48 protein-coding genes and 1 tRNA gene (2 of these 49 only partly in view) are annotated in these 55,543 nt (G+C 67.5%); 30 read left to right on the top strand and 19 right to left on the bottom strand.

Features of this window, described 5'->3' with window-relative positions:
- On the bottom strand, positions 1–94 hold the 5' portion of the coding sequence (locus BN2503_RS04665; protein WP_054255485.1) for a S41 family peptidase. Its footprint begins 1,355 nt before the window's first position; the window shows 94 of its 1,449 coding nt (coding positions 1–94); the start codon lies at positions 92–94; its stop codon lies off the left edge, out of view.
- Positions 95–173: 79 nt separating this feature from the next.
- The gene (gene gpmA / locus BN2503_RS04670; RefSeq protein WP_054255486.1) at positions 174–917 is read right to left on the bottom strand and encodes a 2,3-diphosphoglycerate-dependent phosphoglycerate mutase; all 744 of its coding nucleotides are present in this window, start codon (positions 915–917) and stop codon (positions 174–176) included.
- A 71-nt stretch (positions 918–988) separates the two neighbouring features.
- On the opposite strand from gpmA, the gene BN2503_RS04675 reads away from it, so the two are divergent.
- From BN2503_RS04675 to BN2503_RS04690, 4 genes are all read left to right on the top strand, one after another.
- Positions 989–1,396: a rhodanese-like domain-containing protein gene (locus BN2503_RS04675; RefSeq protein WP_054255487.1), complete on the top strand. Its 408-nt coding sequence runs from the start codon at positions 989–991 to the stop codon at positions 1,394–1,396.
- 3 nt (positions 1,397–1,399) lie between these two features.
- Entirely contained in the window at positions 1,400–1,657 is a 258-nt protein-coding gene (gene grxC / locus BN2503_RS04680; protein WP_054255488.1) for a glutaredoxin 3, read from the top strand.
- A gap of 98 nt (positions 1,658–1,755) precedes the next feature.
- Positions 1,756–2,211, top strand: a complete 456-nt coding sequence (gene secB, locus BN2503_RS04685) for a protein-export chaperone SecB (protein WP_054255489.1) — start codon at positions 1,756–1,758, stop codon at positions 2,209–2,211.
- Between the two features lie 71 nt (positions 2,212–2,282).
- Entirely contained in the window at positions 2,283–3,284 is a 1,002-nt protein-coding gene (locus BN2503_RS04690; RefSeq protein WP_054255490.1) for an NAD(P)H-dependent glycerol-3-phosphate dehydrogenase, read from the top strand.
- Positions 3,285–3,339: 55 nt separating this feature from the next.
- Here the strand turns inward: BN2503_RS04690 and panC are convergent, their stop codons facing one another.
- From panC to BN2503_RS04710, 4 genes are all read right to left on the bottom strand, one after another.
- Complete coding sequence (gene panC / locus BN2503_RS04695; protein WP_054255491.1) at positions 3,340–4,182, bottom strand: pantoate--beta-alanine ligase; 843 nt, start codon at positions 4,180–4,182, stop codon at positions 3,340–3,342.
- 26 nt (positions 4,183–4,208) lie between these two features.
- On the bottom strand, positions 4,209–5,090 hold the full coding sequence (gene panB / locus BN2503_RS04700) for a 3-methyl-2-oxobutanoate hydroxymethyltransferase (RefSeq protein ID WP_054255492.1): 882 nt from the start codon (positions 5,088–5,090) through the stop codon (positions 4,209–4,211).
- 192 nt (positions 5,091–5,282) lie between these two features.
- Positions 5,283–6,866 carry a hypothetical protein gene (locus BN2503_RS04705; protein ID WP_054255493.1) on the bottom strand — a complete coding sequence of 528 codons (1,584 nt, stop codon included), beginning with the start codon at positions 6,864–6,866 and terminating at the stop codon, positions 5,283–5,285.
- 4 nt (positions 6,867–6,870) lie between these two features.
- Positions 6,871–8,073, bottom strand: coding sequence for an ATP-binding cassette domain-containing protein (locus tag BN2503_RS04710; protein WP_054255494.1), 1,203 nt, complete (start codon positions 8,071–8,073; stop codon positions 6,871–6,873).
- 92 nt (positions 8,074–8,165) lie between these two features.
- On the opposite strand from BN2503_RS04710, the gene nadC reads away from it, so the two are divergent.
- On the top strand, positions 8,166–9,035 hold the full coding sequence (gene nadC / locus BN2503_RS04715) for a carboxylating nicotinate-nucleotide diphosphorylase (RefSeq protein ID WP_054255495.1): 870 nt from the start codon (positions 8,166–8,168) through the stop codon (positions 9,033–9,035).
- A gap of 9 nt (positions 9,036–9,044) precedes the next feature.
- Positions 9,045–10,172 (top strand): quinolinate synthase NadA, encoded by a 1,128-nt coding sequence (nadA, locus tag BN2503_RS04720; RefSeq protein ID WP_054255496.1) that lies wholly within the window; start codon positions 9,045–9,047, stop codon positions 10,170–10,172.
- A 107-nt stretch (positions 10,173–10,279) separates the two neighbouring features.
- Here the strand turns inward: nadA and BN2503_RS04725 are convergent, their stop codons facing one another.
- Positions 10,280–11,416 (bottom strand): branched-chain amino acid ABC transporter substrate-binding protein, encoded by a 1,137-nt coding sequence (locus BN2503_RS04725; protein ID WP_054255497.1) that lies wholly within the window; start codon positions 11,414–11,416, stop codon positions 10,280–10,282.
- Positions 11,417–11,599: 183 nt separating this feature from the next.
- On the opposite strand from BN2503_RS04725, the gene BN2503_RS04730 reads away from it, so the two are divergent.
- The 3 genes from BN2503_RS04730 (at position 11,600) to BN2503_RS04740 (ending at position 15,902) form a co-directional block, all read left to right on the top strand.
- The gene (locus BN2503_RS04730; RefSeq protein ID WP_082366496.1) at positions 11,600–13,375 is read left to right on the top strand and encodes a chorismate-binding protein; all 1,776 of its coding nucleotides are present in this window, start codon (positions 11,600–11,602) and stop codon (positions 13,373–13,375) included.
- 192 nt (positions 13,376–13,567) lie between these two features.
- Positions 13,568–14,263, top strand: a complete 696-nt coding sequence (locus BN2503_RS04735) for a sensor histidine kinase (protein ID WP_054255498.1) — start codon at positions 13,568–13,570, stop codon at positions 14,261–14,263.
- Between the two features lie 16 nt (positions 14,264–14,279).
- Complete coding sequence (locus BN2503_RS04740; protein WP_074930005.1) at positions 14,280–15,902, top strand: tetratricopeptide repeat-containing response regulator; 1,623 nt, start codon at positions 14,280–14,282, stop codon at positions 15,900–15,902.
- Positions 15,903–15,948: 46 nt separating this feature from the next.
- On the opposite strand, the gene hemL is transcribed toward BN2503_RS04740, so the two are convergent.
- Both hemL and thiD read right to left on the bottom strand, forming a co-directional pair.
- Complete coding sequence (gene hemL / locus BN2503_RS04745) at positions 15,949–17,259, bottom strand: glutamate-1-semialdehyde 2,1-aminomutase (RefSeq protein WP_054255500.1); 1,311 nt, start codon at positions 17,257–17,259, stop codon at positions 15,949–15,951.
- Positions 17,243–18,178 carry a bifunctional hydroxymethylpyrimidine kinase/phosphomethylpyrimidine kinase gene (thiD, locus tag BN2503_RS04750; RefSeq protein WP_054255501.1) on the bottom strand — a complete coding sequence of 312 codons (936 nt, stop codon included), beginning with the start codon at positions 18,176–18,178 and terminating at the stop codon, positions 17,243–17,245. Before thiD ends, hemL begins: the two co-directional genes overlap by 17 nt.
- Positions 18,179–18,264: 86 nt before the next feature.
- On the opposite strand from thiD, the gene BN2503_RS19280 reads away from it, so the two are divergent.
- The 12 genes from BN2503_RS19280 to BN2503_RS04805 all read left to right on the top strand — a co-directional run bounded on the left by BN2503_RS19280 (position 18,265) and on the right by BN2503_RS04805 (position 33,084).
- A complete protein-coding gene (locus BN2503_RS19280) occupies positions 18,265–18,438 on the top strand; it encodes a rubredoxin (RefSeq protein WP_074930003.1) in 174 nt (57 codons plus the stop codon).
- Between the two features lie 51 nt (positions 18,439–18,489).
- Positions 18,490–18,888 carry a response regulator gene (locus tag BN2503_RS04755; protein WP_054255502.1) on the top strand — a complete coding sequence of 133 codons (399 nt, stop codon included), beginning with the start codon at positions 18,490–18,492 and terminating at the stop codon, positions 18,886–18,888.
- Positions 18,888–19,253: a response regulator gene (locus BN2503_RS04760; protein ID WP_011794058.1), complete on the top strand. Its 366-nt coding sequence runs from the start codon at positions 18,888–18,890 to the stop codon at positions 19,251–19,253. Before BN2503_RS04755 ends, BN2503_RS04760 begins: the two co-directional genes overlap by 1 nt.
- 22 nt (positions 19,254–19,275) lie before the next feature.
- On the top strand, positions 19,276–19,800 hold the full coding sequence (locus BN2503_RS04765) for a chemotaxis protein CheW (RefSeq protein ID WP_054255503.1): 525 nt from the start codon (positions 19,276–19,278) through the stop codon (positions 19,798–19,800).
- A 24-nt stretch (positions 19,801–19,824) separates the two neighbouring features.
- On the top strand, positions 19,825–22,092 hold the full coding sequence (locus tag BN2503_RS04770; RefSeq protein WP_054255504.1) for a methyl-accepting chemotaxis protein: 2,268 nt from the start codon (positions 19,825–19,827) through the stop codon (positions 22,090–22,092).
- Between the two features lie 63 nt (positions 22,093–22,155).
- Complete coding sequence (locus BN2503_RS04775) at positions 22,156–28,356, top strand: hybrid sensor histidine kinase/response regulator (protein ID WP_054255505.1); 6,201 nt, start codon at positions 22,156–22,158, stop codon at positions 28,354–28,356.
- Positions 28,357–28,428: 72 nt separating this feature from the next.
- Positions 28,429–29,037, top strand: a complete 609-nt coding sequence (locus BN2503_RS04780) for a YqgE/AlgH family protein (protein WP_054255506.1) — start codon at positions 28,429–28,431, stop codon at positions 29,035–29,037.
- Entirely contained in the window at positions 29,034–29,468 is a 435-nt protein-coding gene (ruvX, locus tag BN2503_RS04785; RefSeq protein ID WP_054255507.1) for a Holliday junction resolvase RuvX, read from the top strand. The genes BN2503_RS04780 and ruvX overlap by 4 nt, the downstream gene beginning before the upstream one ends.
- A complete protein-coding gene (gene pyrR, locus BN2503_RS04790) occupies positions 29,465–30,004 on the top strand; it encodes a bifunctional pyr operon transcriptional regulator/uracil phosphoribosyltransferase PyrR (protein ID WP_054255508.1) in 540 nt (179 codons plus the stop codon). Before ruvX ends, pyrR begins: the two co-directional genes overlap by 4 nt.
- Before the next feature lie 2 nt (positions 30,005–30,006).
- Positions 30,007–30,969 carry an aspartate carbamoyltransferase catalytic subunit gene (locus BN2503_RS04795; protein WP_054255509.1) on the top strand — a complete coding sequence of 321 codons (963 nt, stop codon included), beginning with the start codon at positions 30,007–30,009 and terminating at the stop codon, positions 30,967–30,969.
- Between the two features lie 67 nt (positions 30,970–31,036).
- A complete protein-coding gene (locus BN2503_RS04800; RefSeq protein ID WP_054255510.1) occupies positions 31,037–32,329 on the top strand; it encodes a dihydroorotase in 1,293 nt (430 codons plus the stop codon).
- Positions 32,330–32,337: 8 nt separating this feature from the next.
- Positions 32,338–33,084 carry a lysophospholipid acyltransferase family protein gene (locus tag BN2503_RS04805; protein WP_054255511.1) on the top strand — a complete coding sequence of 249 codons (747 nt, stop codon included), beginning with the start codon at positions 32,338–32,340 and terminating at the stop codon, positions 33,082–33,084.
- 55 nt (positions 33,085–33,139) lie between these two features.
- Here BN2503_RS04805 and BN2503_RS04810 read toward each other — a convergent pair whose 3' ends face one another.
- Positions 33,140–34,207, bottom strand: coding sequence for an ABC transporter ATP-binding protein (locus BN2503_RS04810; RefSeq protein WP_054255512.1), 1,068 nt, complete (start codon positions 34,205–34,207; stop codon positions 33,140–33,142).
- A 23-nt stretch (positions 34,208–34,230) separates the two neighbouring features.
- On the opposite strand from BN2503_RS04810, the gene BN2503_RS04815 reads away from it, so the two are divergent.
- From BN2503_RS04815 to chrA, 6 genes are all read left to right on the top strand, one after another.
- On the top strand, positions 34,231–35,946 hold the full coding sequence (locus tag BN2503_RS04815) for an ABC transporter permease (RefSeq protein ID WP_175537900.1): 1,716 nt from the start codon (positions 34,231–34,233) through the stop codon (positions 35,944–35,946).
- A 47-nt stretch (positions 35,947–35,993) separates the two neighbouring features.
- Complete coding sequence (gene arsC, locus BN2503_RS04820; protein WP_054255514.1) at positions 35,994–36,353, top strand: arsenate reductase (glutaredoxin); 360 nt, start codon at positions 35,994–35,996, stop codon at positions 36,351–36,353.
- Positions 36,354–36,407: 54 nt separating this feature from the next.
- Complete coding sequence (locus BN2503_RS04825) at positions 36,408–37,904, top strand: Do family serine endopeptidase (protein WP_054255515.1); 1,497 nt, start codon at positions 36,408–36,410, stop codon at positions 37,902–37,904.
- Between the two features lie 73 nt (positions 37,905–37,977).
- Complete coding sequence (locus tag BN2503_RS04830; RefSeq protein ID WP_054255617.1) at positions 37,978–38,634, top strand: response regulator transcription factor; 657 nt, start codon at positions 37,978–37,980, stop codon at positions 38,632–38,634.
- A complete protein-coding gene (locus BN2503_RS04835) occupies positions 38,631–40,040 on the top strand; it encodes an ATP-binding protein (RefSeq protein ID WP_054255516.1) in 1,410 nt (469 codons plus the stop codon). Before BN2503_RS04830 ends, BN2503_RS04835 begins: the two co-directional genes overlap by 4 nt.
- 1 nt (position 40,041) lies before the next feature.
- Positions 40,042–41,268 carry a chromate efflux transporter gene (gene chrA / locus BN2503_RS04840; RefSeq protein WP_054255517.1) on the top strand — a complete coding sequence of 409 codons (1,227 nt, stop codon included), beginning with the start codon at positions 40,042–40,044 and terminating at the stop codon, positions 41,266–41,268.
- Between the two features lie 61 nt (positions 41,269–41,329).
- Here the strand turns inward: chrA and BN2503_RS04845 are convergent.
- The 7 genes from BN2503_RS04845 to BN2503_RS04875 all read right to left on the bottom strand — a co-directional run bounded on the left by BN2503_RS04845 (position 41,330) and on the right by BN2503_RS04875 (position 50,404).
- A tRNA-Arg gene (locus tag BN2503_RS04845) sits at positions 41,330–41,404 on the bottom strand.
- Positions 41,405–41,515: 111 nt separating this feature from the next.
- Entirely contained in the window at positions 41,516–45,508 is a 3,993-nt protein-coding gene (locus tag BN2503_RS04850) for a translocation/assembly module TamB domain-containing protein (protein WP_054255518.1), read from the bottom strand.
- Between the two features lie 57 nt (positions 45,509–45,565).
- The gene (locus tag BN2503_RS04855; RefSeq protein WP_082366497.1) at positions 45,566–47,479 is read right to left on the bottom strand and encodes an autotransporter assembly complex protein TamA; all 1,914 of its coding nucleotides are present in this window, start codon (positions 47,477–47,479) and stop codon (positions 45,566–45,568) included.
- Positions 47,480–47,484: 5 nt separating this feature from the next.
- Positions 47,485–48,672: a vWA domain-containing protein gene (locus tag BN2503_RS04860; RefSeq protein WP_054255520.1), complete on the bottom strand. Its 1,188-nt coding sequence runs from the start codon at positions 48,670–48,672 to the stop codon at positions 47,485–47,487.
- 29 nt (positions 48,673–48,701) lie between these two features.
- Complete coding sequence (locus BN2503_RS04865) at positions 48,702–49,304, bottom strand: GNAT family N-acetyltransferase (RefSeq protein ID WP_054255521.1); 603 nt, start codon at positions 49,302–49,304, stop codon at positions 48,702–48,704.
- Positions 49,305–49,306: 2 nt separating this feature from the next.
- Entirely contained in the window at positions 49,307–49,540 is a 234-nt protein-coding gene (locus BN2503_RS04870; protein WP_054255522.1) for a hypothetical protein, read from the bottom strand.
- 21 nt (positions 49,541–49,561) lie between these two features.
- Positions 49,562–50,404 carry an AAA family ATPase gene (locus tag BN2503_RS04875; protein ID WP_054255523.1) on the bottom strand — a complete coding sequence of 281 codons (843 nt, stop codon included), beginning with the start codon at positions 50,402–50,404 and terminating at the stop codon, positions 49,562–49,564.
- 106 nt (positions 50,405–50,510) lie between these two features.
- On the opposite strand from BN2503_RS04875, the gene BN2503_RS04880 reads away from it, so the two are divergent.
- Both BN2503_RS04880 and BN2503_RS04885 read left to right on the top strand, forming a co-directional pair.
- Positions 50,511–51,167: a c-type cytochrome gene (locus BN2503_RS04880; RefSeq protein ID WP_054255524.1), complete on the top strand. Its 657-nt coding sequence runs from the start codon at positions 50,511–50,513 to the stop codon at positions 51,165–51,167.
- A 515-nt stretch (positions 51,168–51,682) separates the two neighbouring features.
- Complete coding sequence (locus tag BN2503_RS04885; protein WP_074930001.1) at positions 51,683–52,528, top strand: universal stress protein; 846 nt, start codon at positions 51,683–51,685, stop codon at positions 52,526–52,528.
- A gap of 3 nt (positions 52,529–52,531) precedes the next feature.
- Here the strand turns inward: BN2503_RS04885 and BN2503_RS04890 are convergent, their stop codons facing one another.
- Positions 52,532–52,966, bottom strand: coding sequence for a DUF1841 family protein (locus tag BN2503_RS04890; RefSeq protein ID WP_054255525.1), 435 nt, complete (start codon positions 52,964–52,966; stop codon positions 52,532–52,534).
- A gap of 32 nt (positions 52,967–52,998) precedes the next feature.
- Positions 52,999–54,828 carry a glutathione-regulated potassium-efflux system protein KefC gene (kefC, locus tag BN2503_RS04895; RefSeq protein WP_054255526.1) on the bottom strand — a complete coding sequence of 610 codons (1,830 nt, stop codon included), beginning with the start codon at positions 54,826–54,828 and terminating at the stop codon, positions 52,999–53,001.
- A gap of 191 nt (positions 54,829–55,019) precedes the next feature.
- Here kefC and BN2503_RS04900 point away from each other — a divergent pair, with 191 nt between their 5' ends.
- Positions 55,020–55,543, top strand: the 5' portion of a protein-coding gene (locus BN2503_RS04900; protein WP_054255618.1) for a LysE family translocator. The gene runs 115 nt beyond the window's last position; 524 of the gene's 639 nt are visible here — the first part of the coding sequence; the start codon lies at positions 55,020–55,022; the stop codon falls past the right edge of the window.

Genomic DNA, 55,543 nt, shown 5'->3' on the forward strand with positions numbered 1-55,543 from the left:
CGCCGCGCGCCACGGTCTGCAACGACACCGTGGTCAGCGCGCCGGCGACCACGCCGATCGACACCCACCCTGCAATTTTCAGTTTCTGGCCCATACGCTTACCTTGCTCGCCCGTAGCGGTTCAATATACCTCTTGGAAGGGGCGTGTGCCCCCGGGTTCCCTTGGCCAAGTTTTATGCTTTGCCCTGCGAGGCCACGGCAGCTGCAGCCTTGGCAGCGGCTTCGGCGTCGCCCAGGTAGTAGTGGCGGATTGGCTTGAGGTCGTCGTCCAGCTCGTACACCAGCGGAATGCCGTTCGGGATGTTCACCCCCACGATGGCGTCATCGGCGATGCCATCCAGGTATTTCACCAGTGCACGGATGGAGTTGCCGTGCGCCGCGATCACCACACGCTGGCCGCTGCGGATCGAGGGGGCGATGGTGTCGTTCCAGAACGGAATGACACGTGCCACCGTGTCCTTGAGGCACTCAGTCAGGGGAATTTGCTCGGGCGCCAAACCGGCGTAGCGGCGGTCACCGCGCTCGCTGCGCGGATCGGTGGGCTCCAGGGCCGGCGGCGGCGTGTCGTAGCTGCGGCGCCACACCAGCACCTGCTCGTCGCCGTACTGTTTGGCCATGTCGGCCTTGTTCAAACCTTGCAGGCCGCCATAGTGGCGCTCGTTCAGGCGCCAGCTTTTGACCACCGGCAGCCAGGTGCGGTCCATCTCGTCCAGCGCGTACCAGAGCGTGTGGATGGCGCGCTTGAGCACACTGGTGTAGGCCAGGTCGAACTCATAGCCCTCGGCTTTGAGCAGCTTGCCGGCCGACATGGCCTGCGAGACGCCGGTGGGCGTCAGATCCACGTCGGTCCAGCCGGTGAAGCGGTTTTCGAGGTTCCAGGTGGATTCGCCGTGGCGGATCAGGACGAGCTTGTGCATGGATTCCCTAGGAAGAGCTGGTCAAAACCTGACATTCTAGAATTGCGGGGTTTGCCATCCCAAGGATTGACGTGAATTTCATCATCGAGAACTGGTATCTCATCCTTCTGGCCCTGGTTTCGGGCGGCATGCTGCTGGCGCCCGTGCTGATGGGCGGCGGCGCAGGCGGGCTCACGGCCGCCAACGCGGTGCAGCTCATCAACCGCGAGAAGGCTGTGGTCATCGACGTATGTGCGCCCGAGGAGTACGCCGCAGGCCACGTCGGCGGTGCCAAGAACGTGCCGCTGGCGCAGCTCGAGGAGCGCCTGCCCAGCGTGGTCAAGAACAAGGCCGTGCCCCTGGTCATGGTGTGCGCGCGCGGCGTGCGTGCGCAGCGTGCCGTGGCGGTGGCCAAGAAGCTGGGCTACGACAATGCCCAGGCCCTGTCGGGCGGCTTGGCCGCCTGGCGCGAAGCCAACCTGCCCGTAGAGAAAGGCTGACCCATGCCCACCGTCAAGATGTACACCACCGCCGTGTGTCCCTACTGCATCCGCGCCAAGCAGCTGCTCAAGGCCAAGGGCGTGGAGCAGATCGAGGAGATTCGCATCGATACCGACCCGGCGCAACGCCAGCACATGATGGAGACCACGGGCCGGCGCACCGTGCCGCAGATCTTCATCGGCGACACCCATGTCGGCGGCCATGATGACCTCGTGGCGCTCGACGCGCGTGGCGGCCTGGCCCCCTTGCTGCAGGGCTGATAGATGCCGCATGCATAATGCGTGCCGCGAAGTGCCCGCTGCGGGAGCCTCTCCCCAGCGGGCTTTGTTTTATTCCAACATCGTTGCAAGACCCAACCATGGCCGACCAAGAAAACCCCGTGTTCCAGATCCAGCGCGTGTACCTGAAGGATCTGTCCCTGGAGCAGCCCAACTCGCCCGCCATCCTGCTGGAGCAGGCGCAGCCGAGCGTGGACATCCAGCTCGGCGTGGAAGCCACTCCCGTGGCCGAGGGCATTTTTGAAGTCTGTGTGCTGGCTACGGTGCAGACCAAGATCGAGGACAAGACCGTGTTCCTGGTCGAGGCCAAGCAGGCAGGCATCTTCGAGATCCGCAACATTCCCGAGGAGCAGATGGGCGCCGTCATCGGCGTGGCCTGCCCGCAGATCGTCTACCCCTACCTGCGTGGCAACGTGGCCGATGCCATCACGCGCGCCGGTTTCCCGCCCGTGCACCTGGCCGAAATCAACTTCCAGGCCATGTACGAGCAGCAGCAGGCCGCCCAGGCCGAAGCTGCCAACGCCACCGCGCAATAAGCCTTTTGCGGTAGCGCGGGTTTGGGGCATATTTTAGTGCTCTAGCCCGCGCCAGATAAGCGCTACAAGCTATGAAAATAGTAGTTATTGGCGCAGGCGCATGGGGCACGGCAGTGGCCATGACAGCGGCGGCCCATCCCGCAGGCCATGACGTGACGCTGTGGGCGCGCGATGCTGCCCAGGCCAGCGCCATGCAGGCGGCCCGCCAGAACGCGCGCTACCTTGAGGGGGTGAGCTTTCCGCCTTCCTTGTGCGTCGCCAGTGGCGATGCGCTGGCCTTGTGCCAGCAGGCCGATTTGGTGGTGCTGGGGACGCCCATGGCGGCATTGCGCGCTTGGCTGACCCAGCTGCAGGCATGCGCTGCGCCCGTGGCGTGGCTGTGCAAGGGCTTTGAGGCCCCGGCGCCGGACCAGGCCTATGGCTTGTTGGGGCATGAAGTGTGTGCCCAGGTGGCACCGGCCTTGCGTGCGGGTGTCCTCAGTGGCCCCAGCTTTGCTGTGGAGGTGGCGCGTGGCCAGCCCAGCGCCTTGGTCGCCGCCAGCAGTGATGCCGCCCTGCGCCAGCTCTTGGTGCAGGCTTTCCATAGCAGTGCCTTGCGCGTGTACGAAAACCCCGACGTCGCGGGCGTGGAAGTGGGCGGTGCCGTGAAGAACGTGCTGGCCATTGCCACGGGCTTGTGCGACGGCCTGGCGCTGGGGCTCAATGCCCGTGCAGCCTTGATCACGCGCGGTTTGGCCGAAATCACCCGGCTGGGCTTGGCCCTGGGCGCGCGCGTGGACACCTTTATGGGGCTGTCGGGCTTGGGTGACCTGGTGCTCACCTGCACGGGTGATTTGTCGCGCAACCGGCGTGTGGGCTTGTTGCTGGCACAGGGCATGACGCTGGCCCAGGCCGTGCAGTCTTTGGGTCATGTGGCCGAAGGGGTGTACAGCGCCCGCACTGTGGCGGCGCGGGCCCAGGCCTTGGGCGTAGAGATGCCCCTGACCCAAACCGTGGTGGATTTGCTCGATGGCCGCATCCAAGCCGAGGCCGCCGTGCAGCGCCTGATGGGGCGCGATCCGCGCGGCGAATGAGCTCCATCGGCGCGTGGCCGACCCACGCCCCTGCGCCACCGTGCAGGGGCTGGTTTTAGAACTCCAGGTTGTCGATCAGGCGCGTGGTGCCCAGGCGTGCGGCACCCAGCGCCACCAGTTCGCCGGCCATCGGTGCACCCGCCGGCGCTTGCAGGTTGCTGCGCTGGCGCACGGTGAGGTAGTCCGGTTGCCAGCCCTGGGTTTGCAGGCGCTGCAGGGCCTGGGCTTCCAGTGCGGCCAGTTGGGCGCCCGGTTGCGCGGCGGCGTGTGCCAGCGCCTGCAGGGCCTGGCGCAGCTCGATGGCTTGGGCGCGTTCGCTGGCGCTCAGGTAGCTGTTGCGCGAGCTCAGGGCCAGGCCATCGTCGGCGCGGCAGGTGGCCCCGGCAACGATCTCAATGGGCAGGGCAAACTGCTGCACCATCTGGCGGATCACCATGAGCTGCTGGTAGTCCTTGCTGCCAAACACGGCCACGCCGGGGCCAGCGTTGAACACGCAGGCAAACAGCTTCATCACCACCGTACACACCCCGGTGAAAAAGCCGGGGCGAAAGTGCCCTTCCAGAATGTCTGCCAACTGCGGGTCGGGCTGCACCTTAAAAGTTTGCGGTTGGGGATAGAGGTCTTTTTCGCTGGGGGCAAACAAAATGTCGCAGCCTGCGGCGCGCAGCTTGTCGGCGTCTTGCGCCAGGGTGCGCGGGTAGCTGTCGAAGTCTTCGTGGGGCAAAAATTGCAGGCGGTTCACGAAGATGCTGGCCACCAGCGTATCGCCCAGGGGTTTGGCTTGCTGCACCAGGGCCAGATGCCCTTCGTGCAGGTTGCCCATGGTGGGAACAAAAGCCGGGCGGCCGCGTCCGGCCAATGCAGCGCGCAGGTCTGTCAGAGTGTGAACGATGTGCATGGGATAGGGTCGAAGTGGGGGAGTGCTTACCAGGCGTGCAAGGCGTTGTCGGGGAAGCTGCCGTCTTTCACTGCCTGCACATAGGCTTGCATGGCGCCCTTGATGCTGCCCGCGTCGTGCATGAAGTTGCGCACAAAGCGCGGCATTTTGCCCAAATTCATGCCCAGCATGTCGTGCAGCACCAGTACCTGGCCCGCCGTGCCGTTGCCCGCACCGATGCCAATGGTGTGGCAATGCGGTAACTCCGCCGTCAGGCTGGTGGCCAGGGGCGCGGGCACCATCTCCAGCACCAGCATGCTGGCGCCGGCCGCCTGCAGCTCCAGCGCGTGGCGGCGCAGTTCGGCGGCGGCCACATCGTCCTTGCCCTGGACGCGGTAGCCGCCCAGGGCGTGCACGGTCTGCGGCGTCAGGCCCAGGTGGGCGCACACCGGAATGCCGCGTTCGACCAGAAAGCGCACGGTGGGCGCCGTCCAGCCGCCACCTTCGAGCTTGACCATGTGCGCCCCCGCCTGCATGAGCTGGCAGGCGCTGCGCAGCGCCTGCTCGGGCGACTCGTGGTAGCTGCCGTAGGGCAGGTCGGCCACCAGCCAGGCCGTGCCTTGCACACGGTGCAGGCCGCGCGCCACGCTGGCGGTGTGGTAGGCCATGGTCTCCAGCGACACGCCCACGGTGCTGGGCAGGCCCTGGCAGACCATGCCGAGCGAGTCGCCCACCAGGATGCACTCGACGCCCGCCGCGTCGGCCACGGCGGCAAAGGTGGCGTCGTAGGCGGTGAGCATGGTGATTTTCTCGCCCGCCGCGCGCATCTGCGCCAGGCGCGGCAGGCTGATGGGGCGGCGTTGCGGCAGCGGCGAGGCAGGGGGCAGGGTGCCGTAGGGCGTGCCCGGGGTGGCTGCGGGGCTGGTCATGGTGCGCTCCGGTCAGGGGTTGTGGAATTGGGGGCGAGTCTATGCCAGATGCGGCGGCGGGCCGAAACACCCTGGCAGCCGAGTGTTGCTATGGTTTTGGTAGCTTCTGGCGCTTGCTGCCTTTCGTTTATGGGCTCAAACCATTCTGTAATGACCGCGTGGCAAGCGCGAGCAGCTCATTTTTCAGGAGCGTCAACGCTCCGGCAGAGCGCGCCAGCGGCGCGCCAGGGGCGAAATCACGGCCACCAGCACGGCGGTGCTGGCGGCGATGGCGGGCGCGCCCAGCAGCAGCGTGAGCCAGTATTTCGCGTTCCCGGGGTCGGCAGGCAGGGCCTGGGCGGCCTCGGACCACAGGCTGGCGAAGCCCGGAAGCGCCAGCGCCATGCCCAGCCCGAGCAGCGTGGAGCCGCCCCAGGGCCGGCGCAGCAGCGCGATGCGCACCCAGGCCAGGGCCAGCAGCGCGGCGGGCACGAGCGGCAGGGTGACGCTGTCGGCCAGCCCCAGCATGCCCAGCAGCACCAGCAGGGGGGCGGACAGCGTCAGGCCCGCGCACAGGGCGGCGATCTGGCGCAGCGACAGCAGCCGCGCGGCGACCAGCGCCAGCGCCACGAAGAAGCCGGCGCTGGCGGTGTTGAGCAGGCTGGCGTGCAGGCGGCGGCGCGTGGCATCGGAGGTTGTCGCGCCTTGCAGGTGGTGCTCCACGAGGCCGGGCAGGGCCGTGCCGTAGCGCGGGTGCGTCCACCGCACGAAGCGCGGCGGGGTGTGGCTGCGGTAGCGTGTCATGGTCTCGCGCAGGTTCTCGCTCCATTGCGCGGGGGTGCGGGCCAGGTCGCTGGGAAAGCAGGCGCGCGGGTCGTGCGGGGCGGGGGCCTGGCATTCGCGCACCAACTGGGCGCGCTCCGCGGGCGGTGGGGGCGCGGGGTTGCGGGCCTTGTAGGCCTGCCATTCCCGGGCCAGGGGCGACTGCAGGGCCGCCTGGTAGGCGCCAATGAGCGCCTGGGCCTGCTCCTGCGCGGGCTGCGCGGCGGTGTAGCCCCAGGCGCCCAGGGCGGCGCCGTACTGCGCCAGTTGCGCGCCGATGGCCTTGGCGTCGCCCTGCGCCAGCCAGCGCAGGGCCTGCTGCGGATCGGCGGTGCAGCCCGGGCCGACTGCCTGGGTGGCGTGGCACGGCGCATCTTCGGCGTCTTCATCGCTCTCATCGTCCTGCGCTGGCCGCACGGCTTGCGGGATGGCTGGGGTGGTTTGCGCCGCATCCGCCCATTCGGCCAGCCGGGCGGCGTTGCCGGGCGTCAGCAGTTGCTCCCACAGGCGCACGTAGCGTGCGGCCTGCTGCTGCGCGACCACGTCGTGGCCTTGCCACAGGTGCCGCACGCGGTGGCTGTAGGCAGTGCCCAGCAGCAGCCCGGGGGCCAGCAGCAGGCCGAAGAACAGGGCGCCCCACAGGTATTCCTGCCACAGGCCCAGGCGCGAGGCGGGCGCGTATTCGCGCCAGCGGTTGTGGATGCGCACGCGCCACAGCCACCACAGTGCCAGGCCGAAGGCGACGATCCAGGCAATGACGGTGCCCGCCTCCAGCGCTTGCTGCTCGGGCGTGCGCCAGCGCGCCACCTCGCTGGCGGTGCTGCCCAGCCAGCGCGCGGGTTGGCCTATCCAGCCGATCCAGCCGCCAAACATCAGCAGGCACCACAGCAGCGCCAGCGGCAGGTACCCGTGCAGGCGCAGTTGCCACAGCTGCGGGCAGCGCATCAGAAACCAGCGGTCCCAGGCAGTGGTCATGGCGTTAATCTTTCACGAAGAGGCGGCGGGTGGAGCTGGTGATGTCGCGGAAATAGCCCAGCGGCATTTCGGCATCGACGGCGGCGCGAAGGAAACAGGCGGCGCTGGTGGCGCCGTGGAAGCTCACGATGTGCGTCTGGCCGTTGACCTGGTGCGTGTGCGCGGGCAACTGCCCGAGCCACGCGGCGAGCGTGGCCACGGGCCAGGTGGTCTCGAACTCGACGGCGCAGCCGCCCATCTGCGCGAAGCGCTCCTGCACGCTGCGTGGCTGGCCCCGGTCGAGGAACAGCACGGCATCGGCTACCTTTTCCACCTCGTAGAGCTGCTGCGAGCTGAGCACCAGCGCCATGGGCCGCCAGGGCGAGCGCGCGAGCGACTGCAGGTCGGTCAGCAGCGTCTGCTGCGCGTTGATGTCGAGGTTGGCCAGCGGCTCGTCGAGCAGCAGCACGCGTGGCTGCGTGAGCAGCGCGCGCGCCAGCTCGAAGCGCATCTTGTAGCCCGAGGACAGCTGCTTCCACGCATGGCCGCGAAAGGCGCGCAGCGACAGCCGCGCGATCACCAGCTCCACCAGGCAGCGGTTGGCCTCGCCTGCCACGCCATGGCTGCGCGCGGCAAACTGCAGGTGGTCCATGAGCCGCCCGCCCCAGGGGTGCGGGCGCTGCGGAATGTAGGCCAGCCGCGCGCGCAGCGCGTACGGGTCGTGCGCCGGGGTGCCCCAGTCGAGCTGACCGGCGTCGGGCGCCAGGTCGGCCGCGAGCAGGCGCAGCAGCGTGGTTTTGCCGTTGCCGTTCTCGCCCACCAGGCCGAGGATGCGGCCAGGCGCCACGTCTACGTCCACCGGGCCGAGCGTGAAGCTGCCGCTGCGGTAGCGCTTCACCAACTGCGTGCCCTGCACCCGCCAGGCCTGCCCGGCCGGAACGTTCGCTGCGTTCGGCGCGGGTGCATGCGCGCCATGCGCCGCGCTGGCGGCATGGGCGGCGTCCAGGGCGGTCAGGGTGGCGCGCAGCAGGCTGGCGCGCTGTGCGGCCGCAGCCTGCGCGGGCAAGGCGTCCCAGGCGTCGAGGCGCGCCAGCACCGCCTGCTGCGCCGCCAGCGCAGCGGGCAGGGCGGCATCGAGCAGCGCGCACCAGGCGCCGTGCCATTGCCCTGCGGCGATGGCGTGTTCTGCGGCCTGCGCCCATGGCGGCGCAACCGTGGCGTGTTCCATGCGGATTCCTCCCTGTGGCCCCGTGGTTCTGGGGCCGGGCTTTATAGCATTCGCCCCTGGGGGCAGGGCGATGCCGCTATGCTTGGCGCCCCATGAACAAGGACTGTGACACCCCGATGACTCCCGAAGCCCTGGCGGCGCTGGCGCGCGAGGACGTGCGCCGCGCCCTGCAAGAAGACGTGGGCGCCGGCGACCTGACGGCCGCCCTGGTGCCCGCGCAGCGCCGCGCGCGCGCGCGCATCCTGGCGCGCGAAGAAGCCGTGATCTGCGGCGCGCCCTGGGCCGAGGCCGCGCTGCGCGCGCTCGATCCCGGCGTGCAGCTCGCCTGGCAGGTGGCCGAGGGCCAGCGCTGCGCGCCCGGCCAGGTGGTGCTGGAGATCGAAGGCAGCGCGCGTGCACTGCTCAGCGCCGAGCGCACGGCGCTGAACTTTCTGCAACTGCTGTCGGCCGTGGCCACCAAGACGCGCACCTACGTGGATGTGGTCGCGGGCACGCGCGCGCGCATCGTCGATACGCGCAAGACCCTGCCCGGCCTGCGTCTGGCGCAGAAGTATGCGGTGCGCGTGGGCGGCGGCACCAACCACCGCATCGGCCTGCACGACGCCGTGCTCATCAAAGAGAACCACATCGCTGCCACGGGTGGCGTGACGGCGGTGCTGCAGGCGGCGCAGGCGGTGGCGGCGCAGGCCGCGTTCATCGAGATCGAGGTGGAGACGCTGGAGCAGCTGGCCGAGGCGCTGGCGGCGGGCGCCACGATGGTGCTGCTGGACAACATGCCCCTGCCCATGTTGCGCGAGGCAGTGCGCATCAATGCTGGCCGGGCGATTCTTGAGATCTCCGGCGGGGTGACGCTGGACGGCTTGCGCGCGCTGGCCGAAACCGGCGTGGACCGCATCTCCATCGGCACGCTGACCAAGGATGTGAAAGCCATTGATTTCTCCATGCGTCTGCAAGACATCTAGAAAAGCACCATGACCTCCACGATTGCCCTCAAGGAAGTGGCGTACGAGCAACCCCTGGCGGATTCTGAAGGCGCCGTCTGCTCCACCAAGCATGCCTGGGCGCGCGTACCGCCCGAGCCTTCGCAGGCGGAGCGCGCCGAGCTCAAGGCCCGCATCTGCCGCCTGCTGAAGGAAAAAAACGCGGTCATGGTCTCGCACTACTACGTGCACCCGGACCTGCAAGACCTGGCCGAAGAAACCGGCGGCATCGTCAGCGACTCGCTGGAGATGGCCCGTTTTGGTCGCGACCATCCGGCGCAGACGCTGGTGGTGAGCGGTGTGCGCTTCATGGGCGAGACGGCCAAAATCCTGAGCCCGGAAAAAACCGTGCTCATGCCGGATTTGGACGCCACCTGCTCGCTCGACCTGGGCTGCCCGGTCGAGGAGTTCTCGGCCTTCTGCGACCAGCACCCGGACCGCGCCGTAGTCGTCTATGCCAACACCAGTGCGGCGGTGAAGGCGCGCGCTGACTGGCTGGTCACGTCCAGTTGCGCGCTGGAGATCGTGGCCGCGCTGAAAGCCGCAGGCCAGAAAATCCTGTGGGCGCCAGACCGCCACCTGGGCGCCTACATCCAGCGGGAGACCGGCGCCGACATGGTGTTTTGGAACGGCGCCTGCATCGTGCACGACGAGTTCAAGGCCCTGGAGCTGGAACTGCTAAAGCAGGAGCACCCACAAGCCAAGGTGCTGGTGCACCCTGAAAGCCCTGCCGAGGTGGTGGCGCTGGCCGATGCCGTGGGGTCAACCTCCGCCATCCTCAAGGCCGCGCGCGAGATGGACGCCGCCGAGTTCATCGTCGCCACCGACAACGGCATGATGCACAAGCTGCGCACACTCAATCCCGGTAAGACGTTTTATGAAGCGCCCACGGCGGGCAACAGCGCTACCTGCAAGAGCTGCGCGCACTGCCCCTGGATGGCGATGAACGGCCTGGCCGATGTGGCGCGGGTGCTGGAAACGGGGGCGAACGCTATCCAGGTGGATACGGCATTGATCCCGCGTGCGCGCCAGCCCATCGACCGCATGCTGGCTTTTACCGCGGCGCTCAAGAGCGGCCAGTCCACAGCAGGGCTGGTGCCACACCTGGGGGCGGCCTGATGCTTTTTTTTTGATAGCTGTTTGCGCTTGCCCAGCAAGCGTTTAGACCATTTTCTGCATAAAAAAAGCCCGCCGAAGCGGGCTTTTTTGCCAAGGGCCTGTGTGGATTACTTCAGGTCCATCGGGGTCTTGGTGCCGTTGATGAACTGGCTCAGCGTGTAGCTGGGGTTCTTCATCTCGCCGTTGGCCTCGAACTGGATGCGCGAGGTCACGCCGGCGTAGTCAGCCTTCTGCAGGAAGGGGATGTACACCTTCGGATCCCACGAGTTGGCGCGCTTCATGGCGTCGGCCAGCAGCATGGTGGCGTCGTAGAAGTACGGGCTATAGACCTGGAACTGGCCGGGGAACTTGGCGTCGTAGCGCTTCTTCCACTCGCTGCCGCCGGGCATCTTGCCCAGCGAGGCACCGCCGTCGGCGCAGACCACGTTTTCCAGCGGCTTGGCGCCAGCGGCCACCTTGGCCAGTTCGGGCACGCAGATGCCGTCGCCGCCCAGCAGCTTGGCTTCGTTCATGCCCAGCTGGGCCATCTGGCGCAGCATCGGGCCGGCTTGGCCGTACATGCCGCCGTAGAAAATGGCGTCGGGCTTCTTGGCCTTGATCGAGGTCAGAATGGCCATGAAGTCGGTGGCCTTGTCGTTGGTGAACTCGCTGGCCACCACCTTCACGCCCTGCTTCTCGGCTTCTTTCTTGAACACGCTGGCCAGGCCCTGGCCGTAGGCGGTGCGGTCGTCGACCACGGCCACGGTCTTGAGCTTGGCGACCTTGGCCACGTAGTCGGCCAGCGCGGCGCCCAGGGCGTTGTCGTTGGCGATCACGCGGTAAGTCGTGTTCCAGCCCGGCTTGGTCAGCTCGGGGTTGGTGGCGGCGCCCGTGATCATCGGGATGCCGCAGTCATGGAACACCTTGGAGGAGGGGATGGCCACGCCCGAGTTCAGGAACGTGGCAGCGCCAGCGACCTTGTCGTCGCACAGCTTCTGCGAGGCAGCCGTGCCTTGCTTGGGATCGGCGGCATCGTCTTCGGCCACCAGTTGGAACTTCACCTTCTTGCCACCGATTTCCATGCCCTTGGCGTTCAGGTCTTCGATGGCCATGCGCACGCCGTTTTCATTGTCCTTGCCGAAGTGGGCCTGGGGGCCAGAGACGGGGCCAATGTGGCCGATCTTGATGACCTGCTCCTGGGCCATGGCTGCCGAACCCATGCCAGCCACCACGGCGGCGATAAACAACTTGCGCGAAATCGTCATTCAGAACTCCTTGGAAATTTCAGTAGGAACCAGGGTTGTATAGCGGCATCGTTGCGCTTGGCAATGATGGAAACACTATGAGAAGCTCGAAGCAAAAATGGTGCCAGAATCGCGGCCCAGGCTGGGGGGCTTGACTGGTGCCTCTATGTACGAACAAGTGTGCAAATTCCGCGCAGTTCTGATGTGATTTCACTTTTCGATTTTTCTGATCCGCGTGATGCGGGCGCGCAACGGTTGCGCCATGTTTTCGGCACGCCACGCCAGGTGCTGGTGGCCCATGCCCTGCACGAGGTCCGCTCCGTGGTGGAGGCCGCAGAGGCGGCGGCGCGCGCTGGGGCCTGGGTGCTGGGCTGGCTCTGTTATGAAGCCGCACCGGCATTCGACCCCGCCCTGGTGGTGCATGCACCGCAAGAGGGCACGGCGCTGGCGTGGTTCGCGGTGCACGATGCGCCCGGGCCATGGCCGCAGGCGCCGGCGCAGGGGGCTGCCACCATCGATTGGCACGGCCAACCCGCCTTGGCCGCCTTCGAGCAGGCGCTGGCGCAGATTCAGCAGGGCATTGCCGCTGGGGCGTATTACCAGGTCAACTTTACGGCGCCGCTGCGCGGGCGCTTCGAGGGTGACGCTGCTGCACTGTTCGCCGCGCTGCAGCGCGCGCAGCCCGGGGGCTACGCGGCCCATGTGGACGCTGGCGATGGCACGCAGGTGCTGTCGGTGTCGCCCGAGCTGTTCTTTGACTGGCAGGCCGGCCCGGACGGGCAGGGCGAAATCCTGGCGCGTCCCATGAAAGGCACGGCCGCGCGCGGCGCTACGCCCGCACAGGATGCGGCGCAGGCGGTGCAATTGCGCGCCAGCCCCAAGGAGCGGGCCGAGAACGTCATGATCGTGGACCTGCTGCGCAACGATCTCTCGCGCATCGCCGAGCCGCACAGCGTGCGCGTGCCGCGCTTGTTCCACGCCGAGCAGCTGCCCACGGTGTGGCAGATGACATCCGACGTGCAGGCGCGCACCCGCGCCGGCACGCGGCTGGTGGACGTGCTGGCGGCGCTGTTCCCCTGCGGCTCGGTCACCGGTGCGCCCAAGGTGCAGGCGATGCGCGCCATTCATGCGCTGGAGGACGGGCCGCGCGGCGTGTACTGCGGCGCGCTGGGTTTGCTGCGGCCAGCGCCGCAGCGTGGCGCCGGGGCCATGGCCGCGACGTTCAACGTGCCGATCCGCACCATCGAACTGCACGGTGCGCAGGCGCGCTGCGGCATCGGCAGCGGCATCGTCTGGGGTGCCCGCAGCGACGCGGAGTGGCGCGAGTGGGAGACCAAGCGGGCTTTTGTGGAGCGCGCCAGCGCGCCGTTCGAGATCCTGGAAACCCTGGCGCTGGAAGGCGGTGCCTACCGCCACATGGCCGAGCACCTGGCGCGCATGCGCGTGTCGGCAGCGCACTTCGGCTACCCCTTCGAGGATGCGGCCGTCCACGGCTGCCTGCATGCGCTGGCCGAGGCGCACCCTGGCGGGCCCTGGCGCGTGCGTCTGCTGCTGGACGCGCGCGGCGTGCCGCGCGCCGAGGCCTTTGCCCTGGCTGCCACGCCGCAGCCCGTGCGGCTGGCGCTGGCCGCGCGGCCGCTGGCCCAGGCGCACAGCGAATGGGTGCGCCACAAGACCACGCGGCGCGCGCACTATGCAGCCTTCGCGCCCGCTGCGGGGTCGGGCGTGTTCGACACCATCTTGCACAACGCGGCGGGCGAGATCACTGAGACCACTTTTGGCAACATTGCCGTGCTGCTCGATGGCCGCTGGATCACGCCACCGCTGGCTTGCGGCTTGCTGCCGGGCGTGGGCCGCGCCGTGGCGCTGCGCACGGGGCGTGTGCAGGAAGGGCTGCTGCGGCTGCAGGATGTGCCGCGCGTGCAGCAGTGGGCGTTCGTCAATAGCCTGCGTGGCTGGCTGGAGGCGCAGCTGGTGTAGCGCCACCGGCCCACGATGAATGCGCCGCTGCGTGCCGGAGATACAATCGGAAACAATCTCCAGCCCTTGCCTGGCAAGCGCTGGTAGCTATGAAAAAAGGAGTCGCTGTCCTGGTTGCGTGCGGTGCGTAGCGCTGCTCCGCCATGGCACGATAGAGGACGCGCACAACGCAGGCCCGACGGAAGGTGCTCTATGGCACAAGATGACATCAGTTTCACCGATTTGATGGCCTCGTCCATCCACGACATGAAGAACTCGCTGAACGTGCAGATCAGCGCGTTGGAGAAAATTGCCGCGCAGTGCAAGGCCCACGGTGACACGCAGGACTACACCGACCTGGGGGGCGTGATCTACCAAGCCAACCGGATGAATGCCAACCTCATCCAGCTGCTGAGCCTGTACAAGCTGGACAAGGCCATCTACCCGGTCGATATCGCCGAGTGCCCGGTCGCCGAGCTCATCGAGGACGCGCTGGCGATGTACCGGCCGGTCATGGCGTTCAAGGACATCGGCGTGGAGGTCGATTGCGATGCCGACTGCTACTGGTACCTGGACCGCGATCTCATGACCGGGGTGCTGCTCAACGCGTTGAACAACGCCTTCCACTACACCCGTGACCGGATTCGTATTGCCGCGCGCATCGACGGCAGCAGCCTGGAGCTGCGCGTGGAGGACAACGGCCAGGGCTACCCGGCCCACATGCTGCGCGACGAGCGCGTGAACGCCAGCGCCGCTGGGGTGAATTTCCGCACTGGCAGCACCGGGCTGGGCTTTTACTTTTCGGCCCAGGTGGCGCGCGTGCACAAAAACGGCGGCCGCCAGGGCATGCTCATCATCGAGAACGGTGGCGCCTGGGGCGGCGGCTGCTTCGTTGTGCGTCTGCCCTAGGAAAGAAGAAGCAAACATGCCATCTGCTGCATTGACGAAGGCCAAGGTGCTGGTCGTAGACGACTACCAGGGCATGCGCACCATCCTGCGCGACCTGGTGCGCTCCATGGGTGTGTCGCGCGTGGATACCGCGGCGAGCGGCCGCGATGCGCTCAACCATCTGCGCACCAACCGCTACGACGTGGTGATTTGCGACTTCAACCTCGGCATCGGTCTGAACGGCCAGCAGGTGCTGGACGAGGCGCGGCTGCACGACTACATCGGTGTGTCAACCATCTGGGTGATGGTCACCGCAGAGAAAACGGCCGAGATGATCATGGGCGCGGCCGAGGCCAAGCCGGACGAATACCTGCTCAAGCCGATCAACCAGAACATCCTTGAAAGCCGCCTGGAGCGGCTCATCGTCAAAAAGCAGGCACTGCGCAGCGTGGAAGAAGCGCTGCGCGGGCGCGATTACGCCACGGCACTGGCGCGCTGCAACCAACTGCTGGCGGGCGAGGGCGGTAAGGCGCCCGAGATCCTGCGCATCAAGAGCGACCTGCTGCTCAAGCTGGGCGACTACGCGGGTGCCAAGACGCTGTTCGAGTCGGTGCTGGCTGCGCGCAGCGTGCCCTGGGCGCGTACCGGGCTAGGCAAGGTGTATTTCCACCAGGGCCAGTACGAGATGGCACGCAACCAGTTCCGCCAGGTGCTGGAGGAAAACCGCATGTTCATCGAGGCCGCCGACTGGCTCGCCAAGACCTACGACGCCATGGGAGACAAGCCCCAGGCCCAGCAGGTGTTGCAGGCTGCCGTGAAGCTCTCGCCCAACTCGGCCTATCGCCAGCGGGCCCTGGGTGAGACGGCGTTGCGCAATGGCGCACTCGACGTGGCGCAAAGCGCGTTTGAGAAGACCATCCAGATCAGCGAGTTCTCATCCAATAAGCACCCCGCCGCGTACGTGGCGCTGGCGCGCGTGCTGTCCGAAAACGACAACCCGGAAGAAGCGCTGAAGCTGCTCAAGCGCACCAACGAGGTGTTCAAGGACAGCAAGGACAGCGTCAACATCGCCATCCAGGCCGCCGCCGTGCAAAGTGCCGTGCACCACAAAGCGGGGCAGGCGGAAGAAGCGCAGGCCGCCATGGCGCAGGTCGAGGCGCTGTTGGCCAGCCATGCCGACAAGGCCAGCCCGCAGACCGCGATGGAAGTTGCCCAGAGCATGCTGGCCCTGGGCCGCAAGGAGCAGGCCTGTGCGCTGATGCGCAACCTGGTGAAGTCGAACCATGAGGACACGCAGCTCTCTGGCCAGGTGCAGGCGCTGTTCGAGCAGGCGCAGATGGGCGAGGAGGGGCGCGCGCTCATCGCCGAGTCGCGTGAGGAGGCCATCAGCATCAATAACCAGGGCGTGCTGCTGGGGCGCCAGGGCCAGTTCGCTGAAGGGGCGCGGTTGCTGCGCATCGCGCTGCAGAACCTGCCGCACAGTGAGGTCATGATGATGAACCTGTGTGGCCTGCTGATTGGGCAGATGCGTGCCGAGGGGCGCTCTGACGCCCTGCTGGCCGAGATCATGGGCCTGCTTGAGCGTGTGCACGAGATCAACCCCGACAACGCCAAGTACCGCCAGTACATGGCGCTGCTGCGGCCCGCAGGCGGGCGTTGAGCGCTTAATGAGCTTCCAGCGCTTTTGTAGCAAGCGCTAGATGCTCTTATATTGATAGCATCTTGAAGACTTCGCGCGCGGCGGCGACGGTGGCGTCGATGTCCTGCGCGGTGTGCGCGGCGCTCACGAAGCCCGCCTCGTACAGTGCCGGTGCAATGTACACGCCACGCTCCAGCAGGCCGTGGAAGAGCTGGTTGAAGCGTGCGCCGTCGGTCTTGAGCACCTCGGGGTAGTTCTGCGGCAGTTGCGGCAGCAGGAAGAAGCCGAACATGCCGCCCTCGCTGTCGGCGCAGAACGCCACGCCCTCGGCTTGTGCGGCGCCCGCCAGCCCGTCAATCAATGCGCGAGTGCGTGCGGCCAATTGCTCGTAGAAGCCTGGCTTGGCGATTTCGCGCAGCGTGGCGAGGCCGCAGGCGGTGGCTACGGGGTTGCCTGACAGCGTGCCGGCCTGGTAGACCGGGCCCAGCGGCGCGAGCTGTTCCATGATGGCGCGCGGTCCACCGAAGGCCGCGAGCGGCATGCCGCCACCGATGACCTTGCCCAGCACCGTGAGGTCAGGCGCGAAGCCGGGAATTTGTTGCGCATACAGGCCCTGTGCGCTGCCGAGTCCCACGCGGAAACCCGTCATCACCTCGTCGATGACCAGCAGCGCGCCGTGTTGCGTACAGAGTTCGCGTGCGCGGCGCATGAAGGGTACGCTGGCGCGCACGAAGTTCATGTTGCCGGCAATGGGCTCCATGATCACGCAGGCCACTTCCTTGCCGTGCAGCGCAAAGGCTTCTTCAAGTTGTGCCACGTCGTTGTATTCGAGCACCAGCGTGTGCTGAACGACCTCGGCTGGCACCCCCGCGCTGGTGGCATGGCCGAAGGTGGCCAAGCCCGAGCCGGCCTTGACCAGCAGCGAATCAGCGTGGCCGTGGTAGCAGCCGTTGAACTTGATGATCTTGCTGCGCCCCGTGGCGCCGCGTGCCAGGCGGATGGCGCTCATGCCCGCCTCGGTGCCGGAGCTGACGAGGCGGATCATTTCCATCGACGGCACGTGGCGGATGATCTCCTCGGCGAGCTCCACCTCGCGTTCGGTGGGCGCGCCGAAGCTGAAGCCCTCCAGCGCGGCCTTTTGCACGGCCTCCAGCACGGCAGGGTGGCCGTGGCCCAGGATCATCGGGCCCCAGGAGCCAATGTAGTCGATGAAGCGCTGGCCATTGGCATCCCACATGTAGGCGCCTTGCGCACGCGCGATGAAGCGCGGCGTGCCGCCCACGGCGCGGAAGGCGCGCACGGGCGAATTGACGCCACCAGGGATAAGTGCCTTGGCGCGCTCGAAAAGGGAGAGATTGAGGTCAGTGCTGTGTGTCATGGGGGGGCATCACGAAGCCTTCCAGGGGCTGCGTATCTTCGAAGGGGGTTGCGCTGTCGTCTTCGTCCACGCTTTCGGCCCAGAACATGCGGTCGGGCAACACATGGCCCATGCCGGGACGGAAGCCGTGATCCAGGCAGCGGTCAAGATAGGCCAGTGCTTCGCTTGTGGCCTCGCCCAGGTCGCTGCCGTTGGCAATCAGCGCCGCGAGGGTGGCCGAGAGTGTGTCGCCTGCACCCGCGAAGGTGGCGTCGAACAGCTCGAACTTGCCGCTGCCCAGTACTGCCTGGGCCGAAGCCAGCACGTTCTCCAGATGCTGTTCGGCGGCGGGGATGCCGGTCACCAGCACATAGGGAACGCCGTGCTCGGCCGCTGCCTTGGCGATGTCGCGTGCCGAGGGGCTGCGCGTGCTGTTCCACTCGGGCAGCAGCCAGCGCCACAGGGTGCTGTGGTTGCCGACCAACACTGAGGCCTGCGGTAAAAGTAACTCTCTGAAAGCGTCATGGTACTGATCGACGCGGTCGTCATGCCACCATGACAGGTTGGGCATGTAGGCGACCAGCGGTACCTCGGCGTAATCGGTGGAGATTTCCGCGATGGCGCTCAGGTTCTCGGGGCTGCCGACAAAGCCGACTTTGATGGCCTGGACCGGAAGATCCTCCAGCACGGCGCGGGCCTGCTCGGCGATGGCCTCGTCATCGAAGCAAAAATGATCGAATACTTCGGCGGTGTCACGGGCGTAAGCACCCGTTACCACGGCCAGCGGATGACCGCCAACGGCGGCGATGCTGGTGATGTCACCCGTGAGCCCGCCGGCACCGCTGGGGTCGCTGGCGTTGAACACTAGAACGCAGGCTGGAAGGGCATTGCTGGCGTCTTCGCCAGCAGTTGGGGGTAGGGGAGTGGGGGAGTTTGGCATCCTGGCGACTGGGGGAGCGCCAAAGCCGCAGCCCAGGTTTATCACTAGCTACAATCGTTGCATTCTATGTGAAGGCCCATTAAGCTGTGACAGAACCTGTAACCTGGGTGTGCGTGATCTGTGGATGGATTTATGACGAGGCAAAAGGTTCCCCTGAGCACGGCATAGCGTCCGGTACTCCCTGGGGTTCGTCGTCGGCGCATGCGCGTTGTCCCGAGTGTGGTGCGCGTCATGAAGATTTTGAAGAAGTTCAGGCCTGAAAAAGGATGTAGCCTGCGCTGTGTGTATTTCTTTGTCAGGAGCTCCAAGAATTGACTACGACCGGCACTTCCTTCAAGGTTCTCGTGGTGGATGACAGCAATACGATCCGCCGCAGTGCCGAGATTTTTCTCAAGCAGGGCGGCCATGAGGTCTTGCTGGCCGACGATGGTTTCGACGCCTTGGCCAAGGTCAATGACTACCAGCCCCAGCTGATCTTCTGCGACATCCTCATGCCTAAGCTTGATGGCTACCAGACCTGCGCCATCATCAAGCGCAATGCGCGCTTCGCGAATACGCCCGTGGTGATGCTGTCCTCAAAGGATGGTGTCTTTGACAAGGCGCGTGGTCGCATGGTCGGGTGCCAAGAATATTTGACCAAACCATTTACCAAAGACCAGCTGCTGCAGGCCGTGCAGCAATTTGGCAATTCCCAGCAAGGAGTGAAGTAATGCCCATTCAGAAAGTCTTGGTCGTTGACGATTCGAAGACCGAGTTGATGTTTCTGACCGATTTGCTGCAAAAGAAAGGCATGCAGGTGCGCACGGCAGAAAATGCCGACGAAGCCTTTCGCCGCCTTGCCGAAGAAAAGCCCGACCTGATTCTCATGGATGTGGTCATGCCAGGCCAGAACGGATTCCAGCTCACACGCGCCATTTCGCGCGACCCGCAGTACGCCGATGTTCCCATCATCATGTGTACGAGCAAGAACCAGGAAACCGATCGTGTGTGGGGGATGCGCCAGGGCGCGCGCGGCTACATCACGAAACCGGTGGATCCTGCTGAACTGCAGGCCAAGATCGACGCGCTGAACTGAAGACTCCCAGCCGTCGTCGTCCATGGCCAATCGCGAAGCTCTTAGAGAACTCCAGACCCGGCTCGCTGGCCGCCTGCAGGCAGCAGGCGAGGGTGTGTCGGTTTCATCCTGGCTGGCGGTCGAATCCGCAGGCCAGCGTTACCTGATGCCATTGGGGCAATCGGGTGAAATTTTTGCATGGCCGGGCGTGCAGTCCGTGCCGTACACACAGAAGTGGTTTCTGGGTGTTGCCAACCTGCGCGGGACGCTGGTGGGCGTCGTCGACCTCGCGGCGCTGCTGGGGCAGCCCAGCGTACGCTCTGAGCAGAGCTTGAGCGAAACCAGCCTGCTGGCGTTCAATGCGGCGCTGGAAGTCAACGCCGCGCTGCTGGTTGATCGTCTGTCGGGTTTGCGTGGGCTGGATGCCTTCGTCTCCTCCGAGCCTGCGCCCCAGGGGGCGCCTTCTTACTACGGCTCAATCTACGTTGACAGCCAGGGCCAGCGCTGGCAAGAGCTGAATCTGCAAACCCTCTCGCAGCACCCCACCTTCCTGGGTATCGGTGCTTGAGTTTTTTCTGTGCAAGGCAGAACCATGTCTTTCGTCAATCAATTTGGGAAGTTGTTCAACCGCAAAGCCGCTGCGCCAGAGACGCAGGAGGGGGCAGACCCCTTGGATGCTGCAATGGTGCTGGACAACTCCCCGTTGCGTGAGGCTTACCAGGCCGACGCCATGAACAGCGTCCAAGGCGAGCCTGATGCTTCGCGGCTTGGCGAGGTGGCGCCTGCCGATGAGGATTTGGTGACCCTGCCGGTGCTGGGTAGTGCTACGGCTGCGCAACACCAACGCCGCCTTTTCGCGCTTGCCGGCGTGGGCGCAGTGGTGTTGGCGCTGATTGCGGGGTGGGTGCTGCAGCAGGCAGAGCGTTCTGGTCGCCAGCTGACGGCGACTGGCCAGTCGCTGATGCAGTCGCAGCGTTTGGCGAAGTCCGTGTCTCAGGCCTTGGTGGGCAGCCCGCAGGCCTTCCCCGAGGTGGCAGACAGTTCGGGTGTGCTGGCGCGCAACGTGCGCGCGCTCACGATTGGCGATAGCGACCAGGGGGTGCAAGCGCTGGGCGAATCCTTCAAAACCGACATGGACGCGGTCAATCCCTTGGTGGAGCGTGCCGAGCGCAATGCGGGCGTGGTGATGGGCCAGCAGAAGATTCTGACCCAGGTGGGTGATGCGCTGCGCACGATCAACCGCCAGTCTGCCGATCTGCTGGAAATCGCGGAAACCGTTTCTTCCCTCAAGCTGCAGCACAACGCTTCTCCAGCGGAGGTTTCCGCCGCAGGCCAGTTGGTGATGTTGACGCAGCGTATCGGCAAGTCGGCCAACGAGTTCCAGACGACGGAGGGGGTGAGCCCCGAAGCGGTGTTCTTGCTTGGCAAGGACTTGAACTCTTTCAAGGAGGTGGCACAGGGCCTTCTCGATGGCAGTGCGGAGCTTCGTCTGCCGGCTGCCAAAGATGCACAGACACGTGAGCAACTGGAGGCGCTGATCCAGCTCTACGAACAAACACGTACCCAGGCCAGTGCCATCTTGGGCAACCTGCAGGGCCTCGTTTCGGCGCGTGAGGCGCAGACAGCGATCATCGCGGACAGCGAACCATTGCGCCGTCAGCTCGAAGACCTGCAGACGAAGCTCTCGGCGCAGTCCGGCCTTGGCGCAGGGCAGCTTGCCGCGCTGGTTCTGGCGGGCATGTTCGTGCTGCTGTGCGGTTTTGGGATTTCCCGGGTTCAGCTGCTTGACAGCCGCACGCGCCAAGAGGCTGCCGAGCAGCAGCAGCGCGAAGCACGTCGTCAGGAGCAAGAGGCCAAGCGCGTCAACGACGCCAACCAGGCTGCTATTTTGCGTTTGATGAACGAACTGCAGTCGGTCGCTGAGGGTGATTTGACACAAGAGGCGACTGTGACCGAGGACATTACCGGGGCCATTGCCGACTCGGTGAACTACACGGTGGAGGAGTTGCGCCTGCTGGTGGGAAGCGTGCAAAACACGGCGACCCGCGTGGCGCAGACGACAGCCCAGGTGGACAGCACTTCCACGGAGCTGTTGGCGGCGTCCACCGAACAACTGCGTGAGATTCGCGAAACTGGCCGTTCGGTGCTCGATATGGCATCGCGCATCAACGAGGTTTCTTCCCAGGCGCAGGAGTCTGCTGCGGTGGCGCGCCAGTCTCTGCAAGCGGCAGATTCTGGCCTTGAGGCGGTGCAGAACGCGATTGGCGGTATGAATGCCATCCGTGACCAGATCCAGGATACGTCCAAGCGTATTAAGCGCCTGGGTGAGTCATCGCAGGAGATTGGTGAAATCACCGAGCTGATTTCTGACATTACCGAACAGACCAACGTGCTGGCCCTGAACGCCGCCATCCAGGCAGCGTCAGCGGGTGAAGCGGGTCGAGGCTTTTCTGTTGTGGCAGAAGAAGTGCAGCGCTTGGCCGAGCGGTCGGCCGACGCGACGCGTCAGATCTCGGCGCTGGTGAAAGCCATTCAGACCGATACCCAGGATGCTGTGGCCGCCATGGAGCGCTCCACGCAGGGGGTGGTGGAAGGAGCGCGCCTGTCCGATACCGCCGGCACGGCCCTGACGGAAATCGACCGTGTGTCCCGTCGACTTGCCGAACTGATCGAACAGATCTCTTCTTCGACCTCACGTGAAGCCGTGCTGGCCAACGAAGTGGCTGACAACATCCAGCATATTTTTGCGGTGACCGAGCAAACTGGCGAAGGTACCCGCACCACGGCACAGCAGGTGCGCGAGTTGTCGCACATGGCCGAGGAATTGCGTCAGTCGGTGGCACGTTTCAAGATCGCCTGACGCGGGCGCGAGCATCAACCAAAAGGGACGGCCTGTCTGCAGCAGGCCGCCAGGGACGAATCCATGTCATCTATTGAGGCAGCAAACGCAGCAGGCGTCGAGTGGGCGCACGGCGAGCAGGATCTGGGGCCCTTGGCCTGGGTGCTCGATGAACTGCGCAAGTCGCTTGACGGTGCGGCCAAGGCGATGCGTCGTTTCGTGCGCGACGCGGAACTGGCGCGTGAATCTGATCTGGCGTCACTGGATGCCGGACCGCTGCGCATCGCGCGGCAGCAGTTGCACCAAGCATGTGGTGCGCTGGAGATGGTGGGCATGGGCACGCCAACGCTGCTGTTGCGTTCCATGGAAACCGCAGTGCAGAAGTATGTGCAGCGGCCTGAACAATGCAGCGATGAAGCTGCTGCGGTCATTGAGCGCGCGAGCTTTGCGCTGATTGAGTACCTGGAAAGCGTCCTGGCTGGCAAGGCGGTTTCTCCCGTCGCACTGTTCCCTCAGTACCGGGATGTTCAGGCACTATCGGGGGCAGAGCGGGTTCATCCGGCCGATCTTTGGCCGGCCGAGCGGCGCTTGCATGAGCCCGCATTTCAGGTTGATGCAGCGCCTTTGCCCTACGGCCCTGAGGCGCGCGCACGCCTTGACAGCGCCGTGCTGCGTATTGTCAAGTCGGCGGACCCGGCCGCGGCGGCTGCCATGCGGGATACCTGTCTGGGTTTTGTTGCGGCCCAGACGCATCCTGCCGTACGCACTTTCTGGCGAATCAGTGCGGCTTTTTTCGAGGCCATGGCCCAGCGTCTGCTTCCGGCGGATGTGTACGTCAAGCGCGTGGCTTCGCGGGTCTTGCTCCAGTACGCGGCCTTTGCCAAGGGCGACCAAGCGCTGCCGGACCGGTTGGTGCAGGATTTGCTGTTCTTTTGTGCCCAGGCCCAGCCCCAGCATGCCGAGAGCGTGTCGCCGCTGTCGGCCGTCCGCGATGCCTTCCAACTGAGTCGCTTTCACCCCGTCGATTACGAAACGGCCCGTTTTGGGCGCTTCGATCCGGCGTTGCTGGCGCAGGCGCGTAAACGTATCGCTGCGGCGACCGAAACCTGGTCGGCCTTGGCCGGGGGAGATCGTGTCAAGCTCAAGCCGGCGGCTGATCAGTTCAGCCTTGTGTGCGATTCATTGAACAAGCTGCTGCCTGGGAGCGACAGCCTTGCGCGGGCCCTGACGCGCACCCTGGAGGCCACAGTGCGTTCGGGCGAGCCACCAGCCGCCGCATTGGCTATGGAAGTTGCGACTTCCGTGTTGTATCTCCAAGCCACGTTCGAAGATCTGGATGCCAGTGACACCAGCATGGTGGAGCGTGCAAGCCGTTTGGCAGAGCGTCTCGAGCAGGTACTGGCTGGTGCCGAGCCTGCACCGCTGGAGCCGTGGATGGAGGATCTGTACCGCAGGGTCAGTGACCGCCAGACCATGGGGAGCGTCGTTGACGAGTTGCGCGCCACCTTGGCTGAAGCAGAAAAGTGTCTCGATCAGTTCTTTCGTGCGCCAGAAGAGCTGTCGGTGCTCTCGACGGTGCCCGGACAACTGGCCCAGATGCGCGGGGTTCTCTCCGTGCTTGGGCTGGACCAGGCATCGCTTGCGGTGGCACGCATGCGTGAAACGGTCGAACGTCTGCTGATCAATGAGGTGCCACAAGAGGAACGTCAGCCGCTTTTTGAAAAGCTGGGAAGCAGCCTGGGGGCGTTGGGGTTCCTGATCGACATGCTGGGCTACCAGCGCGCCATGGCGCGCAAGCTGTTCGTGTACGACGAGGAGCAGGGCGAGCTGCGTGTGCTCATGGGGCGCGCTCGGGCGCGTGCGGGAGACAGCCCGGAGGATGTGGCGCTCAAAATCGAGGAGCGTGCCGAGCTTCCGCTGCCCGAGGTGGTTCCCCGTACCGCAGCCGTGCCTGCGCCTGCGTTTGTTGCCCCCGTGCAGGTACAGCCAGAGCCTCTCTTGGAGCCTGCGCCGGCGCCAGAGCTGCAGAATGCACTCATGCAACTGCAGCCCGAGCCAGTTGCTGCCCCTCCAGAAGCAGCCCCTCTCGCGGTTGCGGAGCCCGTGCTGACGCCAGCACCCATGCCCGCGTCCCAGGAGGAAGAAGACGACGAATTGCTCGACATCTTCCTTGAGGAAGCACGCGAGGTGGTGACTACGGGGCTGGCGGCGTTGGCTGCGCTGGAACAGGCCCCGGGCGACTTGAGCGAGCAAACCACGCTGCGCCGTGCATTCCACACGCTCAAGGGTAGTTCCCGTATGGTGGGGCTGACGGATTTTGGTGAAGCTGGTTGGGCCATGGAGCAGATGCTCAACGCCTGGCTTGCCGAGCAAAAGCCCATGCCCGTCCCCATGCAGTCGCTCGCCACAGAAGCGCTGCACGCCTTCGGTGCGTGGGTTGAGGCCATCGCCCAGGGCCAGGCCGGCGCGTGGCAGCCGGAGCCCTTCCGGGCGGCAGCGGATGCCATGCGCCTGCGCGGTGAGCGTTTGCCACTGGCGCTGCCTGGCGTGGCTAAGGCAGAAACAGATGCGGTTGGCACTGCCCTGGCGCCGTCGCATGCGGCAGAGGCAGAGGCAGAGCCCGCCGAGGCGGTGCATGCGTTCGTGGCGGATCTGCCAGAAGTGGCTTTGAGCGACGCTGCGCCGCAGGAGGTGGCGCTCGCATCGGAAGGCGCTGAGTTGGCTGAAGTGGCGCCTGTTCCAGCGCCTGAGCCCGAGCCTGCAGCAGAGCTGCTGGATCTCCTGCCGGAACTGGATTTCGCGCCCACCGAGGTTTCGCCGCATCTTCACGATGAAGCCCCGATCGAGTCTTCGATTGATATCGTTCTTCCAGACGTTGCGGAAGATATCGATTTCTCGGTGTTCTCCGCGGCCGCTCCTGAAATGATTCCAGCAGCGGAGGAGCAGCCGGCGGCAGCCGAGCTGCCCGCCACAGAACCGCTGGCAGAGACGCAGGAGCTGTCTGTTGCTGCAGAAGTGCCGTCGTCTGCGCCCGCAGATTGGCCGCAGGATTTCACCCTGGAGGGCCTGGTCGTTGCGGAGGAGAGTGCGCCGGAATTGCATTCCGGTGTGGACACCGTTGCAGAGGCTGCCCCTCCAGTCCAGGTGCAGGACACCGCATTGGATGTGGATGCTCCTACAGAATCGTTGCCGGAAGACGCGATAGCTGCGATGCTGCTGCCAGAGCCAGAGCCAGAGCCAGAGCCAGAGCCAGAGCCAGAGCCAGAGCCAGTCGAGCAGCCTGCGCCGCAGGATGATTCAGTAAAGGCCATTGGCTCCTTGCGCATTGGCGTGGCGCTCTACAACGTCTATCTGGGTGAGGCTGATGAATGGTCGCGCCGCCTGGAGGCTTGCTTGCGCGGCTGGGCGCACGAGTTGCACCAGCCTGTGCCCGATCAGGCAGTGGCGCTGGCGCATTCGCTGGCGGGCAGCTCTGCCACTGTGGGTTTCACCGCGTTGTCGGAGATGGCCCGCTTGCTGGAGCACACGTTGCAGCATGTGCAACTGCAGCCCCACGGCTTGCCTGACCAGGCGCAGGTTTTTGTTGCTACGGCGGAGGACATCTGCAGGCTGCTGCACCAGTTCGCAGCAGGCTTCCTGAAGACGCCGCAGCCGCAGCTCATGGATGCGCTGCGCGACATTCTGAACACAGAGATCAGCAGTGGCATGGCGCCCCTGGAGCCCATGGCGGCCATCTACGGCATGGACGATGCCGTGCCAGCCGGGGAGGCCATTGGCCAGGGCACCGACACAGTCGAGTCCTCCCTTTCTGCGCTGGAAGCGGATCGTCGGTTGGACGATGCGATCGCTCAGGCGGTGGAGCGTGGCAGCGATCTGGACGACGATATCGACGTTTTCGACGTTATCGATCCCGATCTGTTTCCGATTTTCGAGGAAGAAGCGACGGAGCTCTTCCCCGCGCTTGGCGCGGCGCTGCGCCAGTGGGCAGGCCACCCGCAAGACATGGGTTCGCGCAGCGTGGTGCTGCGTGCACTGCATACACTCAAAGGCAGTTCCCGGCTCGCAGGCGCGATGCGCCTGGGGGAAATGGCGCACCGCTTGGAGACGGCGGTTGAGCAGATCGGAACCGAGGATCTGAGCACCGACAAGATCGAGCCGCTGCTGGCCGGTCTTGACAGCCTGCAGGCCAGTTTTGAGGTGCTGCGTGTCGTCGGCGGACAGGAGCCGGAGCCTGCCGTGCAATCCTCTGCACCGGAGCCTTTGGCGCCGGAGCCTGCAGCGGTCGCTGAAGCGCCGGCAGCTGCGGCATCGCAGGCCGCGCCCCTGGCAGCGCCGATCCGCATGGGGACGGCGGTGCAGCCCGCAGCGCAGCGTAGCGCCTCGGGCCAGTCGGTTCGTGTGCGCGCCCAGTTGCTTGACCGGCTGGTCAACCAGGCGGGCGAGGTGCTGATCGCACGCTCGCGCCTGGATGTGCGCATGAAGCAAGTCAAGGGTTCGCTGGACGATCTGTCCGGGAACCTGGAGCGGCTACGCCAGCAACTGCGTGACATAGAGGTGCAGGCAGAGTCGCAGATGCAATCGCGCCTGGCCTTGTCCAAGGACAGTACGGCGGGCTTTGATCCGCTGGAGTTTGACCGTTTCACGCGCGTTCAGGAGCTCACGCGCATGATGGCCGAGTCGGTCAACGACGTGGCCACCGTGCAGCGCAACCTGCAGCGTGCGCTGGAAGGCGCCGAGGACGACCTGATCGCCCAGGGCCGCCAGGCCCGCGAACTGCAACGCGATCTGCTGCGCACACGCATGGTCGAGTTCGAGAGCATCGCCGAGCGCCTGTACGCCGTGGTGCGCCAATCGTCCAAGGAGCTGGGCAAGCAGATCAAGCTTGATATCGCAGGTGGCACCATTGAGCTGGATCGCAGCGTTCTGGACCGCATGACGCCTGCGTTCGAGCACCTGCTGCGCAACTGCGTTTCCCATGGCATCGAAATGCCAGAGGAGCGCGCGGCCCGGGGCAAGCCCACCACCGGCACCATCACGGTGGCGTTGCGCCACGAAGGCAACGACGTTTCGGTCGAGTTCCGTGATGATGGCGCGGGCTTGAACATTGAGCGCATTCGTGCCAAGGCGGTGTCCCAGGGACTGATTGCACCCGATGCGCAGCTCAGCGAGAACGAAGCTGCGCAGCTCATCTTCATGCAAGGCTTCTCCACGGCAACCGAGGTCACAGGCCTGTCTGGCCGTGGCGTTGGCATGGACGTGGTGCGCTCGGAAGTGAACGCCTTGGGCGGACGCATCGAGACCACCACGGCCAGTGGCCAGGGTTCGTCGTTCCGCATGGTGCTGCCGCTGACCACTGCCGTAACCCAGGTGGTCATGTTGCGTTCGGGCGACCTGTCGATCGGTATTCCAGCCAATCTGGTGGAGATCGTTCGCCGCACACCGTTGGCCGAGCTGGAGCAGGCCTACCGTTCCGGCCAGTTCCGTGAGGGTGGCGAAACGCTGCCCTTCTTCTGGTCGGGCGCGCTGCTGCAGTCCTCGCCCCGCAGCCTGGAAACCGTTGGCAAGACCCGTCCCGTGGTGGTGCTGCGCAGTGCCTCGCAGCGCCTGGCAATGCACGTGGACGAAGTCCTGGGCAACCAGGAAATCGTGGTGAAGAACCTCGGGCCGCAGCTGTCGCGTCTGCCAGGCCTGGCGGGGATGTCGGTGCTGGCCTCTGGTGCCGTGGTGCTGGTGTACAACCCTGTGGCGCTGGCCAACGTGTATGGCGACGCCATCCGCCAGCAGGGCAAGCAGATGCCCGTGGTGCTCGAGGCCGCAGCCGAGGCACCTGCTGCCGTCGGGACCACCGTACAGCCGCAAAAGGCCGTGCCGCAAAGCACCACGCCTGCGGCCAGCCAGGTGCCGCTGGTTCTGGTGGTTGACGATTCGATCACGGTGCGCCGCGTTACCCAGCGCCTGTTGCAGCGCGAAGGCTACCGCGTGGCACTGGCTGCCGATGGCCTGCAGGCGCTGGAGCGGCTGCAGGAGGAGCGCCCGACGGTGGTGCTGTCGGACATCGAAATGCCCCGCATGGACGGCTTCGACCTGGCGCGCAACATCCGTGGCGACGCCGCGCTGCACGACCTGCCGATCATCATGATTACCTCGCGCATCGCCGAGAAGCACCGCGAGCATGCGTTGGAGCTGGGCGTCAACCACTATCTGGGCAAGCCCTACTCCGACGAGGAACTGCTGGGCCTCGTCAAGCACTACGCTGCCCAGGCGGCCGCGCTGGCGGCGGTCTAGGTGCATTTGCGGACCCCGCCCCGGCCCTTGCGGGCCGGGCGGCGGTGGGTTGATCGCCGTTAAAATCGCGCCATGCCCGCCGACTTCGCGCCCATCAACCTGACGAACCATTTCCTCATCGCCATGCCGGGCCTTGAGGATGCTTCGTTTGCGCGCAGCGTGGTGTACCTGTGCGAACACAGCGAGCGCGGCGCGCTGGGCCTGATCATCAACAAGCCCACCGACATCAGCCTGAAGAAGCTGTTCGACAAGGTCGATCTGTCCCTTGGCCGTGCCGACCTCACGGACCAGCCTGTATACCAGGGTGGCCCGGTACAGACCGAGCGTGGCTTCGTGCTCCATGACCCGATCACCCAAAGTGCAGAGGGCGCTGAAGAGGCCGAGGAGTCCATTTACGCCTCGACCATGGCGATTCCCGGCGGCCTGGAGATGACCACCTCCAAGGACGTGCTCGAAGCCCTGGCAGAAGGCGCGGGGCCGCGTCGCGTGCTCGTCACCCTGGGGTACGCCGCCTGGGGCGAAGGCCAGCTCGAATCGGAGCTGGCAGAAAACAGCTGGCTCACCGTCGGCGCCGACCGCACGGTGATCTTTGATACCCCCGTGGACCAGCGCTACGACCGAGCCCTTGCGCTGCTGGGCCTGCAGGCGTGGATGCTCTCGCCCGAGGCGGGCCACGCATGAGCGGCACCAGCCCCTCTGCCGCCGACCCCGCCGCCGTTCCTGCGCAGTTCCAGTCCTTTCTTGCTTTCGATTTCGGCCTCAAGCGCACCGGGGTCGCCGTGGGCTCGCGACTTCTGGGCCGGGCCAATCCTTTGCCCACCATCCGTACCGACGCCAAGGAGGCCCGCCTGCAGCAGGCGGGCGAGCGCATCCGCGAGTGGCAGCCGCATGCGTTGGTGGTGGGCGTGCCTTACCACCCCGACGGCGCTGCGCACGAGAACACCGTGCGGGCGCGCAAATTTGGCCGCCAGCTGCATGCGCGCTTCGGTCTGCCGGTGTACGAGGTGGACGAGCGCTACAGCACCACCGAGGCCCTGGCGGGCGGCGCGCGCGATGCCGACGCCGCCTCGGCCTGCATCATCCTGGAACAGTTTTTGAGGAGTCTTGCATGAGTGTTCCCCCGAGTTCGCCCCCCGTGGCCCAGGCCGGAAGCCTGGTTCTCGACGCCGAGGCCCTGTACCGCGAGCTGCTGCGCGGCGTGCGTGCGCTGATGGCACCGGGCACGCGCCTGGTGGGCGTCGCCTCGGGCGGTGCCTGGCTGGTCGAGCGCCTGCAGCGCGACCTGGGGCTGGAGGGCGCGCCCAGCGTGCTGTCGTCGGCACTGCACCGCGACGACTTTGCCCAGCGCGGCCTCGCGGCCAGCGCGCAGACGCAGATCGCCTTTGACGTCAACGGTGCCGACGTGCTGGTGCTGGACGACGTGCTCTATACCGGGCGCACGGTGCGCGCGGTCATCAACGAATTGTTCGACTATGGCCGTCCCGCCTGCGTGCGCCTGGCGGTGCTCGTCGATCGGGGCGGGCGCCAGTTGCCCGTGCAAGCCGACTTCGCCGCCGCCCGCGTGGCCTTGCCAGCCAGCCAGTCGCTGGCACTGGCGCGCGCGGCCGACGGCACCTTCCAGTTCCAAGTCAACGCCATGGAGGCCTGACCGTGCTGTACAAGCGCAATCCCCAGCTCAACAAAAACGGCGAGCTGATCCACCTGCTCTCCACCGAGGGCCTGCCGCGTGACATTCTCACGCACATCCTGAATACCGCCGACAACTTCGTCTCGGTCAACGACCGCGAGGTCAAGAAGGTGCCGCTGCTGCGTGGCAAGAGCGTGTTCAACCTGTTCTTCGAGAACAGCACGCGCACGCGCACCACGTTCGAGATTGCGGCCAAGCGCCTCTCGGCGGACGTGTTCAACCTCGACATCGCGCGCAGCTCCACCGCCAAAGGCGAGACACTGCTCGACACCATCGACAACCTCTCTGCCATGGCTGCCGACATCTTCGTCGTGCGCCACAGCGAGTCGGGTGCGCCGTACCTGATCGCGCAGCACGTCGCACCGCACGTGCATGTGGTGAACGCGGGCGACGGGCGGCATGCCCACCCCACCCAGGGGTTGCTCGACATGTACACCATCCGCCACTACAAGAAGGATTTTTCCAACCTGACGGTGGCCATCGTGGGCGACGTGCTGCACTCGCGTGTGGCGCGTTCCGACATCCATGCGCTCACCACCCTGGGCTGCGCCGAGGTGCGCGTGGTGGGCCCGCGCACGCTGGTGCCGGCAGACTTGTCGCACATGGGCGTGCGCGTGTTCTATACGCTGGAGGAAGGCATCCAGGGCTGCGACGTGGTCATCACGCTGCGCCTGCAGAACGAGCGCATGAGCGGCGCGCTGCTGCCGTCGAGCCAGGAGTATTTCAAGAGCTTTGGCCTGACGCCCGAGAAGCTGCGCCTGGCCAAGCCCGACGCCATCGTCATGCACCCGGGGCCGATCAACCGCGGCGTGGAGATTGACTCCGCCGTGGTCGACGGCCCGCAGGCCGTGATCTTGCCGCAGGTCACCTTCGGCATTGCGGTGCGCATGGCGGTGATGTCCATCGTGGCGGGCAACGAGGCCTGAGGACTCCTGTTTTCATAGCTGCTAGCGCTTGATTGGTAAGGGCTAGCGGCCAATTTGGCTTGAAACCATGAAAATCCTGATTGAGAACGGCCGGGTCATCGACCCCGCCAGCGGGCTGGACAAGGTGTGCAGCGTGGCCCTTGCCGCGGGGCGCATCATCGCCGTGGACCGCCAGCCCAAGGACTTCGCGCCCGCGCGCGTCATCGACGCCACGGGCTGCATCGTGCTGCCGGGCCTGGTGGACCTGGCCGCGCGCATGCGCGAGCCGGGGCATGAGCATGAGCGCATGCTCGAATCGGAAATGGCCGCTGCTGTCGCCGGGGGCGTGACCAGCCTGGTCTGCCCGCCCGACACCGACCCCGTGCTCGACGAGCCCGGCCTGGTGCAAATGCTCAAGTTCCGCGCCGAGAAGCTGCACCAGGCACGCCTGTTCCCCCTCGGGGCACTCACGCGCAACCTGGCGGGCGAGGTATTGACCGAGATGGCCGAGCTGACCGAGTCGGGCTGCGTCGGCTTCGGCCAGGCCGACGTGCCGCTGGCCAGCACGCAGACGCTGCAGCGCGCGTTGCAGTACGCCGCCACCTTTGGCTACACCGTATGGCTGCGCCCGCAGGAGCTGCACCTGGGCAAGGGTGTGGCCGCCAGCGGTGCGCTGGCGACGCGCATGGGCCTGTCGGGCGTGCCGGTGGCGGCCGAAACGATTGCGCTGCACACCATTTTCGAGCTGCTCAAGAGCACCCAGGCGCGCGTGCACCTGTGCCGCCTCTCCAGCGCGGCCGGGGTCGAGCTGGTGCGCCAGGCCAAGGCCGCCGGCCTGCCAGTGACCTGCGACGTCAGCATCAATTCGCTGCACCTGACGGAGAACGATATCGGCTACTTCGACAGCAGTGCACGCCTGACGCCGCCGCTGCGCCAGCAGCGCGACCGCGACGCGCTGTCGCAGGCGCTGCGCGACGGCACCATCGATGCGCTGGTGTCCGACCACACGCCGGTGGACGAGGACGCCAAGGCACTGCCGTTCGCCGAGGCCGAGCCCGGCGCCACCGGGCTGGAGCTGCTGCTGGCGCTGGCCTTCAAGTGGTCGCAGGATCAGGGTGTGCCGCTGGCGCGCGCGCTGGCCGTGGTGACCAACGAGCCCGCGCGCGTGCTGGGCAACGCGCTGGGCACGCTGCAGGCCAGCGTGGGCCAGATCGTCGAGGGCGGCGTGGGCGACCTGTGCATCGTCGATCCGCAGGCCGCCTGGGTGGTGCGCCCTGACGCGCTGACCAGCCAGGGCAAGCACACGCCCTTTGCCGGCTACGAGCTGCCGGTGCGCGTGCGCGCCACGCTGGTTGGCGGGCACGTCGCCTTCGAGCGCTAAGCCAGCGCATGCGCCTTTTGCGCGCCCTGGGGCGCACGCTGCGTATGCTGGCGCACCTGCTGCACGGGCTGTGGGTGGTCACATGGCACTTTCCGCGCCTCTCGCCTGAGCAGCAACAGGCCCGGGTGCAGGCCTGGTCGCTGGGGCTGCTGGCGCGCGCCGGCATCACGCTGCAGGTGCAAGGCACGCCGGTGCTGCAGGGGCCGGCACTGCTGGTGGCGAACCACATTTCGTGGCTCGACATCCCGGTGCTGCACGCGGCGCGCTATTGCCGCTTCGTCTCCAAGTCAGACGTGCAGGCCTGGCCCGTCGTCGGCACCCTGGCCACGGCCGGCGGCACGCTCTACATCCAGCGCGAATCGCGGCGCGATGCGCTGCGCATGGTCAAGCGCATGGCGGCGGCGCTGCAGCAAGGCGAGGTACTGGCCGTGTTCCCCGAGGGCACCACGGGCGACGGGCGCACGCTGCTGCCGTTCCACGCCAATTTGCTGGAGGCCGCGCTGGCGGCCGATGCGCCGGTGCAGCCCGTGGGGCTGCGCTTCATTGACCGTGCCACCGGGGCGACGAGCTTCGCACCCAGCTACATCGGCGACGAAACTTTGATCGGCTCGATCTGGCGCACGCTCTCCGCCCCCGCCATCACCGCCGTGGTGCACTTTGGCCCGCCCGAGCACGCCCAGGGCCGCGAGCGGCGCGCTTGGAGCGCGCACCTGCATGGCGTCGTCGATGCGCTGCGCCAGGTTGATTGCTCTTAAAAAAATAGCTGCCAGCGCTTGCCTGTAAAGCGCTGGAAGCCCAAAAGACTGTGAATCAACCCGCGCGCGGGAAGGTCACCACATGGTCCACTTGCGGGCGGATGCCAATCCACTCGCCCACGGCGTGGTCGTGGTGGCTGGGCACGTGGGCCATCACCGTCAGGCCGTCGGCCAGGCGCAGCGTGTAGAGAAACTCCGACCCCCGGAAGGCCTTGCGCACGATCTGCGCCTGCACGGCGGCGGTGTCGTCGTGCACGATGTCGTCGGCGCGCAGCAGCACGTCGCACAGCCCGCCGGGGTAGCTCGATGGCAGCGGACACTCTTCCAGGTCGGTCAGGTCGCCCAGTGGCGTGCGTGCCACCACGCCGCTGTCCAGCAGCAGCAATTGCGCCGGTGCGAACACCCCATGCCCGATGAAGTCGGCCACGAAGCGCGTGGCCGGGCGGTGGTAGAGGGCGTAGGCGTCGTCCCACTGGTGCAGTTGCCCCCCCTGCATCACCCCGATGCGGTCGCCAATGGCGAAGGCCTCCAGCTGGTCGTGTGTCACGAACAACGCGGTGGCGCCAGCGGCTTTGAGGATGCCGCGCACCTCGTGCGCCAGGCGCTCGCGCAGATCCACGTCAAGGTTGGAGAACGGTTCGTCCAGCAGCATCAGCTGCGGGCGCGGCGCCAGCGCGCGCGCCAGCGCCACGCGCTGCTGCTGCCCGCCTGAGAGCGCGTGGGGAAAGTGCGCCTCGCTACCCTCCAGCCCCACCAGTCGCAGCACCTCGGCCACGCGGGCGCGCCTTTCCGGTGCGGGCCATTGGTGGATGCCGAAGGCCACGTTGCGCTCCACGCTCAGGTGCGGGAACAGGGCGTAGTCCTGGAACACCATGCCGATGCGCCGCGCCTCCGGCGCCACGCTGCGCCCGGCCTGGCTCACCACCTGGCTGGAGAGACGGATTTCGCCGTCGTTGACAGGCTCCAGCCCCGCCACGGCGCGCAGCAGCGTGGTCTTGCCGCAGCCCGAGGGGCCGATGAGCACCCCGATCTCACCTGTAGCCAGACCCAGGCTCACGCCATCCACGGCGGGCTGCGCGCGGCCCGCATAGCGCACCGTGAGTTGCGAAACGTTCAGGAACATGGCGCGATTGTAGGGTGGTGCAAATGCTTAGAATTCCTGTTTGCAATCGTGGCCGCAAACGCTCTGACGGGCCCTTGCATCCTCTTTCTCCCACCGACGGATTCGCCTTGCGCCCCCCTCCTTCCGCCTTGCGTTTTTTTCCGCTGCTGCTGCTCGCGCTCGTGTTGTCGCTGCCCGTGCTGGCGCTGCTGGCAGCCTGGCTGCCCTGGGGGCAGGGCGGGGCGCAGGCCGTGGCGATCCTGCGCGAGATGGCGTCCACCGTGCTGCCGGGGTATTTCTGGACGACGCTGTGGCTGGGGCTGTGGGTGGCCCTGGGGGCCGCCTGCGTGGGCATGGCGACGGCCGCGGCGGTGACGCTTTTCGATTTTCCGGGGCGCCGCCAGATGGAGTGGCTGCTGCTGCTGCCCCTGGCCATGCCGGCCTACGTCACGGCCTATGCCTACACCGACTTCCTGCAGTTCAGCGGCCCGCTGCAAACCTGGCTGCGCGCGGGCTTCGGCCTGGAGGGGCGCGTGCTGCCCGAGGTGCGCAGCCTGGGGGGCGCGGTGTGGGTCTTCATCTTCGCGCTCTACCCTTATGTGTACCTGCTGGCGCGCACCGCTTTGGGCGAACGCGCCGCGCACCTGATGGAGGCCGCGCGGCTCATGGGCGCACCGCTGTCCCGGCGCGTGCGCACGGTGGCGCTGCCACTGGCGCGCCCGGCGGTGGCAGCGGGCGTGGCGCTGGTGCTGATGGAGACGCTGGCCGACTTCGGCGTCGTCAGCTACTTCGGCATCCAGACCTTTACCACGGGCATCTACAAAGCCTGGCTGGCCATGGACAACCGTTTGGCCGCCGCCCAACTCGCCACCATGCTGCTGGCACTGGTGCTGGTGCTGCTGTGGCTGGAGCAGCGCGCGCAGCGGCGCATGCGTTTCGCCACCAGCACCACGGGGCGCGCAGGTTCGGTCGAGGCCCAGCCGCAGCGCCTGGCAGGCTGGCGCTGCGCGGGGGCCTGGGCGGTGTGCCTGCTGCCGGTGCTGATGGGGTTTGTGGCACCCGTGGCCTTCATGCTGCGCCCGCTGGCGGCCGATTGGTCGGTGCTGCCGTGGGATCGCTTCGTCGAATGGGCGGCTAACAGCGTGCGCCTGGGCGCTATCACCGCCGTGCTGGCTGTGGCACTGGCCATGGCGCTGGCCTTCGCCGTGCGTCGCCGTGCTGACCGCATTACCCACGCCGTGGTGCGCTTGGCCAGTGTGGGCTACGCCGTGCCGGGCGCGGTGATCGTCGTGGGCCTGCTGCTCCCGGTCGGCTGGCTGCAGGCGGCCCTGCCCGAGTGGGGCGTTGGTGCGCTGTTCACCACCACGGCGGTGGGCATCGTCTGGGCCTACCTGGTGCGCTTTTGCGCGGTGGCGCTGCAATCAGTGCAAAGCGGCTATGCGCGCATTCCGGCCAGCTTCGACGACGCCGCGCGCATGCTGGGCACGGGGGGCTGGGGGCTGCTGCGGCGCGTGCACTGGCCACTGCTGCGCCGCTCGACCGCAGCCGCGCTGCTGCTGGTGTTCGTGGACGTAATGAAGGAACTGCCTGCGACCATCGTGCTGCGCCCCTTCAACAGCGACACCCTCGCCGTGGTGGCGTACCAGTTGGCGCGCGATGAACGCCTGGGCGAGGCCGCGCTCCCATCGCTGGCGCTGGTTGCCGTGGGGCTGGTGCCGGTGATCCTGCTGAGCCGCACGCTGCGCGCGCGCGAACCTTGATGGCCCCGCGCCTGCGGCCGGTTGGGCGGCCTGCATACACTGCGCGCATGAGCGATATCACGATTTACCACAACGCCCGCTGCAGCAACTCGCGCGGTGCCCTGGCCCTGCTGCGCGAGCGCGGCCTGGAGCCTGTCGTCATCGACTACATCAAAGAGCCGCTGAACGTGGCGCAGCTCACGGCGCTGGTCGCGCGCCTGGGTGTGCCGGTGCGCGAGCTGCTGCGCGCCAAAGAGGCAGCCTACCAGGCGCTCGACCTGGGCAACCCGCGGCACAGCGATGCGGATGTGCTCGAAGCGGTGGCAAACCATCCAGAACTGCTGAACCGGCCCATCGTGGTGACGCCCCGGGGGGCGCGCCTGTGCCGGCCGCCGGAGATGGTGCTGGAACTCTTAAGCGCCGCCTAAGTTCGCCCGCCCACACTGCCTTTCCATCGCACAACGGTTTTGGAAAGGCACACCATGAACACTCTTCTCTCTTCTCCCCGGCGGCTGGTCGTGGCCCTAGTGGCCGCAGGCGCTTTGGGGGCCACGGGTGCGGGCCTCATCACCGCGCGCGAAGTGCGTGCGCAGGCGGGCATACCAGCGGCGGCGGCGCCCGCACTCCTATCGGCATCCGTAGCCCTGCCGGACTTTTCGCAGATCACGGCGCGCTATGGCGCGGCCGTGGTCAACATCAGCGTCAGCGGCATGCGCAAGGCGTCCGATGCCGAGGACGATGACGGCGCAGCCGCGCAGCCGCCGCGCGGCATAGACCCCGAGGATCCTTTCTATGAGTTTTTCCGCCGCTTTGGCATGCCCGGCATGGGCGCGTCTGGCGGGCGCGCGTTGCCCATGCGCGGGCAGGGCTCGGGGTTCATCATCGACCCGAGCGGCATCGTCCTGACCAACGCCCACGTGGTCAAGGGGGCCAGCAGCGTCACCGTCAAGCTGACGGACCGGCGCGAGTTTCAGGCCCAGGTGCTGGGCGCCGACCCGAAGACGGACATTGCCGTCCTGAAGATCGACGCGCACGACCTGCCCACGGTGAAACTGGGCAATTCGCGTGATCTGCAGGTGGGCGAGTGGGTGCTGGCCATCGGCGCGCCTTTTGGTTTCGAGAACACGGTGACGGCCGGTGTGGTCAGCGCCAAGGGGCGCTCGCTGCCCGACGACAGCTATGTTCCCTTCATCCAGACCGACGCAGCCGTTAACCCCGGCAACTCGGGCGGGCCGCTGTTCAATGCGCGCGGCGAGGTGGTGGGTATCAACGCGCAGATCTACTCCCGCTCCGGTGGGTTCCAGGGCCTGTCGTTCGCCATTCCGATCGAGGTGGCGTCGAAGGTGGGGCAGCAAATCCGCGCCACCGGGCAGGCGCACCATGCCCGCCTTGGCGTGGCGGTGCAGGAGGTGAACCAGGCGCTGGCGGACTCGTTCCAGTTGCCACGTCCCGAAGGCGCCCTGGTGGCCAGCGTGGAGCACGGTGGTCCGGCCGACCAGGCCGGCCTGCAGGTGGGCGACGTGATCCGCAGCGTGGATGGCCAGCCCGTGGTGGCGTCGGGCGATTTGCCGGCAATCGTTGGACAGGCCGCGCCGGGGCAGAAAGTGCAGGTCGAAATCTGGCGCCAGGGCCAGGCCCAGACGCTGGTTGCCACGCTCGGGAATGCCCGCGATAAGGCCGCACCGGTCGCTCAGGCCGAAGGGCCCGTGGGCAAGGGACAGCTGGGGTTGTCGCTGCGCCCCCTGGCCCCGCAGGAGGCCCGCGCCGCTGGGGTGGACAAGGGGCTGCTGGTTGAGGACGTGCGTGGCCCGGCGGCGCTGGCCGGCGTGCAAGGTGGCGACGTGCTGCTGGCCATCAACGGCACGCCGGTGCAGGGCGTGGCCCAGGTGCGCGCGGCCATGGCCAAGGCTGGCAAGTCGGTAGCGTTGCTGATTGCGCGCGATGGCGACAAGATCTTCGTGCCGGTGCGCCTGGGCTAGAGCGTCAATACGTTCTTGGCGTGGGGCCTGAACTTCACTCTCGCAAGCGGGCATGCCCCGCTATGCTTTCGCCATGCGCTTGCTACTTGTGGAAGACGACCCGATGATCGGCGAAGCCGTGCGTGACCTGCTGCGCGCGGAGGGCTACGCGGTGGACTGGGCGAACGACGGCGACATGGCTGACGCCGCATTGGCCACGCAGGCCTACGACCTTGTGCTGCTTGACCTGGGGTTGCCGCGCCGTGATGGCCTCGCGGTGTTGCGCGACCTGCGGTCACGCAAGGATCGCACGCCAGTTCTGATCGCAACGGCGCGTGACGGCGTGGCCCAGCGTGTGCAGGGCCTCGACGCTGGGGCCGACGACTATGTGCTCAAGCCCTATGACCTGGAGGAGTTGCTGGCGCGCATCCGCGCACTGCTGCGCCGCGCAGCAGGGCGCGCAGAGCCGGTGTACGAGCACCAGGGCATTTCCGTCACGCCGGCCACGCGCGAGGTGCTGGTACAGGGGCGGCCCGTGTCGCTGTCGGCGCGCGAATGGGCGGTGCTGGAGGCGCTGATTGCCCGCCCCGGCACCGTGCTGTCGCGCCAGCAACTGGAGGACAAGCTTTACGGCTGGGACGGTGAGATCAGCAGCAATGCCGTGGAGGTCTATGTCCACGGCCTGCGCAAAAAACTCGGGGCCCATCTCGTGCTCAATGTGCGCGGCCTGGGCTACATGGTGCCGCGATGAAAGCGCCGCGCTGGCCCACCTCGCTGCGCTGGCGCCTGCTGGCCCTGCTTTTCACGGCCGTGTTGTGCACTGCGCTGGCGCAGGCCACGCTGGCGTACCGCAGCGCCCTGGCCGAGGCCGATGCACTGTTCGACCACCAGATGCAGCAAACGGCCTTTGCCTTGCGTGCGGGCCTGCCGCCCGACGCCCAGGCCTGGGGTGGCGGCCCGCGCGCCGAGTACCAGAACGACGAATTCATTGTTCAGGTATGGACCCATGAAGGCTTGCGCATCTTCGAGTCCGCCGTGGGTACGGCACTGCCGCAACTGGCCGTGCTGGGCTTCACGAACGTGCAGGTGCGCGACGCCACCTACCGTGTTTTCTCCCTGCAGACGCGGGCGCAGGTCATCCAGGTGGCACATGACATGGCGGTGCGCCGGGCCATGGCACGCGCCTTGGCGTTGCGCTCGCTGCTGCCGTTGGCAGTCATGGCACCGCTGCTGGCGCTGTGGGTGTGGTGGACGGTCCGCCATCTGTTGGCGCCTGTAGAGCGCGTGCGCCGCCAGCTCGCGCTGCGCCAGGCCGATGATCTGGTGGCCGTCAGTGAAACAGATTTGCCCGACGAAGTGCAGCCCCTGGTACAGGAGCTGAATCTGCTGCTGGCGCGTGTGCGCAGCGCCTTCGAGGCGCAGCAGCATTTCGTGGCGGACGCTGCGCATGAACTGCGCTCGCCGTTGGCCGCGCTCAAGCTGCAGGTGCAGGGCCTGCGCCGCGCACCCGACGATGCCGCACGCCAGCAGGCCGTGGCGCGCCTGGATGCGGGCCTGGATCGCGCCACACGCCTGGTCGAGCAACTGCTGGTGCTGGCGCGCCAGGAGGCCAGCGCCGCGGCGGTGTCGCCCCTGGTCGCGGTGGATTGCGATGCGCTGGTGCGCCAGGCGCTCGCCGATGCGGCGCCGGGCGCGCAGGCGCGTGGCATTGACCTGGGCCTGGCGCCCGCGTGCGCAGCCAACGGCACCGGCGGCTGGGCCGCCGGGCTGCCCGAGGCCTTGCGCATTCTGCTGCGCAACCTGCTGGACAACGCTGTCAAATACACCCCTGCGGGCGGGCGCATTGATGCCGGATGGCGCGTTGTGCCCGGCGGTGTCGAACTGTGGGTGGAAGACAGCGGCCCCGGCATTCCAGCCGCCGAGCGGGCGCGCGTGTTGGGCCGCTTCTACCGCGGGCCCGAGTCTGCCCAAGGCACGCAGGGCAGCGGCCTGGGGCTGGCTATCGTGCAGGCGATTGCCCGGCGGCATGGCACGGCACTCACCCTGGAGGACGCGCCGCATCTCGGGGGCTTGCGCGCCGCGCTAATCTTGCAGGCATGGGCTGGTTCGGTTGATCCGCATGGCCGTGACACGCGGTTGGCGCCGGAGAGCGTATGACATGGGGGCTTCCCTCAACACCTTGCAGCAGGAAACCATGGCAGCACCAGGTACCGTAGCCGAAGTCTTTGGCGCGTTTCTAAAACTGGGCCTGACATCCTTCGGCGGCCCCATCGCCCACCTGGGCTACTTTCGCACGGAGTTTGTCGAGCGCCGCCGCTGGCTGGATGACCGCAGCTACGCCGATCTGGTGGCCCTGTGCCAGTTCCTGCCCGGTCCGGCCAGCAGCCAGGTTGGCATGGCACTGGGATTGGGCCGCGCTGGCTGGTGGGGGCTGCTTGCGGCATGGGCCGGGTTCACCTTGCCATCGGCAGTGGCGCTGATCCTGTTCGCCTTTGGCGTCGCGCAGTACCAGGGCCTGGCCCAGTTCGGCTGGGTACATGGGCTCAAGGTAGTGGCCGTGGCGATCGTGGCGCAAGCCGTCTGGGGCATGGCCAAATCGCTGTGCCCGGACCGCCCGCGCGCCGCACTGGCCATGCTGGCGGCGCTGCTGACCCTGGCGTTGCCCTCTGCGATGGGACAGCTTGTCGCCATCGCCACGGCGGGACTGCTGGGCTGGTGGACCCTGAAGATCGCACAACCCGGCGGTGGCCAGGCCCACAGCTACCCGGTCTCGCGCCAACTGGGGAGCGCTGCATTGCTGTTGTTCGCTGTGACGCTCATCGGATTACCCCTGTGGGCCGCAGCCACAGGCTCAAGCACGGTGGCGTTGCTGGAGGGGGTGTATCGCGCTGGCGCGCTCGTCTTCGGTGGCGGGCACGTTGTTTTGCCCCTGCTGCAAGCTGCGGTGGTGCCTGAAGGCCTGGTGAGTAACGCCGACTTCCTGGCCGGCTACGGCGCGGCGCAGGCGGTACCTGGCCCGCTGTTCACGTTTTCGGCCTACCTTGGCGCTGTCGCCCACGGGCCATTGCATGGCTGGGTGGGTGGTTTCGCGCTGCTGGCCACCATCTTTCTGCCCGCTCTTTTGATTCTGGTGGGTGCCCTGCCATTCTGGGAGGCACTGCGTCAGCGTGGGGGGATTCAGGCAGCCATGGCCGGCATCAACGCTGGTGTGGTCGGCATTCTGGCGTCTGCCTTGTACGACCCGGTGTGGACCAGCGCCATCCACGGCAAAGCGGATTTTGCGTTGGCGTTGCTTGCGTTCGGCCTGTTAACTGTGGGGCGGGTTCCGCCGGCCCTGGTGGTCCTGCTGGCAGGGCTCTCGGGCTGGCTGATGGCGATGGGCTAAGGCCTCTTGCAGCATCTGAACCACTGGGGAGGAGCGCATTTCCATGGCGGAGTCTCCACAGTGGTCCCCCCGACAGGAATCGAACCTGTATCTAGCGCTTAGGAGGCACTCGTTCTATCCATTGAACTACGGGGAGGCCGGCCGGGAATTGTAAGGGCAGGCTTGGGTGTGCGACGGTACCTTCTTTTGCTCTGCTTTTGATAGCTGCTTGCGCTTGCCTATAGAGCCTTGTAGGGCATTTTTGCCCTCAGTCGTAGCGCACCGTGTAGACCAAATCGAGCGCGCTCACCAGCCCTGTCTGCCCGCGCAGCGTGAGACGGCGCGAGAGATCGTAGAACACGTACAGCGTGCCGAGCGTGCCCGAGAGGCTGTGTTCGTAGGTCACGTACAGCGCAGACGAAATGCGCTTGCCCAGGGTCAGCGCGGCGGCGCTGGCGTCTTCGCCCTGGCGCGGGCCCTTGATGCCGATTTCGTCCAGCCCCAGGCTGCGCGAGAGGCCGCCCGTGCCCCCGCCCTGGCGGCCCAGCACGGCGAGCGCCGCCTGCTGCAGCAAAGCGGCTTCGCTGCCACCGCTGGCGGCGCTGTGGCCCAGCACCACCCATGAGAGCTTTTCGGCATCGGGCAGCTCCGGATCGGCATACAGGCGCACGCGTGGCGCCTGGGCCGAGCCGGTGACCTGCACCCCTGCGCGCACCGAGATGTTGGGGCGGATGGCCAGGATGTCGAGCGCCGGGTTGTCGTACGGACCGTTGAAGCGCACCAGGCCGCTCTCCACGTCCAGTGCCTGGCCCCAGGCGCGGTAGCGGCCTTCCTCAGTGCGGATCTCGCCGGTCACGCGCGGCTGGCCGCCGGTGGCGGCGCTGGCGCGAATCTCCAGCGTGCCGGTCAGCCGCGTGGTGATGCCTTGGCCTTGTAGGGCGAAGTCGTCGCCCAGGTTCAGGGTGACGGCAATGTCGGGCGGACGCGCTGCCTGCACGCGGGGGCCGCTTTCCGGGGTGGCCGCTGGGCTGTCGGGGCGCGCACGGCTGCGTACCACCACGTCGTTGCCCAGGCGCGGGGCGCTGCTGTCGGGCAGGAGGATGGCGGCACGGTCGGCGGTGAGCTGGCCGCGCAGCGTGAACTGGCCCTGCGCCAGCCGCGCCTGCAGCGGGCCTGAGATGCTGACTTGCCGGTCGGCGCGCACCTGCACCTGCAGGCGCTCGGCCTGGGCGCGCAGGTCCATGCTGATGCCCTCGGCCGCGCTGGCGCCGGCGGCAGGCGGGCGCCATTGCACCACGCCGCTGGCGGTGAGCAGGCCGCCGTCCTGCGGTGCCTCGGTGCGGTTGCCGCTGCGCCCCAGGATGCGCGCGGCGTTGCCCTTGCCACCGGCCACGCGCAGCTCGTCGATGGTGAGCTGCGTGCCATCGAGCGTGGCGCGCAGGCGGCCGTCCTTCAGATCCACGCCGTCGATGACCGAGCGCAGTGCGAACTGTTCGGCCCCCAGCTGCCCGTGCCAGCGCGGATCGGCGCGCGTACCCGACAGCTGCACGTCGGCGTCCAGCGTGCCCTGCACGCGCCAGCCGGGTGGCGCCATGGCCGACCACACCCCCAGCTCCGGCAACTGGGCCTTCACTCTGGCGGCGAGCGGGGCGTTCTCGGGCCAGCGTGTCTCGCTCCAGCGCCCGGCGGGGATTTGCAGGGTGCTGCTGCCCTCGGCCTGCAGGCGCCCGGCGCGTGCGCTGTCCCACAGCACGGCGGCGCGCAGGCGCTCGCCCTGGAGCTCCAGCTCTATCTGTGCTGCCTGCAGGCCCGCTGCCGCGCCCGCCTGCTTGCCCAGCGTGGCAGGCGCATTGCCGCTGCTGCGCACGGTGGTCGTGCCGGCGCTGTCGATGGCCAGCAGACGCAGCTCGCCGCTGGCGCGGCGCAGCGTGGCGCGGGCGCGCAGGGTGTCCAGAGCCTGCACGTCCCAGCTGCCTTCGAGCACCACGTCGCCGGCCAGGCCGGTGCGCTCCAGCAGTGCGGGCTGGCGCGTGTCGAAGGCATCGGCCCAGGCCAGGGGCAGGTCGCGCAGCGCGCCGCGTGTTTGCAGGCGCATGGCGCCCTGCGGGGTCTGGCTCCACTGCGCGGCCTGCCACTGCAGCTGGGCCTGGCCGGGCAGCGGGCCGGTAATCCGGGCCTCTCCGGCCGAGGCCTCCAGCGCCAGGCCGGTGCGCGGGTGCTGGCGCAGCGTCAGCGCCAGCGGCTGGGCCAGCTGCACAGCCCAGGGGCCGGGCCGGTTGCCGTCGCGTGCCTGGGCCTGGAATTCGCTCAGCTGCAGTCCCCAGGCGCCGGCGCCCTGGTGCCCACCCTGGGCGCGGGCGCGCAGCTGCAGCTGCTGCGCGCCGCTGCGCACGCGGCCATCGAGGCTGGCTTGCAGCTGGGGCAGCGAGCCCGAGAGCTGGGCGCGCAGGTCTTGCAGCTGCAGGTCAATGGCGCCCTGGCCGGCGCTGGCAGGCTGGGCCAGCGTGAGCTGTGGGGCGGCCAGTTCAGCCTGCAGCGTGAAGGCGCTTGGGGCGCCTGCTTCGGGCGGCGTGGCGACCAGGCCGGCGCTGTGCAACTGGCGCTGCAGGCCCTCCCAGCCGCCGCTCCAGCGCGCGTCCAGGCGGGCCTGGCCTTGCAGGCGCGCGCCGGGCAGTAGCGTTCCCAGGCCGGGCAGGGCGGCCAGCCAGTCGCGCGTGCGCTGCGGCGTGTCGAGCTGCACGCGCGCCTCGCCCGTGCCGGCGCGCGGCCCCAGGCGGCCCTGCACCTGGGCGCTGGCGCCGGGTACGGTGAGCTGCAGGGTGCCGTCGAAGGCGCGCGCGGCAGTGTCGATGCGCAGGTTGCGGCCCTCGGCCTGGGCCTGCAGGGCCTGTACCTGCAGCTGCTGCAACTGCAGCACCGGGGCGTGCCAGCGGCCCTCGGCGCGCACCTGGTCGATGCGCAGGGTGTCGGCGGCGCGCGCGGTTTTCTCGCCCCGCAGGTCGATGTGGAACTGCACGGCCGCATCGCTGCCCTGGCGCGCGCTCAGGTGGCCTTGCACGGGCTGGCGGTCCAGGGTGCTGTAGAGGTCGCTGGGGCGCAGGCCGTGCACCTCGGCCTGGCCCTCCACGGTCTGCGTGGCGGGCGTGTAGCGGCCTTGCAGGGTGATACGGCCGTCACCCAGGCGGGCCTCGGCGCTGGCAAGGTCCCAGTGCGTGCCGTCGAAGCGTGCCTGCGCGGCGAGGGCGGCCAGCGGCAGGCGCTGGGTGTCCCAGGGGCCGGGCTGGCCGTTGGTGATCTGGGCGCCCGCCTGCCAGCCGTCTCTGTCTTGCCCCGCGCTGAAGTCGCCGCTGAGCTGCGTGGCTGGAGCCTGGGGCCATAGCGCGGCCAGGTCCACGTTGGCCAAGTGGCCCTCGGCCTTGTGCAGCGGCTGCGCTGCCCAGGGGGCGACGCTGGCCAGCACGCGGGCGCGCACGCCGGACAGCGGGGTGGTGCTGGCGTCGGGCTGCAATTCGGCCTGCACCTGCAGCAGCGCATCGGCACCGTCCAGCCGCCCCTGAATGCGGGCCTGGGCTGCGATGCGCAGCGCCTCGTCGGTGTGGGCGGGATGCGTGGTGTCGATCTGGCCTTGCAGCGTGGCATCGAGCTGCATGGGCGCGGTACCGTCCAGCGTGGCGTTGGCGCTGTAGCGGCCTTGCGCCAGTTCCAGCCGCGCCAGCGTGGCGTGGTGCTGGCGGCCGTCGTAGCGGTAGCTGGCCTCGATGTGGCGCAGCACCACGGGCGTGGCGGCGGCCCAGGTCAGTTCGTCGATGCGCAGGGCGGGCAGGGTGATGCGCAGCGGCAGCGCCAGCCCGGCCAGGGGCTGCGGCGGCTCGGTGCTGGGCGGACCCAGGGGCGTGAGCTGCACGCTGGCGGCAGAGAGCTCGCCCAATTGCAGCGTGCGCTGCAGCAGCGGGCGCAGGCGCCAGCCCAGCGTGGCGTCGCGCACCTCGACAGCGAGCGTCGGGCTGCTCCAGCGCAGCCAGCCGATGCGCCCGCCCGCGCGCAGCGAGCCGGTGACCTCGCGGCTCTCCAGCTGCTGGCCTGCGGGCAGGTACTGTGCCGCGCGCTGCAGCGCCGTGGCGAGCGAATCGGCGCTGCCGAGCCACCACCAGGCGCCGCCCAGCGCGAGCAGCGCCAGGCCGAGCAGGCTGCCCGCCAGCCAGGCCAGGGCGCGGGCGACGCGCCGTGCGCGCGGGGGGGAAGGGGGTGGCGCTTTCGTCATGCTTCAAAAAAAGGAGCTTCTGGCGCTTGCTGCATAAGCGTTAGAAGCCAATTTGGCTTAAAAGTTGAAACCCAGGCGCAGGTGCAGGCGCAGGCGCTTGTCCTGCACGCCCCAGGCCAGGTCGGTCTGCAACGGGCCCACGGGACTGTTCCAGCGCAGGCCCGCACCCACGCCGACCTTGGCCTGGATACTGCCCAGGTCGTCGGTCACGGCGCCGGCGTCGATGAACACGGCGCTCTCCCAGTGCGTCAGGTCGCCCCGGATGGCGATAGGGCGCTGCCACTCGGCGCTGGCCACGCCCATGTAGCGCCCGCCGTAGAGCGTGCCGCTGCTGGTGGCCGCGCCAATGGCGCGGTAGCCGTAGCCGCGCACCGTGGTGTCGCCGCCGGTAATGAACAGCTGGCTGGCGGGCACGGCCGCATCGGCGCGCGCCAGCACCGCGCCGCCCTCGGCGCGCAGGGCCAGGCGGGCGTTGCGCTGCACGGCGCTGCTGTCGGCACCGCTGCCCACGGCCACCTTGCCCAGTGGAATGAACGACTGCCAGCGCACCCGCGTGCGCACGAAGGGGTTGCGCTGATTGCGCAGCGTGGTGCCCACGCCCAGCTCCAGGCCCAGGCCGTAGCCGCGCGTGGGGCTGTTGTTGTTGTTGAAGTAGCGCGCGGTCCAGCCGAAGTTGGCGCTCAGCGCGCCGCTGGAGTCGGGCGCGTCGATGCCGTGGGGCGTGGCACTGTCGTACTGCAGGTAGTAGTTGCGGTCAATGTGGCCCAGGGTCTGGCTGGTGCCACCGCGCAGCTGCACGCTGTTCACGTCGTAGCTGCCCATGACTTCGCGCTTGACCTGGCCGGCGCCGAACCAGCGCCAGCTGTCGTCGTCGGGCAGCGAGACCCATTCGCTGTCGAGCGACTGGGTTTCGCGGTCCAGCGCGGCCTTGGTGGTGGCACGCCAGCCGAGCCAGGGCAGGCGGTTGTTGATGTGGTTGGCCGACAGGCGCGCACCGCTGTCGGTGGAAATGCCGGCGCCGAACACCAGCTTGTGCAGCTTGGCCTCGCTCACCTGGGCGATGACGGGCGTGGCCTCGGGCGGGCCGTTCTCGGTGTCGAGCGTGAGGAACACGGTGTCGTAATAGCCGCTGCTGGCCAGGCGCTGCTGGGCGTCGAGCAGCTCGGCCTCGGAGTAGCCGGCGCCCGTGGGCAGCCGGGCAATGCGGCGCGCGCCGTCGGGGTCGTAGCGCTCGTTGCCGCGCAGTTGCAGCGGGCCAAAACGGTAGGCCGGGCCGGTGTCGTAGGTCACGTCCAGGGCCGCCTGGGCGGTGTCGGGGTCGATGTCGGCACGGCTGTCGGCCAGCCGTGCCGTGGGGTAGTCGCGCTCCTGCAGGCGGCGCAGCCCCTGGGTCTTGGCGTTGTCCCAGGCGCTCTGGGTGAACGTCTGGCCAGGCGGCAGCGCCCAGCTGCGCTCCACGCGCGACTGGCGGCGGCTGAACTCGTCGGCCTGCGCGCCGCTGCCGGTGAAACCGATGTGCGCGCTGGCCACCGTGGTTTGCGGTCCAGGCTCCACGGCCACCTGCACGGTGCGCGGGGCGTGGCTACCCGCGGGGGCGGTGCGGCTTTCGATGGTGATGTCGGGGCTGAAGTAGCCCTGGGTGCCCAGCAGCGTGCGCACGTCGGCCTCGGCGGCCACCAGCAAGCGCGAGAGTTCGCTCGGCTGCAGGTCGCCCAGGCGGGTGTAGCGGCGCAGCTCCATGTTCTGCTCCAGCAGCTCGCGCAGGCCGTCGGGTGCCTGCACCTGCAGCGTGAAGGCCGGCGCTTCATCGGCGGGCGGGGCGCTGGCGGCTGCGGGGGCTTCTTCTTGTGGTGCGCCCGGCAGCAGGCTGCAGCCGCCGAGAAGCAGGCTGGCGGTGAGCAGCGGCAGCAAGGGGCGCTGCAGAAAGTGCAACGCCGACCGGAAGGTCGGCGTTGGGCGCGAACGTGGCATGGGCGCTATTTTGACAAAAGCCGCATGGTTTCTTCGAGGCCCTTGAGTGACAAAGGGTACATGCGCTGGCCCATGAGCTGCTGGATGATGCCAATGCTCTGGCGGTACTGCCACACGCCCTGCGGCTCGGGGTTGATCCAGGCGAACTTGGGAAAGGCGTGGGTGAGGCGCTGCAGCCACTCGGCACCAGGCTCCTCGTTGTTGTATTCCACGCTGCCGCCGGGCTGCAGGATCTCGTACGGGCTCATGGTGGCGTCGCCCACGAAGATCAGCTTGTAGTCCTTGTTGTACTTGCGGATGATGTCCCAGGTCGGGAACTTCTCGGCAAAGCGGCGGCGGTTGTTCTTCCACATGAAGTCGTAGACGCAGTTGTGGAAGTAGTAGAACTCCAGGTGCTTGAACTCGCTCTTGACGGCGGAAAAGAGCTCCTCCACGCGCTGGATGTGGTCGTCCATCGTGCCGCCCACGTCCATCAGCAGCAGCACCTTCACGTTGTTGTGGCGCTCGGGCACCATCTTGATGTCCAGGTAGCCTGCGTTGGCCGCGGTGGCGCGGATGGTGTCCGGCAGGTCCAGCTCGAGCTCGTGCCCCTCGCGCGCAAACTTGCGCAGGCGGCGCAGCGCCACCTTGATGTTGCGCGTGCCCAGCTCCTGGGTGTCGTCGTAGTCGCGGTAGGCGCGCTGCTCCCACACCTTCACGGCGCTGCGGTTCTTGCTGGCGCCGCCGATGCGTACGCCCTGCGGGTTGTAGCCGCCATGGCCAAAGGGGCTGGTGCCGCCCGTGCCGATCCACTTGTTGCCGCCCTCGTGGCGGCCTTTTTGCTCTTCCAGGCGCTTCTTGAGCGTCTCCATCAGCTCGTCCCAGCCCATCTTCTCGATGGCGGCCTTCTGCTCGGGCGTCAGCTCGCGCTCCAGCATCTTGCGCAGCCAGTCGGCGGGGATTTCCTTGGTGAAGTCGGCCACCAGCTCCACCCCCTTGAAGTAGGCGGCGAAGGCGCGGTCGAACTTGTCGAAGTGCTTTTCGTCCTTCACCAGCGCGGTGCGCGCCAGGTAGTAGAAGTCGTCCAGGCTCCAGGCGTCGTCGGACTGGGGGCCGACCACGCCTGCCTGCAAGGCTTCGAGCAGCGAGAGGAACTCCTTGACCGAGACGGGCAGCTTGGCTGCACGCAGGGTGTAGAAAAAGTCGATCAGCATGGTTTATGCATGTTTTTGGCCTTCAGGGCTTATCCAGCAAGCGCTGCAAGCTCCTGAAGGTATAGCAGCTGAGCACGCGCCTCGGGCCATTCGCCGCTGCGCATGCTGTACATCACGGTGTCGCGGATGGTGCCGTCGCGGCGCAGCGCGTGGCCGCGGATGACGCCGTCTTTCGTGGCGCCCAGGCGCTCGATGGCGCGCTGGCTGGCGAAGTTGAAGTTGTCCGTGCGCCAGCCCACCACGTGGCAGCCCAGCGTGTCGAAGGCGTGGCCCATCATCAGCAGCTTGGCCGTGGTGTTCACATGGGTGCGCTGGGCACTCAGGGCGTACCAGGTGTAGCCGATCTCGACGCGGCGCACGGCGGGCAGGATGTCATGGAAGCTGGTGGAGCCGAGTACGCGGTCCGTGGTGTCCTCGATCACGGCGAAGGCGAAGCGATGGCCCTCGGCGCGCATCTGCAGCGCGGTCTCGATGTAGGCGCGCGTTTCCTGCGGCGTGGGCACCGAGGTGATGCGCAGGCGCCACAGCTCGCCATCGGCGGCGGCGGCGGCCAGGCCCGCTTCGTGTTCGAGTTCCAGCGGCTCCAGGCGTACGCCGTTGGCGCGCAGGGTGACGGGTTCCACGAAAGCCATGCTCAAGACTCCTTGTTGTTGGTAGTGAAGGCGCCGCGCACGCGGCGCGCCAGGTGCCGCCCCAGGCCGCAGCCCAGGCCCACCAGCACGATGCCCGTGATGCTGGAGCTGTCGTAGCCCTCGGTGAAGATGTCCAGCCCCAGCATGCGGCCAATGCCATAGCCCGCCAGGGCGCCGCCCAGGAAGCCCGCGGCGTCGGTCACGCCCTCCAGCAGCAGTTGCCGGGTGCTTGTCATGGCAGGTTCTTTCGCATGTGGTCAGCGGTTGCGCTGGTTCATGAATACCAGCTTCTCGAACAGGCTCACGTCCTGCTCGTTCTTCAGCAGCGCGCCCACCAGCGGCGGCACGGCCACCTTGTTGTCGGCGCTTTGCAGCGCTTCGAGCGGAATCTCTTCGGCCAGAAGCAGCTTGAGCCAGTCGATGAGCTCGCTGGTCGAGGGCTTTTTCTTCAGGCCCGGCAGATTGCGGATGTCGTAGAAGTTCTTCATCGCCACGGTGAGCAGCTCGCTCTTGAGCGTGGGGAAGTGCACGTCGACGATCTTCTTCATCGTCTCGGCCTCGGGGAACTTGATGTAGTGGAAGAAGCAGCGGCGCAGGAAGGCGTCGGGCAGTTCCTTTTCGTTGTTCGAGGTGATGAACACCAGCGGACGGTGCTTGGCGCGGACCATCTCGCGCGTCTCGTAGCAGTAGAACTCCATGCGGTCGAGTTCACGCAGCAGGTCGTTGGGGAATTCGATGTCGGCCTTGTCGATTTCGTCGATCAGCAGTGCCACCGGCTGGTCGGCGGTGAAGGCCTGCCACAGCACGCCTTTGACGATGTAGTTCTGGATGTCCTTGACCTTTTCGTCGCCCAGCTGCGAATCGCGCAGGCGGCTCACCGCGTCGTATTCGTACAGGCCCTGCTGCGCCTTGGTGGTGGACTTGATATGCCACTGCAGCAGCGGCATGCCGAGCGCCTGCGCCACTTCCTCGGCCAGCATGGTCTTGCCCGTACCGGGCTCGCCCTTGACCAGCAATGGGCGCTGCAGCTTGATGGCCGCGTTCACGGCCAGCATCAAATCCTGGGTGGCAACGTAATTCTGGGAACCTTGGAATTTCATGGATTGCGCAACGGGTGGAATATTGATAAAAGTGCTTGACAAGCGTCTTTGGCAATTGCCGACGGCTTTTGCCAGGGCAACCGATCCACCTGATTGTGCGCGCAAAATGACCAAAACCTGGACCATCCTCGCTGGCTTGTCGGTCGCATGGGCGACGGGCGCTCTTCATGCGGCTGAGATTCAAGGCGATGCCGGCGCGGGCGCGCAGAAGAACGCCCAGTGCATCGGCTGCCACGGCATACCGGGCTACCGCGCGACCTTCCCGCAGGTGCACCAGGTGCCCATGATCTCCGGCCAGGGCGCGGGCTACATCGCCGCGGCCTTGCATGCCTACAAAAAGGGGGAGCGCAAGCACCCTACCATGCGCGGCGTGGCCGAGTCGCTGTCCGACCAAGACATTGCCGATCTGGCTGCGTACTACCAGCAAAGCGCCGGCGCTGCGGCACCGCAGCCCACCCCCGCTCCCACGCCCGAGGTGGCGGCGCTGCTGCAAAAAGGCGGCTGCGTGGCCTGCCACGGCGCCAACTTTGCGCAGCCGCTGGACCCGTCCTACCCCAAGCTTGCGGGCCAGCACGCAGACTACCTGTTCGTCGCCCTCAAGGCCTACAAGGGCGAGGGCCGGGCCTCCCTCATCGGCCGCAGCAACGGCATCATGGCCGGTGTGGCGCAACAGTTCTCCAATGCCGAGCTCCAAGCGCTGGCCGGTTACATGGGCGCGCTCGACGGAGGGCTGCGCACGGTGCCCGAGCCGCGCTTTCGTTGAGAACGTGTGAACGAATTCGCCATGCCCGCTCATCACGCCAAAACACGCCCCCTCGGCGTTGCAAATGCTCGCCATAGCACAAGCTATGGCTGCGCTTTGCGCCTTGATGGGCCGCGTTGTGGCGCGCTGCTCGGCCACGCCGGATTCATTCACACGTTCTGACGCGGCGCGGCGGCAATCTGGCACAGTCCGGTGCGGTATTGTGGCCAAAAAGTGAGTACGGGCTTACAGTTCAGGTCATGCTTTTCTTGGTCTCCACCCCTTGCGTGCGTATGGCGCGGCTGGCTGCTGCTGCGGCCCGCAGCGCGCGCGTCCTGCGCCGCATCGGGGTCTTGGCACCGGTGTCACCGGCGGCGCACCCTCGCGCCCGGCGGTCGCTCCACAGCTGAGCGTCATCCAGCCACCGCCGGGCTGGGCCGTGGCCCTTGCAGCCCGGCGTTTTGCAGGGATGACGCGCGCTTCGGCACCCCTGCTGCGGTGCCGCCTTCCCTCGCCCTGCCTGGAGACCGTTCCCGATGCGCCTGCACACCGTTGTCGCCCTGACTGATTTTTCCACCGCCGCCGAGCATGCCGTGGACCGCGCCGCCCAACTGGCGGCAGCGCACCAGGCACGCCTGCACCTTTTGTACGCCGCGCAGCACCATGACCCGCGCTTCGCCGATCCGCAGGCGCGGCTGGAGCAACGCGCGCGCCAGCTCGGCCGCCGCCATGGCCTGCCGGTCACGGCCTTGCATGGCGCAGGGCAGGGCGTGGTGGCCGACGCACTGCAGGCCGCCGCGCAAGCCGACCTGCTGGTGCTGGACCGGCGCATGCAATCAGGCTGGCATGCCTGGTGGCGGCCTTGCGTGCTGGCGCAGCTGCTGCGGCGCGCACCCTGCCCGGTGCTGGTGGTGCAGCAGCCTGCGCAGGGCGCATACGGGCATGTGCTGGTGGCGCTCGACGCCGCTCCCGCGGTGCCCGCGCTGCTGCGTTACGCCGGGGCGCTGGAGGTGTCGGCGCGCGTGGAGCTGTTCCATGCCTGCCCGGTGCGCGGGCCGTGCGATGCCACGCTGGCCTACCGTAGCCAGGAGCAGTGGCGCGTGCGCCTGTCCGACGCCTTCGAGGCACGGCGCAACCGCGTGGATCTGCGCGTGGGCGCGCAGGACCTGGCACGCCAGCTGGTGGTGCAGCAGGAGCGCGTGGGGGCCGACCTGATCGTGCTCGGCCACCGGCGCCGTGGCCTCCTGACCGAAACCCTGCGGGGCGCGGTAGCGCGGCGCCTGCTGCAGGGCGTGCGCTGCGACGTGCTGGTGGTGCCGCACGATGGTGCGTCACAGCCCCAGGAGCGCCGCCAGGCCGTGGCGGCGCCCGGGTGGGGCTAGAGGTCAGTCGCGCGTGGCGCGGCGCTGCACGGCGGCCACGTAGGCGTCGCCATCGGGCGGGCGGCCCGAGCGCTGGCTCTCCCACAGCATCTGGCCCAGGCATTCCATGGCGGCGTGGTGCGCGTCGTGCAGCGAGTCCAGCCGCCGCGACAGCAGCTCCACCGCCTGGCGGATGCCACGCGGCTGGTCAATGCTGCATTGCTCGCTGATCGACAGGTGCATCGACAGGTGCAGGAAGGGATTGGTGCGCTCCGGTTCGGCGTCGTAGTTGCGCGCCAGCGCCGCGTCCAGGTCGGACAGCTCGGCGTGGTATTCGGGGTGCTCGGCAATCCACAGGCTGGCCAGGGTCTCGATGGCTTCCATCGGCTGGCTGGCCTGGGCCTTGGCATGTACGGCGCAGAAAAAACGCCGCACGTCGGCTTGGGTGGGGTTGAACATAGGGCGCGCAGCGTAGCACGCGGGCGGGGCGATCAACCGGGTGGCGGGGTTTGCCGCGCCTGCTGCTCCTGGCGTTCCTTGGCTATTTGCTCGACGAGCTGCTGGCGGCCTTGCCGGGCCACGGCGATGAATTTCTCGCGGTTTTTGTGGTGCGGGTACATGCGCTCGATGAGCGCGGTGTTGTGGCTGCGAAAGCGCTGCGTCACGCGCTGCGCCTCGTCACGGTTCAGCCCCATGCTTTCCAGCACGGTGCGCGCGCTGCACAGGCTGGACTCGAACAGCTCGCGCTCGATGTGCGCCACGCCCAGGTCGCGCAGCTGGTTCCAGTGTGTGATGTCGCGCGCCCGCGCCACGATGGTGAGGTGGGGGAAATGCTTGCGCGCCATCTGCACGATCTTGAGGGACTGCTCCGGCGCATCCACCGCCACCACCAGGATGCGCGCCTGCTGCGCACCCGCGATGCGCAGCAGGTTCAGCCGCGTGGCGTCGCCATAGTGCACGCGGTAGCCGAAGGTGCGCGCGGCTTCGAGCATCTCCACGCTGTGGTCCAGCACTGTGGTGGGAATACCCTGCGCCAGCAGCACGCGCGCCACGATCTGCCCATAGCGCCCGAAGCCGGCAATGATGACGGGCGCTTCCTGCGGCTCGGACAGCTCGGGTTCCGCGCTGGCGGCGGGCTGTGCGGCGAAGCGGCGCAGCAGCACACGGTCGAGCAGCACCAGCAGCAGCGGCGACAGCAGCATGGACAGCGCCACCGCGCCCGTCAGCAGCGAGGCCGTGGCACGGGTGAGCACCTGTTCGGTGGCGGCGGTCTGGAACACCACGAAGGCAAATTCGCCCCCCTGCGCCAGCAGCAGCGTGAAGATCGGGCGCTCCTGCCGCGTGATGCCCGCGCCCCAGGCCAGCGCGTAGATCACCACCGCCTTCAGCGCCAGGAAGCCCAGCACCAGCAGCGCCATCAGCCCCGGCGCGCGCAGCAGCGCGCCGAAGTCGATCGACATGCCCACGGCCATGAAGAACAGGCCGAGCAGCAGGCCCTTGAAGGGTTCGATGTCGCTTTCCAGTTCGCGCCGGTACTCGCTGTCGGCCAGCAGCACGCCGGCCAGGAAGGCGCCCAGCGCCATCGACAGGCCCACCTGCACCATCAGCATGGCGATGCCCACCACCAGCAGCAGCGCCGCGGCGGTGAAGATCTCGGGCGTGCGGCTTTGTGCGATCCAGCGCAGCACCGGGCGCAGCAGCAGGTGCCCGCCGAGAACGATGGCGCCCACCACGCCCACGGTCTTGAGGGCCTGCAGCAGCGCGTGTCCGGCCTCGGGGGGCGTGTCGGTGGTATCCACCACGCCGCCCAGCAGCGGCAGCAGCGCCAGGATGGGGATGGCGGCGATGTCCTGGAACAGCAGGATGGAGAACGTGGCCTGGCCGCTGCCTGAGCGCAGTTGCCCGCGCTCGGCCAGCACCTGCAGCGCGATGGCCGTGGACGACAGCGCCAGGCCCAGCGCCCCCACCAAGCTCTCGCGCCAGGGCAGGCCCGCCAGCCACCCGGCGCCGTACAGCACGGCGGCGCAGCCCGCGAGCTGGGCGCTGCCCAGCCCGAGGATGGGGCGGTGCAGGCTCCACAGGCGCTGCGGCTGCAGCTCCAGCCCCACCAGGAACAGCATCAGCACCACGCCGAATTCGGAGAATTCGAGAATGTTCTGCACGTCGCTCACCAGCCCCAGCCCCCACGGCCCAATGGCAATGCCCGCCGCCAGGTAGCCGATGATGGCGCCCAGGCCCAGCGCCCGTGCAATGGGTACGGCCAGCACGGCCGCGGTCAGGTACAGGAAACCGTAGGTGAGCCAGGTCGGTGCGTGGGCCATGGGGAGTGTGGTGGGGAGGGGCGGTGGCATTGTGGCACCGGCCCCCATGCAACGTGCCGCAGGCCCGATTGGTTGACCAGGATGCTATCGTTTGAATAGCTGCTGGCGCCTGATCCGTGGGCGCCAGGGGTACTTTTGGCATACCATCTTGCCCTTGCCTATTCTTCGCCTGTTTGGCGCTGCGTTTTGCCATGGACCTGCACACCTGGATCGCCTTCTTCGCTGCCTGCTGCCTGATCGCCATTTCGCCTGGGTCGGGCGCGGTACTGTCCATGAGCCACGGCCTGTCGTTCGGTGTACGCCGCACCAGCGCCACCATCCTGGGGCTGCAGCTGGGGCTGCTGCTCATCCTGCTGGTGGCTGGGGCGGGGGTGGGCTCGCTGCTGCTGGCGTCAGAGACGGCGTTTTCCCTCGTCAAGGTGCTGGGCGCGTGCTACCTCATCTACCTGGGCTGGATGCAGTGGCGCGCCGGCGCTGCCGCGCCGCTGCTGGGCGAGCAGGCCGAGCCGGCGGGGTCGTGGCAAAAGCGCTGCCTCACAGGCTTCCTGACCAACGCCACCAACCCCAAGGGCATCATCTTCATGGTGGCGGTGCTGCCGCAGTTCATGACCGAGGCGCGTCCGCTGTGGCTGCAGCTGCTGGTGATGGCCGTCACCATGCTGAGCGTGGATGTGGTGGTGATGCACGGCTACGCTGCCGGGGCCAGCGCCATGCG

Source organism: Paenacidovorax caeni (assembly GCF_001298675.1).
GTDB classification, from domain to species: Bacteria; Pseudomonadota; Gammaproteobacteria; order Burkholderiales; family Burkholderiaceae_C; genus Paenacidovorax; species Paenacidovorax caeni.

What these genes read in the sequence shown, in the direction of transcription:
- BN2503_RS04765 (WP_054255503.1), top strand. Translation starts at nt 19,276, where the DNA reads ATGGCCAATCGCGAAGCTCTTAGAGAACTCCAGACCCGGCTCGCTGGC.
- BN2503_RS04835 (WP_054255516.1), top strand. Translation starts at nt 38,631, where the DNA reads ATGAAAGCGCCGCGCTGGCCCACCTCGCTGCGCTGGCGCCTGCTGGCC.
- BN2503_RS04770 (WP_054255504.1), top strand. Translation starts at nt 19,825, where the DNA reads ATGTCTTTCGTCAATCAATTTGGGAAGTTGTTCAACCGCAAAGCCGCT.
- BN2503_RS04890 (WP_054255525.1), bottom strand. Translation starts at nt 52,966, where the DNA reads ATGTTCAACCCCACCCAAGCCGACGTGCGGCGTTTTTTCTGCGCCGTA.
- BN2503_RS04870 (WP_054255522.1), bottom strand. Translation starts at nt 49,540, where the DNA reads ATGACAAGCACCCGGCAACTGCTGCTGGAGGGCGTGACCGACGCCGCG.
- BN2503_RS04815 (WP_175537900.1), top strand. Translation starts at nt 34,231, where the DNA reads ATGCTTAGAATTCCTGTTTGCAATCGTGGCCGCAAACGCTCTGACGGG.
- BN2503_RS04865 (WP_054255521.1), bottom strand. Translation starts at nt 49,304, where the DNA reads ATGGCTTTCGTGGAACCCGTCACCCTGCGCGCCAACGGCGTACGCCTG.
- panC (WP_054255491.1), bottom strand. Translation starts at nt 4,182, where the DNA reads ATGCACATCGTTCACACTCTGACAGACCTGCGCGCTGCATTGGCCGGA.
- nadC (WP_054255495.1), top strand. Translation starts at nt 8,166, where the DNA reads ATGAACAAGGACTGTGACACCCCGATGACTCCCGAAGCCCTGGCGGCG.
- BN2503_RS04690 (WP_054255490.1), top strand. Translation starts at nt 2,283, where the DNA reads ATGAAAATAGTAGTTATTGGCGCAGGCGCATGGGGCACGGCAGTGGCC.
- hemL (WP_054255500.1), bottom strand. Translation starts at nt 17,259, where the DNA reads ATGACACACAGCACTGACCTCAATCTCTCCCTTTTCGAGCGCGCCAAG.
- BN2503_RS04760 (WP_011794058.1), top strand. Translation starts at nt 18,888, where the DNA reads ATGCCCATTCAGAAAGTCTTGGTCGTTGACGATTCGAAGACCGAGTTG.
- nadA (WP_054255496.1), top strand. Translation starts at nt 9,045, where the DNA reads ATGACCTCCACGATTGCCCTCAAGGAAGTGGCGTACGAGCAACCCCTG.
- BN2503_RS04855 (WP_082366497.1), bottom strand. Translation starts at nt 47,479, where the DNA reads ATGCCACGTTCGCGCCCAACGCCGACCTTCCGGTCGGCGTTGCACTTT.
- BN2503_RS04810 (WP_054255512.1), bottom strand. Translation starts at nt 34,207, where the DNA reads ATGTTCCTGAACGTTTCGCAACTCACGGTGCGCTATGCGGGCCGCGCG.
- BN2503_RS04860 (WP_054255520.1), bottom strand. Translation starts at nt 48,672, where the DNA reads ATGCTGATCGACTTTTTCTACACCCTGCGTGCAGCCAAGCTGCCCGTC.
- BN2503_RS04825 (WP_054255515.1), top strand. Translation starts at nt 36,408, where the DNA reads ATGAACACTCTTCTCTCTTCTCCCCGGCGGCTGGTCGTGGCCCTAGTG.
- BN2503_RS04850 (WP_054255518.1), bottom strand. Translation starts at nt 45,508, where the DNA reads ATGACGAAAGCGCCACCCCCTTCCCCCCCGCGCGCACGGCGCGTCGCC.
- BN2503_RS04800 (WP_054255510.1), top strand. Translation starts at nt 31,037, where the DNA reads ATGAAAATCCTGATTGAGAACGGCCGGGTCATCGACCCCGCCAGCGGG.
- BN2503_RS04780 (WP_054255506.1), top strand. Translation starts at nt 28,429, where the DNA reads ATGCCCGCCGACTTCGCGCCCATCAACCTGACGAACCATTTCCTCATC.
- panB (WP_054255492.1), bottom strand. Translation starts at nt 5,090, where the DNA reads ATGACCAGCCCCGCAGCCACCCCGGGCACGCCCTACGGCACCCTGCCC.
- BN2503_RS04880 (WP_054255524.1), top strand. Translation starts at nt 50,511, where the DNA reads ATGACCAAAACCTGGACCATCCTCGCTGGCTTGTCGGTCGCATGGGCG.
- ruvX (WP_054255507.1), top strand. Translation starts at nt 29,034, where the DNA reads ATGAGCGGCACCAGCCCCTCTGCCGCCGACCCCGCCGCCGTTCCTGCG.
- arsC (WP_054255514.1), top strand. Translation starts at nt 35,994, where the DNA reads ATGAGCGATATCACGATTTACCACAACGCCCGCTGCAGCAACTCGCGC.
- grxC (WP_054255488.1), top strand. Translation starts at nt 1,400, where the DNA reads ATGCCCACCGTCAAGATGTACACCACCGCCGTGTGTCCCTACTGCATC.
- BN2503_RS04885 (WP_074930001.1), top strand. Translation starts at nt 51,683, where the DNA reads ATGCGCCTGCACACCGTTGTCGCCCTGACTGATTTTTCCACCGCCGCC.
- BN2503_RS04775 (WP_054255505.1), top strand. Translation starts at nt 22,156, where the DNA reads ATGTCATCTATTGAGGCAGCAAACGCAGCAGGCGTCGAGTGGGCGCAC.
- BN2503_RS04740 (WP_074930005.1), top strand. Translation starts at nt 14,280, where the DNA reads ATGCCATCTGCTGCATTGACGAAGGCCAAGGTGCTGGTCGTAGACGAC.
- BN2503_RS04805 (WP_054255511.1), top strand. Translation starts at nt 32,338, where the DNA reads ATGCGCCTTTTGCGCGCCCTGGGGCGCACGCTGCGTATGCTGGCGCAC.
- pyrR (WP_054255508.1), top strand. Translation starts at nt 29,465, where the DNA reads ATGAGTGTTCCCCCGAGTTCGCCCCCCGTGGCCCAGGCCGGAAGCCTG.
- BN2503_RS04705 (WP_054255493.1), bottom strand. Translation starts at nt 6,866, where the DNA reads ATGACCACTGCCTGGGACCGCTGGTTTCTGATGCGCTGCCCGCAGCTG.
- BN2503_RS04830 (WP_054255617.1), top strand. Translation starts at nt 37,978, where the DNA reads ATGCGCTTGCTACTTGTGGAAGACGACCCGATGATCGGCGAAGCCGTG.
- BN2503_RS04710 (WP_054255494.1), bottom strand. Translation starts at nt 8,073, where the DNA reads ATGGAACACGCCACGGTTGCGCCGCCATGGGCGCAGGCCGCAGAACAC.
- BN2503_RS04725 (WP_054255497.1), bottom strand. Translation starts at nt 11,416, where the DNA reads ATGACGATTTCGCGCAAGTTGTTTATCGCCGCCGTGGTGGCTGGCATG.
- BN2503_RS04735 (WP_054255498.1), top strand. Translation starts at nt 13,568, where the DNA reads ATGGCACAAGATGACATCAGTTTCACCGATTTGATGGCCTCGTCCATC.
- kefC (WP_054255526.1), bottom strand. Translation starts at nt 54,828, where the DNA reads ATGGCCCACGCACCGACCTGGCTCACCTACGGTTTCCTGTACCTGACC.
- chrA (WP_054255517.1), top strand. Translation starts at nt 40,042, where the DNA reads ATGGGGGCTTCCCTCAACACCTTGCAGCAGGAAACCATGGCAGCACCA.
- gpmA (WP_054255486.1), bottom strand. Translation starts at nt 917, where the DNA reads ATGCACAAGCTCGTCCTGATCCGCCACGGCGAATCCACCTGGAACCTC.
- thiD (WP_054255501.1), bottom strand. Translation starts at nt 18,178, where the DNA reads ATGCCAAACTCCCCCACTCCCCTACCCCCAACTGCTGGCGAAGACGCC.
- BN2503_RS04875 (WP_054255523.1), bottom strand. Translation starts at nt 50,404, where the DNA reads ATGAAATTCCAAGGTTCCCAGAATTACGTTGCCACCCAGGATTTGATG.
- secB (WP_054255489.1), top strand. Translation starts at nt 1,756, where the DNA reads ATGGCCGACCAAGAAAACCCCGTGTTCCAGATCCAGCGCGTGTACCTG.